The sequence below is a fragment of the Actinomadura harenae genome, assembly GCF_003696215.1.
GTDB lineage: Bacteria > Actinomycetota > Actinomycetes > Streptosporangiales > Streptosporangiaceae > Spirillospora > Spirillospora harenae.
Genome location: NZ_RFFG01000012.1, coordinates 1 through 54071 on the forward strand (window position 1 = coordinate 1; position 54071 = coordinate 54071).

The 54071-nt window shown below is 72.6% G+C and carries 62 protein-coding genes and 1 tRNA gene (1 of these 63 running past the window's edge); 32 read left to right on the forward strand and 31 right to left on the reverse strand.

Translation table 11 applies throughout. From position 1 onward, the window contains the following. The 7 genes from EBO15_RS08735 to EBO15_RS08765 form a co-directional block, all read left to right on the forward strand. Positions 1-889: ABC transporter permease (locus EBO15_RS08735; protein WP_122193827.1), on the forward strand; the 889-nt coding region annotated here is incomplete at its 5' end. 2 nt (positions 890-891) lie between these two features. Further along, the gene (locus EBO15_RS08740; RefSeq protein WP_147481428.1) at positions 892-1734 is read left to right on the forward strand and encodes an ABC transporter permease; all 843 of its coding nucleotides are present in this window, start codon (positions 892-894) and stop codon (positions 1732-1734) included. Between the two features lie 5 nt (positions 1735-1739). Continuing rightward, positions 1740-2762, forward strand: a complete 1023-nt coding sequence (locus EBO15_RS08745) for an ABC transporter ATP-binding protein (protein ID WP_122193829.1) — start codon at positions 1740-1742, stop codon at positions 2760-2762. 55 nt (positions 2763-2817) lie between these two features. Continuing rightward, entirely contained in the window at positions 2818-3801 is a 984-nt protein-coding gene (locus EBO15_RS08750) for an alpha/beta hydrolase family esterase (RefSeq protein WP_122193830.1), read from the forward strand. A 68-nt stretch (positions 3802-3869) separates the two neighbouring features. Next, on the forward strand, positions 3870-5054 hold the full coding sequence (locus tag EBO15_RS08755; RefSeq protein ID WP_122193831.1) for an amino acid deaminase/aldolase: 1185 nt from the start codon (positions 3870-3872) through the stop codon (positions 5052-5054). Between the two features lie 131 nt (positions 5055-5185). Then, a complete protein-coding gene (locus EBO15_RS08760; RefSeq protein ID WP_122193832.1) occupies positions 5186-5881 on the forward strand; it encodes an SIMPL domain-containing protein in 696 nt (231 codons plus the stop codon). Then, on the forward strand, positions 5878-7005 hold the full coding sequence (locus EBO15_RS08765; RefSeq protein WP_122193833.1) for a carbohydrate kinase family protein: 1128 nt from the start codon (positions 5878-5880) through the stop codon (positions 7003-7005). The genes EBO15_RS08760 and EBO15_RS08765 overlap by 4 nt, the downstream gene beginning before the upstream one ends. Positions 7006-7100: 95 nt before the next feature. On the opposite strand, the gene EBO15_RS08770 is transcribed toward EBO15_RS08765, so the two are convergent. Continuing rightward, the gene (locus tag EBO15_RS08770; protein WP_122193834.1) at positions 7101-7409 is read right to left on the reverse strand and encodes a DUF3618 domain-containing protein; all 309 of its coding nucleotides are present in this window, start codon (positions 7407-7409) and stop codon (positions 7101-7103) included. A gap of 130 nt (positions 7410-7539) precedes the next feature. Here EBO15_RS08770 and bcp point away from each other — a divergent pair, with 130 nt between their 5' ends. The 7 genes from bcp (at position 7540) to EBO15_RS08805 (ending at position 12657) form a co-directional block, all read left to right on the forward strand. Then, positions 7540-8007, forward strand: coding sequence for a thioredoxin-dependent thiol peroxidase (gene bcp, locus EBO15_RS08775; protein ID WP_122193835.1), 468 nt, complete (start codon positions 7540-7542; stop codon positions 8005-8007). A gap of 251 nt (positions 8008-8258) precedes the next feature. Beyond that, a complete protein-coding gene (locus EBO15_RS47245) occupies positions 8259-8480 on the forward strand; it encodes an HNH endonuclease signature motif containing protein (RefSeq protein ID WP_199744411.1) in 222 nt (73 codons plus the stop codon). After that, positions 8471-8544, forward strand: a tRNA-Leu gene (locus tag EBO15_RS08785). Before EBO15_RS47245 ends, EBO15_RS08785 begins: the two co-directional genes overlap by 10 nt. A gap of 186 nt (positions 8545-8730) precedes the next feature. Beyond that, complete coding sequence (locus tag EBO15_RS08790) at positions 8731-9672, forward strand: sensor histidine kinase (RefSeq protein ID WP_233616059.1); 942 nt, start codon at positions 8731-8733, stop codon at positions 9670-9672. A 121-nt stretch (positions 9673-9793) separates the two neighbouring features. Further along, positions 9794-10651 carry an MEDS domain-containing protein gene (locus EBO15_RS08795; RefSeq protein ID WP_122193836.1) on the forward strand — a complete coding sequence of 286 codons (858 nt, stop codon included), beginning with the start codon at positions 9794-9796 and terminating at the stop codon, positions 10649-10651. After that, complete coding sequence (locus EBO15_RS08800; RefSeq protein ID WP_122193837.1) at positions 10648-11604, forward strand: sensor histidine kinase; 957 nt, start codon at positions 10648-10650, stop codon at positions 11602-11604. The genes EBO15_RS08795 and EBO15_RS08800 overlap by 4 nt, the downstream gene beginning before the upstream one ends. 192 nt (positions 11605-11796) lie before the next feature. Beyond that, positions 11797-12657 (forward strand): MEDS domain-containing protein, encoded by an 861-nt coding sequence (locus tag EBO15_RS08805; protein WP_122193838.1) that lies wholly within the window; start codon positions 11797-11799, stop codon positions 12655-12657. A 6-nt stretch (positions 12658-12663) separates the two neighbouring features. Here EBO15_RS08805 and EBO15_RS44095 read toward each other — a convergent pair whose 3' ends face one another. The 16 genes from EBO15_RS44095 to clpS all read right to left on the reverse strand — a co-directional run bounded on the left by EBO15_RS44095 (position 12664) and on the right by clpS (position 24043). Further along, the gene (locus EBO15_RS44095) at positions 12664-13290 is read right to left on the reverse strand and encodes a hypothetical protein (RefSeq protein ID WP_158628166.1); all 627 of its coding nucleotides are present in this window, start codon (positions 13288-13290) and stop codon (positions 12664-12666) included. Next, positions 13280-13804, reverse strand: coding sequence for a SigE family RNA polymerase sigma factor (locus EBO15_RS08820; RefSeq protein ID WP_199744412.1), 525 nt, complete (start codon positions 13802-13804; stop codon positions 13280-13282). The genes EBO15_RS44095 and EBO15_RS08820 overlap by 11 nt, the downstream gene beginning before the upstream one ends. A 19-nt stretch (positions 13805-13823) precedes the next feature. Then, complete coding sequence (locus EBO15_RS08825) at positions 13824-14312, reverse strand: hypothetical protein (protein WP_122193842.1); 489 nt, start codon at positions 14310-14312, stop codon at positions 13824-13826. Positions 14313-14468: 156 nt separating this feature from the next. Continuing rightward, a complete protein-coding gene (rdgB, locus tag EBO15_RS08830; RefSeq protein WP_122193843.1) occupies positions 14469-15077 on the reverse strand; it encodes an RdgB/HAM1 family non-canonical purine NTP pyrophosphatase in 609 nt (202 codons plus the stop codon). Continuing rightward, the gene (rph, locus tag EBO15_RS08835) at positions 15074-15793 is read right to left on the reverse strand and encodes a ribonuclease PH (protein WP_122193844.1); all 720 of its coding nucleotides are present in this window, start codon (positions 15791-15793) and stop codon (positions 15074-15076) included. Before rph ends, rdgB begins: the two co-directional genes overlap by 4 nt. 321 nt (positions 15794-16114) lie before the next feature. Continuing rightward, entirely contained in the window at positions 16115-16864 is a 750-nt protein-coding gene (locus EBO15_RS08840) for an MBL fold metallo-hydrolase (RefSeq protein ID WP_122193845.1), read from the reverse strand. Positions 16865-16922: 58 nt separating this feature from the next. Further along, complete coding sequence (gene murI, locus EBO15_RS08845; RefSeq protein ID WP_122193846.1) at positions 16923-17786, reverse strand: glutamate racemase; 864 nt, start codon at positions 17784-17786, stop codon at positions 16923-16925. A gap of 179 nt (positions 17787-17965) precedes the next feature. After that, a complete protein-coding gene (locus EBO15_RS08850; RefSeq protein ID WP_122193847.1) occupies positions 17966-18808 on the reverse strand; it encodes a thioesterase family protein in 843 nt (280 codons plus the stop codon). Positions 18809-19132: 324 nt separating this feature from the next. After that, on the reverse strand, positions 19133-20080 hold the full coding sequence (locus EBO15_RS08855; RefSeq protein WP_122193848.1) for a PLP-dependent cysteine synthase family protein: 948 nt from the start codon (positions 20078-20080) through the stop codon (positions 19133-19135). A 16-nt stretch (positions 20081-20096) separates the two neighbouring features. Next, positions 20097-20369, reverse strand: a complete 273-nt coding sequence (locus EBO15_RS08860) for a MoaD/ThiS family protein (RefSeq protein WP_122193849.1) — start codon at positions 20367-20369, stop codon at positions 20097-20099. Positions 20370-20439: 70 nt separating this feature from the next. Beyond that, entirely contained in the window at positions 20440-20562 is a 123-nt protein-coding gene (locus EBO15_RS46750; protein WP_267898390.1) for a hypothetical protein, read from the reverse strand. 35 nt (positions 20563-20597) lie between these two features. Then, positions 20598-21011: a Mov34/MPN/PAD-1 family protein gene (locus tag EBO15_RS08865; RefSeq protein ID WP_122193850.1), complete on the reverse strand. Its 414-nt coding sequence runs from the start codon at positions 21009-21011 to the stop codon at positions 20598-20600. Between the two features lie 46 nt (positions 21012-21057). After that, positions 21058-22107 (reverse strand): MEDS domain-containing protein, encoded by a 1050-nt coding sequence (locus EBO15_RS08870; protein ID WP_122193851.1) that lies wholly within the window; start codon positions 22105-22107, stop codon positions 21058-21060. Then, positions 22104-23072 (reverse strand): MEDS domain-containing protein, encoded by a 969-nt coding sequence (locus EBO15_RS08875; RefSeq protein WP_122193852.1) that lies wholly within the window; start codon positions 23070-23072, stop codon positions 22104-22106. Before EBO15_RS08875 ends, EBO15_RS08870 begins: the two co-directional genes overlap by 4 nt. A gap of 93 nt (positions 23073-23165) precedes the next feature. Further along, entirely contained in the window at positions 23166-23747 is a 582-nt protein-coding gene (locus tag EBO15_RS08880; RefSeq protein WP_122193853.1) for a DUF2017 domain-containing protein, read from the reverse strand. Then, positions 23747-24043 (reverse strand): ATP-dependent Clp protease adapter ClpS, encoded by a 297-nt coding sequence (gene clpS, locus EBO15_RS08885; protein WP_122193854.1) that lies wholly within the window; start codon positions 24041-24043, stop codon positions 23747-23749. The genes EBO15_RS08880 and clpS overlap by 1 nt, the downstream gene beginning before the upstream one ends. A 234-nt stretch (positions 24044-24277) precedes the next feature. Between clpS and EBO15_RS08890 the strand changes: the two genes are divergently transcribed. From EBO15_RS08890 to EBO15_RS08900, 3 genes are read left to right on the forward strand one after another with little or no spacing between them, the layout of a single operon-like run. Beyond that, complete coding sequence (locus EBO15_RS08890) at positions 24278-25621, forward strand: nicotinate phosphoribosyltransferase (protein ID WP_378236689.1); 1344 nt, start codon at positions 24278-24280, stop codon at positions 25619-25621. A gap of 44 nt (positions 25622-25665) precedes the next feature. Further along, a complete protein-coding gene (locus EBO15_RS08895) occupies positions 25666-26244 on the forward strand; it encodes an isochorismatase family protein (protein WP_122193855.1) in 579 nt (192 codons plus the stop codon). After that, complete coding sequence (locus EBO15_RS08900) at positions 26241-26786, forward strand: gluconokinase (protein WP_233616060.1); 546 nt, start codon at positions 26241-26243, stop codon at positions 26784-26786. Before EBO15_RS08895 ends, EBO15_RS08900 begins: the two co-directional genes overlap by 4 nt. Positions 26787-26827: 41 nt before the next feature. On the opposite strand, the gene EBO15_RS08905 is transcribed toward EBO15_RS08900, so the two are convergent. The 4 genes from EBO15_RS08905 to EBO15_RS08920 form a co-directional block, all read right to left on the reverse strand. After that, positions 26828-28573, reverse strand: a complete 1746-nt coding sequence (locus EBO15_RS08905) for a DEAD/DEAH box helicase (protein ID WP_122193934.1) — start codon at positions 28571-28573, stop codon at positions 26828-26830. Positions 28574-28609: 36 nt separating this feature from the next. Then, complete coding sequence (locus tag EBO15_RS08910) at positions 28610-29710, reverse strand: zinc metalloprotease (RefSeq protein ID WP_233616061.1); 1101 nt, start codon at positions 29708-29710, stop codon at positions 28610-28612. Between the two features lie 106 nt (positions 29711-29816). Further along, the gene (locus tag EBO15_RS08915) at positions 29817-30071 is read right to left on the reverse strand and encodes a DUF3039 domain-containing protein (protein WP_122193856.1); all 255 of its coding nucleotides are present in this window, start codon (positions 30069-30071) and stop codon (positions 29817-29819) included. Positions 30072-30088: 17 nt separating this feature from the next. After that, the gene (locus EBO15_RS08920; protein ID WP_122193857.1) at positions 30089-30664 is read right to left on the reverse strand and encodes a YqgE/AlgH family protein; all 576 of its coding nucleotides are present in this window, start codon (positions 30662-30664) and stop codon (positions 30089-30091) included. A 173-nt stretch (positions 30665-30837) separates the two neighbouring features. Between EBO15_RS08920 and EBO15_RS08925 the strand changes: the two genes are divergently transcribed. Beyond that, positions 30838-31542: a hypothetical protein gene (locus EBO15_RS08925; RefSeq protein WP_122193858.1), complete on the forward strand. Its 705-nt coding sequence runs from the start codon at positions 30838-30840 to the stop codon at positions 31540-31542. Positions 31543-31637: 95 nt separating this feature from the next. Here the strand turns inward: EBO15_RS08925 and EBO15_RS08930 are convergent, their stop codons facing one another. Then, a complete protein-coding gene (locus tag EBO15_RS08930) occupies positions 31638-33041 on the reverse strand; it encodes an NAD-dependent malic enzyme (protein ID WP_122193859.1) in 1404 nt (467 codons plus the stop codon). A gap of 361 nt (positions 33042-33402) precedes the next feature. Continuing rightward, complete coding sequence (locus EBO15_RS08935; protein WP_233616062.1) at positions 33403-34365, reverse strand: tetratricopeptide repeat protein; 963 nt, start codon at positions 34363-34365, stop codon at positions 33403-33405. Positions 34366-34857: 492 nt separating this feature from the next. On the opposite strand from EBO15_RS08935, the gene EBO15_RS45855 reads away from it, so the two are divergent. Together EBO15_RS45855 and EBO15_RS08945 are read left to right on the forward strand one after the other, a co-directional pair. After that, positions 34858-35877, forward strand: coding sequence for an ATP-binding cassette domain-containing protein (locus EBO15_RS45855; RefSeq protein ID WP_233616063.1), 1020 nt, complete (start codon positions 34858-34860; stop codon positions 35875-35877). Next, the gene (locus EBO15_RS08945; RefSeq protein WP_199744413.1) at positions 35870-37642 is read left to right on the forward strand and encodes a hypothetical protein; all 1773 of its coding nucleotides are present in this window, start codon (positions 35870-35872) and stop codon (positions 37640-37642) included. The genes EBO15_RS45855 and EBO15_RS08945 overlap by 8 nt, the downstream gene beginning before the upstream one ends. Here the strand turns inward: EBO15_RS08945 and EBO15_RS08950 are convergent. Next, positions 37639-37971 (reverse strand): DUF3817 domain-containing protein, encoded by a 333-nt coding sequence (locus EBO15_RS08950; RefSeq protein WP_122193861.1) that lies wholly within the window; start codon positions 37969-37971, stop codon positions 37639-37641. The two genes, EBO15_RS08945 and EBO15_RS08950, sit on opposite strands and share 4 nt — an antisense overlap. Before the next feature lie 104 nt (positions 37972-38075). Between EBO15_RS08950 and EBO15_RS08955 the strand changes: the two genes are divergently transcribed. Both EBO15_RS08955 and EBO15_RS08960 read left to right on the forward strand, forming a co-directional pair. After that, positions 38076-38834 carry a DUF2127 domain-containing protein gene (locus tag EBO15_RS08955; protein ID WP_122193862.1) on the forward strand — a complete coding sequence of 253 codons (759 nt, stop codon included), beginning with the start codon at positions 38076-38078 and terminating at the stop codon, positions 38832-38834. Between the two features lie 211 nt (positions 38835-39045). Continuing rightward, a complete protein-coding gene (locus EBO15_RS08960; protein ID WP_122193863.1) occupies positions 39046-39759 on the forward strand; it encodes a DUF4230 domain-containing protein in 714 nt (237 codons plus the stop codon). 75 nt (positions 39760-39834) lie between these two features. On the opposite strand, the gene EBO15_RS08965 is transcribed toward EBO15_RS08960, so the two are convergent. Continuing rightward, positions 39835-41028, reverse strand: coding sequence for an acetyl-CoA C-acetyltransferase (locus tag EBO15_RS08965; protein ID WP_233616064.1), 1194 nt, complete (start codon positions 41026-41028; stop codon positions 39835-39837). Positions 41029-41110: 82 nt separating this feature from the next. On the opposite strand from EBO15_RS08965, the gene mce reads away from it, so the two are divergent. The 3 genes from mce (at position 41111) to EBO15_RS08980 (ending at position 44766) form a co-directional block, all read left to right on the forward strand. After that, positions 41111-41539, forward strand: coding sequence for a methylmalonyl-CoA epimerase (gene mce / locus EBO15_RS08970; protein WP_122193864.1), 429 nt, complete (start codon positions 41111-41113; stop codon positions 41537-41539). Between the two features lie 352 nt (positions 41540-41891). After that, the gene (locus tag EBO15_RS08975; RefSeq protein WP_122193865.1) at positions 41892-43250 is read left to right on the forward strand and encodes a DivIVA domain-containing protein; all 1359 of its coding nucleotides are present in this window, start codon (positions 41892-41894) and stop codon (positions 43248-43250) included. A gap of 187 nt (positions 43251-43437) precedes the next feature. Then, positions 43438-44766: an AI-2E family transporter gene (locus EBO15_RS08980; RefSeq protein ID WP_233616065.1), complete on the forward strand. Its 1329-nt coding sequence runs from the start codon at positions 43438-43440 to the stop codon at positions 44764-44766. A gap of 22 nt (positions 44767-44788) precedes the next feature. On the opposite strand, the gene EBO15_RS08985 is transcribed toward EBO15_RS08980, so the two are convergent. From EBO15_RS08985 to EBO15_RS09000, 4 genes are all read right to left on the reverse strand, one after another. Beyond that, positions 44789-45583: an alpha/beta fold hydrolase gene (locus EBO15_RS08985; protein ID WP_122193866.1), complete on the reverse strand. Its 795-nt coding sequence runs from the start codon at positions 45581-45583 to the stop codon at positions 44789-44791. A gap of 156 nt (positions 45584-45739) precedes the next feature. Then, positions 45740-46057 carry an ATP/GTP-binding protein gene (locus tag EBO15_RS08990; protein WP_122193867.1) on the reverse strand — a complete coding sequence of 106 codons (318 nt, stop codon included), beginning with the start codon at positions 46055-46057 and terminating at the stop codon, positions 45740-45742. Between the two features lie 142 nt (positions 46058-46199). Further along, positions 46200-47699: a 3-hydroxyacyl-CoA dehydrogenase gene (locus EBO15_RS08995; RefSeq protein ID WP_122193868.1), complete on the reverse strand. Its 1500-nt coding sequence runs from the start codon at positions 47697-47699 to the stop codon at positions 46200-46202. 133 nt (positions 47700-47832) lie between these two features. Then, the gene (locus EBO15_RS09000) at positions 47833-48015 is read right to left on the reverse strand and encodes a hypothetical protein (RefSeq protein ID WP_122193869.1); all 183 of its coding nucleotides are present in this window, start codon (positions 48013-48015) and stop codon (positions 47833-47835) included. 168 nt (positions 48016-48183) lie between these two features. Here EBO15_RS09000 and nucS point away from each other — a divergent pair, with 168 nt between their 5' ends. The 4 genes from nucS to EBO15_RS09020 all read left to right on the forward strand — a co-directional run bounded on the left by nucS (position 48184) and on the right by EBO15_RS09020 (position 50847). Beyond that, on the forward strand, positions 48184-48864 hold the full coding sequence (gene nucS / locus EBO15_RS09005; protein WP_122193870.1) for an endonuclease NucS: 681 nt from the start codon (positions 48184-48186) through the stop codon (positions 48862-48864). A 14-nt stretch (positions 48865-48878) separates the two neighbouring features. Continuing rightward, entirely contained in the window at positions 48879-49277 is a 399-nt protein-coding gene (locus EBO15_RS09010; RefSeq protein WP_122193871.1) for a DUF3224 domain-containing protein, read from the forward strand. Between the two features lie 64 nt (positions 49278-49341). After that, on the forward strand, positions 49342-49938 hold the full coding sequence (locus EBO15_RS09015) for a TetR/AcrR family transcriptional regulator (RefSeq protein ID WP_122193872.1): 597 nt from the start codon (positions 49342-49344) through the stop codon (positions 49936-49938). 111 nt (positions 49939-50049) lie between these two features. Beyond that, positions 50050-50847 (forward strand): site-2 protease family protein, encoded by a 798-nt coding sequence (locus EBO15_RS09020; protein ID WP_122193937.1) that lies wholly within the window; start codon positions 50050-50052, stop codon positions 50845-50847. Here EBO15_RS09020 and EBO15_RS09025 read toward each other — a convergent pair. Further along, on the reverse strand, positions 50844-51554 hold the full coding sequence (locus EBO15_RS09025) for a TetR/AcrR family transcriptional regulator (RefSeq protein WP_122193873.1): 711 nt from the start codon (positions 51552-51554) through the stop codon (positions 50844-50846). The two genes, EBO15_RS09020 and EBO15_RS09025, sit on opposite strands and share 4 nt — an antisense overlap. Before the next feature lie 105 nt (positions 51555-51659). On the opposite strand from EBO15_RS09025, the gene EBO15_RS09030 reads away from it, so the two are divergent. After that, the gene (locus EBO15_RS09030; RefSeq protein ID WP_122193874.1) at positions 51660-52481 is read left to right on the forward strand and encodes an NAD(P)H-binding protein; all 822 of its coding nucleotides are present in this window, start codon (positions 51660-51662) and stop codon (positions 52479-52481) included. A 203-nt stretch (positions 52482-52684) separates the two neighbouring features. On the opposite strand, the gene EBO15_RS09035 is transcribed toward EBO15_RS09030, so the two are convergent. Then, positions 52685-53221 (reverse strand): PadR family transcriptional regulator, encoded by a 537-nt coding sequence (locus tag EBO15_RS09035; protein WP_122193875.1) that lies wholly within the window; start codon positions 53219-53221, stop codon positions 52685-52687. A 104-nt stretch (positions 53222-53325) separates the two neighbouring features. Between EBO15_RS09035 and EBO15_RS09040 the strand changes: the two genes are divergently transcribed. Then, positions 53326-53910, forward strand: coding sequence for a hypothetical protein (locus tag EBO15_RS09040; RefSeq protein WP_122193876.1), 585 nt, complete (start codon positions 53326-53328; stop codon positions 53908-53910). Between the two features lie 77 nt (positions 53911-53987). Next, on the forward strand, positions 53988-54071 hold the start of the coding sequence (locus EBO15_RS09045; RefSeq protein WP_122193877.1) for a carotenoid oxygenase family protein. The gene runs 1251 nt beyond the window's last position; only the first 84 of its 1335 coding nucleotides appear in the window; the start codon lies at positions 53988-53990; its stop codon lies off the right edge, out of view.

Below are 54071 nucleotides of genomic sequence, written 5' to 3' on the forward strand. Positions count from 1 at the left end.
CGAGGGCCGCCCGGCCACGCCCGCCCGCCAGCCCGCCCGCGGGACCACCCACCGGCTCGCCCGCCGGATCACCCGGACGGCCGCCGCCTGGCTGCCCGCGCTGCCGCTGCTGGTCTTCACGCTCGGGATGCTCGTCCTGCCCGCGCTGCGGCTCGTCCACGACACGTTCGCGCTGCGGTCCGGCGGGTACGGCATGGACAACATCGCCAAGGTCGCGGACAACCCTGTCGACCGCGAGGCGATCGTGAACTCGCTGGAGCTCGGCGCGCTCCAGGCGACGCTGGCCGCGGCGATCGGCATGCCCGCCGCGTGGCTGATCTCTCGGATGCGCGTGGCGGGCCGCGCGACCTGGCTGGCGCTGATGAACGTCGCGTCCAACTTCGCCGGGATCGGCCTGGCGTTCGGGTTCGTCGCGCTGATCGGCACGACCGGGATGCTCACCCACCTGCTGGACGTGTCGTTCCCCGCGACCGGGTCGTTCACCGGCATGAACATCGCCTACCTGTACTTCAACATCCCGATGTTCGTGCTGCTCACGCTGCCCGCGATGGCCGTCCTGAAGGACGACTGGTGGGAGGCCGCGCAGGTCTGCCACGCGAACCGGTGGCAGTTCTGGCGGCGGATCGGCGCGCCCGTCCTCGCGCCGTTCGCCGCGGCGGGCTGGCTCCTCATCTTCACCTGGACGATCGGGATCTACGCCGTCGCGTACGCGCTGGCGTCCGGGCCGCAGTCGGTCAAGCTCATCACCCTCCAGATCGGCGCGACGCTGGAGTCGTCGGTGTTCGGGCTGGAGCGGGCGGCCGTCCTGTCGGTGCTGCTCATGCTGCTCGCGATCGTGTCGACCGTGCTGTACCGGCTGGCCGTCCGCCGCGCGACGAGGTGGTTGTGAAGATGAAGAGCAGGATCGGATCGCGGATCTTCCTCGCGCTGCTCGCGCTGTACTTCGCGCTGCCGCTGGTCGCGGCGCTGCTCTACTCCCTGGCGACGAAGTGGGGCGACACCGTCCTGCCGTCCGGGTACACGTTCCACTGGTGGACGGACGTGTTCTCGCGTCCGGAGGTGTCGGGGGCGCTCGGCCGGTCGCTGGCGCTGGCGGCGGTGACGCTCGCGATCGACGTCCTGCTGGTCGTCCCGGCGGCGTACTGGTCGGTCGTGCACAACCCGCGCATCGGGCCGGTGGTGCAGACCATCACGGTCATCCCGTTCGCGATCCCGTGGGTGGTCATCGCGGCCGGGCTCCAGCTGGTCGTCAAGGACACCCTGCCGCAACTGTTCGGCACGTTCTGGCTGCTCGCCGCCGCGACCGCCGCGATCGCGTTCCCGTTCCTGTACTGGGCGGTCGAGAACGCGCTGATCGCCGCCGACGCGCGGCGCCTGAGCGAGGCCGCCGCGACGTGCGGCGCCCACCCGATGACCACCCTCGTCCGCGTCGTTCTGCCCGCGATCCGCGGCGGTCTCGTGTCCGGCTCGCTGCTGGTGGCGGCGACCGCGATGAACGAGTTCGCGCTCGCGAAGGTCCTGACCGGGACGCGGTACGAGACGCTCCCGCTCTGGTCGGCGCGCGTGTTCACCTCCCGCACCGGCAACGACCCCAACGCGCTCGCGGTCATCACGATCTTCACGTTCGGGCTGCTGTTCGCGCTGTCCGCGCTGGTCGTGTGGTTCGGACGCGGCCGCGCCGCCTCGTCCACACTCGCCCTCGCCCGTACCTCCCCCTCCGCCCGGAAAGGCTGACTCCCATGTCCCACGTGGTGCTGAACGGCGTCACCAAGCGGTACGGCCCGCATCTCGCGCTGGACGCGGTGGACGTGTCGGTCGCCAAGGGCGAGATGCTCGCGCTGCTCGGACCGTCCGGCTGCGGCAAGACCACACTCCTGCGCTGCATCGCCGGGCTGAACGACGCCGACGCCGGGACGATCTCCATCGGCGGCGCGGACGTCACGCGCATGCCCGCCCGCAAGCGTCCGATCGGCATGGTGTTCCAGTCGTACGCGCTGTTCCCGAACCTGTCGGCGGCGAAGAACGTGGCGTTCCCGCTGACCGTCCGGCGGCGCGACCGCGCGGACACGGCGAGGCGCGTCGAGGAACTGCTCGCGCTCGTCGGCCTCGAAGAGCACGCGCACAAGCTGCCGAACCAGCTCTCCGGCGGCCAGCAGCAGCGCGTCGCGCTGGCCCGCGCCCTCGCCCCGGGCCCGGAGGTGCTCCTCCTCGACGAACCCCTCTCCGCCCTGGACGCCCAGGTCAGGACGCGTCTCCGCGACGAGGTCCGGCGGATCCAGCACCAGCTCGGCATCACGACGGTGTTCGTCACGCACGACCAGTCGGAGGCACTCGCGATCTCCGACCGCGTCGCGGTGATGAACGCGGGCCGGATCGAGCAGTGCGCCACCCCGCCCGAGGTGTACGCCGCGCCGTCCACCCGCTTCACCGCCGGTTTCGTCGGCAACCGGAACACCCTCGAACTCCCTGTGGCCGGCGGGCGCGTCGCGTGGGGCGGCGCGTTCGACGTCGAGGCCCCGGACGGCGAGCGCGCGCTGTGCCTGTTCCGTCCCGAGGACGTCGAGATCGGCGCGGACGGCCCCGGCCTCCCCGCGACGGTGGACGTCAAGGTCTTCCTCGGCGCCGTGACCAGGGTGTACGCGACCCGTGAGGGGACGACCGTGTTCGCGGACGTCCCGTCCCGCGCGGCCGCCGCGCTGGAGGACGGCCAGGAGGTCTTCGTCCGGGTCGCGCCGGAGCACGTCCAGGTGTTCGCCGCCTGACGTCGTCCTCGGTGGTGGTGGTTTCGAGGGTGGCGGGGTGGTTAGGTTCGGCCTTATGCGCCGGAATGTGCTGACCGTCCTCGCCGCCCTGCTCGTCCTGCTCGCCGGGGCCCTGGCCGGATGCTCGAACGAGACCGACCCGAGCTCGGGCACGTCGTCCAGCAGCAGCAGCAGCGGCGGCGGCGGCGGCAAGGCGTCCACAGCGGCGCCACGCGATGTGGACGGCATCCCCACCGCGTCCGGCACGACCAAGCAGAAGCTGGACGTCGGCACCCCCGGCCATCGCGAGTACCTCCTCCATGTCCCGCCCGGCCTCGCGGGCGGCACGTGGAGGAACGGGCGTCCCGCCAAGCCGTTGCCCCTGGTCATCGCCCTGCACGGCGGCGCGGCGACCATGTCGATGATGGAGTCCCTGTCCGGGTTCGACCCGATCGCCGACGCGAAGGGCTTCCTGGTCGCCTATCCGGACGGCTTCCTGACCTCGTGGAACGCGGGCGACTGCTGCGGCCCGGCGAAGATCGGGAACATCGACGACGTGGGGTTCCTGAGCAAGCTGATCGACCGGCTGAACTCGGCCGGCCTGAGCGACCCGGGGCGCGTGTTCGTGACCGGGTTCTCCAACGGCGCGGGCATGGCGTACCGGATGGCCTGCGAGGCCGCGGACAAGGTCGCCGCGATCGGGGTCGTCGAGGGGGCGCTGGTGACCAAGTGCGACCCGTCCCGTCCGGTGTCGGCGATCGTCTTCCACGGGACGGCCGACCGCAACGTCCCGTTCGACGGCGGCGGACGTCGCGACATCAATGACGACCGGCCATATCCTCCTGTCTCGTACGCCATGGACTTCTGGCGGAAACACGACGGAGTGCCACCACTGAAGCCCACCGCGCTCGCCGCGCGGTCCGGGAATCTCGACTGCTCGTCCAGCGGAAAGGACGGCGTGTCGCTCGCGTTGTGCAAGGTGGTCGGCGGTGGCCACGCCTGGCCGAAATCCGCGGCCGCGGTTCAGTGGGACTTCTTCGCCGACCATGGACGATCATGAAATACTGAGATGATCATGCAAGACATGAAGCGGTTTCATATTTGACCGTTTTGTGGCACTGTGGGGCCATGAACCTCCGGGACCGCTACGACGCCGCCACGGCCCACCTCGACGCCCCCTTCGCGATCGTCGACATGGCGGCCCTGCGCGCCAACGCGGCCGACCTGGTCCGCCGCGCGGCCGGCAAGCCGATCCGCGTCGCCAGCAAGTCGGTGCGCTGCCGGGCGATCCTGGACGAGGTCCTGGCCATGGACGGGTTCGCCGGGATCATGGCGTTCACCCTCCCGGAGGCCCTCTGGCTCGCGCGCGAGGGCGTCAGCGACGACATCCTCGTCGCCTACCCGACCGTCGACCGGGCCGCGCTGCGCGAGCTCGCCGCCGACGAGCACGCCGCCTCGGTGATCACGCTCATGGTCGACTGCGACGAGCACCTGGACCTCATCGAGACCCACTCCGCCGGACAGCGGATCCGCGTCTGCGTCGACGTCGACGCCTCCTACCGGGTGCTGAACGGCATGCTCCAGATCGGCCCGCGCCGGTCCCCGCTGCACACCCCCGAACAGGTCCGCGACTTCGCCGAGACCGTCCTCAAGCGCCCCGGGCTGCGCCTGGTCGGGCTGATGGCCTACGAGGGCCAGATCGCGGGCGTCGGCGACCAGATCCCCGGCCAGGCCGCCAAGTCCCGGGTGGTCAGGGCCATGCAGAAGCGGTCCCGCCTCGAACTGGCCCGCCGCCGCGCCGCGATCGTCCGGGCCGTCCGCGACCTCACCGACCTGGAGTTCGTCAACGGCGGCGGCACGGGCAGCGTCGAGGCCACCGTCCAGGAGAAGGCCGTCACCGAGGTCGCCGCCGGATCCGGCCTCTACCAGCCGCACCTGTTCGACTACTACTCCACCTTCCAGGGACGTCCCGCCGCGCTGTTCGCGCTCCCGGTCGTCCGGCGCCCCGGCCCCGGAGTCGTCACCTGCCTCGGCGGCGGCTACCTGGCGTCCGGCACCGCCGACGACCTGCGCCTCCCCCGCCCGTACCTGCCGACCGGCCTCTCCTACGACTCCCTCGAAGGCGCGGGCGAGGTGCAGACGCCGCTGCACGGCGACGCCGCCGACCTCCTCTCCATCGGCGACCGCGTCTGGTTCCGCCACACCAAGGCCGGCGAACTGTGCGAACGCTTCGACGCCCTCCACCTCGTCGAAGGCGACGAGGTCACCCGGACCGTCCCCACCTACCGAGGCGAGGCCAAGACCTTCCTCTGACCTCCCTCTGCCCTTCCACTGCCCCCCGCGGACCGTCGCCTCACGCGTGAGCCGTCACTGCCCGCGACGGCCCCGGTCGTGTAACGCGAGACACAGGCCCGGACGGTGCTGTACCGGTTAAGTTGGCCGGTATGAGCCACGGCCCGGTGATCAGTGTGCGCGGCAAGGCGGAGCTCGAAGCACCGCCGGAGATCGCCCGCCTGTCCCTTCGCGTGCAGGTGGACGACGCCGACCGCCGGAAGGCGCTGGACAGGCTCACCGCCTGCAACCGGCGCTGCCTCGAACTCCTCGAGTCCTACGGCGACGCGCTCGAACCGGCCGAGACCGGCGCCGTCCACATCTCACCCCTGGTGAGGTACCGGCGGCGCCAGGGCGACGTCCACAGCTACCAGGGCACGATCCGGACGAAGGTCACCGTCGTCGACTTCACCGTCCTCGGCGAGCTCTTCACCCGCCTCGTCGACCTGGACCACACCACCGTGGACGGCCCGAGCTGGGCGCTCCGGCGCGAGTCCCCTGTGCACGCGCGCGCCGCCGAGCAGGCCGTGCACGCCGCCGTCGAGCGCGCCCGCAGCTACGCCGCCGCCCTCGGCTCCTCCCTCAGCGGCCTGATCGAACTCTCCGACGAGGGCCTGACCGGCAAGGACGACGACTGGATGTTCGCCGAGTCGTCCCGCGGGGCCTACCCGGTCGCGGCCGCCGGCCACGGCGCGGCCCCCGGCGGCGCCGCCTCCGAACCCGAGGCGCTCGACCTCGCCCCGCAGCCCCAGACCGTCACCGCCTCCGTCCTCGCCCGCTTCCACGCGACCGCCCCGGACCTGTCATGACCGCTCCCGGCGCCCCCGTCGACGCGTCCGTCCTGCCGTCCGGCCCCGGGCGCCCGGCCCCCCTCGGCCCGCCGGACCCGTGCGGCGAGCGCGGGCCGGGCGTCGGAACCGGCGGCGGAGACCTGGACGTCTTCCTGACCGGCCGGGTCTTCATGGACATGATCTTCACCGGGCTGCCCGGACTGCCGCCGCCCGGCACCGAGCTGGTCACCGACGGCCTCGGGTCCGCGCCCGGCGGCATCGCGAACATCGCCGTCGCGATGAGCCGCCTCGGTCTGCGCACCGGCCTCGCCGCCGCGTTCGGCGACGACATGTTCGGCGCCTACCTGTGGCGGACGCTCGCCGAGCAGGAGTCGGTGAACCTGGAGTCCTCGCTGCGCGTCCCCGGCTGGCCCACCCCGGTCACCGTGTCGCTCGCCACCGACGCCGACCGCAGCATGGTCACCTACACCCGCCCGCTCGACCTGCCCGCCGACTCCCTGGTCGCCGAGCCGCCGCCCGCCCGCACCTGCTTCGTCGACATCGACCGGCCCGTCCCCGCATGGGCCCTCACCGCCCGCGCGAACGGCTCGCTGGTCTTCGCCGACCTCGGCTGGGACCCCACCGAGACCTGGTCCAGCCACGTCCTCGACCGCCTGGACGACGTGGACGTCTTCCTCCCCAACGCCGTCGAGGCCATGGCCTACACCCGCGCGTCCACCCCCGAGGCCGCGCTCGACGCCCTCGCCGAACGCGTGGGGACGGTCGTGGTGAAACTGGGCCCGAAGGGCGCGATCGCGGCGTCCGGCGGCGAGCGCGCGGCCGCGACCGCACTGCCCGTCCGCGCCCTGGACCCGACCGGCGCGGGCGACGTGTTCGCCGCCGGATTCGTCTTCGCCACCCTCAAGGAATGGCCGCTCGAACAGCGGCTCGACTTCGCCAACCTGGTCGCGGGACTGTCCGTCCGGCACCGCTCCGGCTCCCTCGGCGCACCCTGCTGGGGCGAGATCGCCGCGTTCGGCGAGTCCGGCGAGGTGCCCGCCGCCGACCTGGAGCGGTACGCCTTCGTCGTCCCGCACATCCCCGAGGCCGAGATCGGACGGGGCCCCGACTCGGTCACCCGCGCCGAACCCACCCTGAGATGACCCGCTGAGGACCGCCTCCCCCGGCCCTGAAAGACGAAGGCGCCGGGCCGCCCCCGAGGGACGTCCCGGCGCCTTCGCGCGACCTGGAGGGGGGCTCAGCGCCGGCGCCTCGCGCGCCGCCGCATCACCCCGAGCACGGTCAGCCCGACCACGACGCCGACCCCGACCATGACGATCTTGGGGTTCACCGGACCCGGCTCACCGTTCTCGTCCGGCACCCGGATCGCCGTGTCCACCGTCCGGCGGACCTGCCCGGCCTCCTCTTTCAGCCGCTCCACGCCCCGGTGGGCGACATTGCTCGGGTTGACCCGGTCCGCGAGCTCGTCGATCGTGCGCGCGAGCTCCTGGCGGGACCGCTCGATCTCCCGCTGCAGCGCCTGCGGGTCGCTGGACCTGTCAGCCATGCCCTGGTTCCTATCGTCTCTGGCGGCGAAGTCGCATGATCCGACCAGTCTTGCAGGTCCTCCCCTGAAACGCCCGCGCCACCCCAGCCGGTAGGTTGGAGCCGAGCGTCCCCACGGAAAGGCGGAACAGGTGTCCGAGCGGTTGCAGCCAGGCGATGACGCACCGGCCTTCGAGCTTCCCGACGCCGACGGCAAGCCGGTGTCGCTGGAATCCCTGCGCGGCAGGCGGGTGGTCCTCTACTTCTACCCGGCCGCGATGACCCCGGGCTGCACCAAGGAGTCCGTGGACTTCCAGGGCAGCCTGGCCGAGCTCGAGGCCGCCGGGACCACCGTCGTCGGCATCTCCCCGGACAAGCCGGAGAAGCTCGCCAAGTTCCGCGAGAAGGAGGGCCTCACCTTCCCCCTCCTCTCCGACCCCGGCACCAAGGTCCTCCAGGCCTACGGCGCCTACGGCGAGAAGAAGCTCTACGGCAAGACCGTCGTCGGCGTCATCCGGTCCACCTTCGTGATCTCCCCCGAAGGCAAGATCGACAACGCCTACTACAACGTGAAGGCCACCGGCCACGTGGAACGCCTCCGCCGCGACCTCTCCCTGTGATTTTGCCGTAGCCCATCGTCACCTTGACCTCCATTCGACCCGGAGGAGGTCAAGGCGACCATGGCCGACAGCCGTCCTCATGACCCCGGCCGGGGGTTCCACGCCCACATCAGCAGGCAGCTGAAACGCTTCGGGATCGACACCTCGCATTTCCGGGGACGGGCTCACAACAAGGGCCGGCGCTGGATCCGAAAGACGCCCGAAGAGATTCTGACTCGGGGAAGGCGTCCGGCCGCAGGACGGGCCCTCACATGCTCCGGCGCGCTCTGCTCGAATGCGGTGTTCCCTATCTCTGCACCGGGTGCGGGACGTCCGATTGGCAGGGCGGACCGCTGACCCTTCACGTGGACCACATCAGTGGCGACCACCTCGACAATCGCAGGGAGAATCTGCGGTTCCTCTGCCCGAACTGCCACTCTCAGACCGAGACCTACGCTGGTAGGCTCAAGAATCGCAAATCGCCGGGGTCGTAGCCCAATGGCAGGAGGCACCAGTCTTAGGAACTGGACAGTGCGAGTTCGAGTCTCGCCGGCCCCACGGCCTGGCGCAGAGGGGACGGCCCGCCGGCCGTCCCCTCTTCCGTTCACAGTTTGAAAACGGGGGGTCGGCGGGGAGGGGGTCGCGGGCCTAGGGTGTGGGGAAAGCCGCCCGTGGGAGCGTGTGGGGCGGAAGCGGCCGACACTGACCGGGTGGGGCACCGTGAGCCAAGCTTTCAGCCATCGCGTGCTTCCGTACGACCGAGCGGACGACCTGCTGGACGGCGTGCTGCCGTTTCTGCGGGAGGGCATCGAGTCCGGCGACCGGGTCCTCGCGGTCACGACGCTGGCGATGCACATGCTGCTGCGGGACACGCTCGGGGCGGACGCGGCCGGCGTGGAGTTCTTCGAGTCCGACAAGTGGTACGCGCATCCCGCGCGGTACCTCGCCGACACGCTGGCACTCGCCGAGACGGCGGCGTGGCAGAAGCGGCGGCTGCGGGTCCTCGGTGAACCCACATGGGCGCGGCGCGGACCGCTGGAGCTGCTGGAATGGCAGCGGGTCGAGGCGATCACGAACGCGGCGTTCACCGGCACCGGCGCCGCGCTGCTCTGCGCCTACTCGCGGTCGCTGTCCCCCGGGGTGGTCGCGGCGTCCCGGCAGACGCACCCGGAGACGACGCGCGGGACGTCCACGCTGGCCAACCCCGGGTACCAGGAGCCGTGGGCGTACAACGCGCGGCTCGACGCCACGCCGCTGCACCCCGCGCCGGACGACTCCTACAAGCTGGACATCGACGTCCCCGACCTCTACTGGATCCGCGCCTACGTGACCAACTTCGCGCGCCGGACGCCGCTGCCCGAGGACGACCTCCAGCGGCTTCTGGTGGCGGTGACCGAGGTGGTGACCAACGCGCTGCGGCACGGCCGTCCGCCGATCACGCTGCGGCTGTGGCTGGAGCCGGGCGAGCTGGTGTGCGAGGTGACCGACCACGGGCACTGGACGGAGCGGACCGGGTTCGGCCTGATCCCGCCGAAGCCCGTGGGCGGCGCGGGACGGTTCGGGCTGTGGGCGGTGCGCCTGTTGTGCTCGACCGTCCAGATCCGGACGGGGCGGGACGGGACGACGGTGCGGCTGAGGCTGCAGGTCCCGGCGGTGGTGGTGCCCATGCCCGTCAACTCAGCGTGAGGGAGCTTACGCAAAGGGCTTCTCTTTCTCGCCTCCCGGCGTACGCTGGTCGGGTCCGCGACAACCTGGATGGGCAGGCCATGGAGAGCACCCCTGGACCTATGAACGTCCCGTCAGCGATGTGCGGCCGGGCGACCACGGGTTGCTCGGTTACGCCGACACCGAGGAGCGCGACCGTGTGGTCGGCCCCTTCGTGCAGGCGGCGCTGGCGACCGAGGAGAAGGTCGTCTACATCACCGACGACCCCGCCGAGCGGCTGCCGGGCCTGGAGCGATGCTCGCTCGACCTGGCGAAGCTGAAGTCGTCGCGCCAGCTGCGCGTGCTGTCGCGGCGGGAGGCGTGCCTGAGCCGGACGGGCGTCTTCGAACCGGCCAAGCTCGCCGACACGCTGTTCCGCGAGCGGGAGTCGGCGTTCGGCGAGGGCTACCGCGCCGTCCGGATGACCATGGACTCGACCTGGCTGCTGACCGAGCCGGGCGGGCCCGACATCGTGCTGAGCTGTGAGGACCGGGTCGACCAGGCGATCTCGCCGAGCACCATGGCGATGGGGATCTGCCAGATCGACGTGCATCGGTGCGGGACGCACCAGTTCAACGCCCTGCGGAAGTCGCACGAGGTGGTGATGCGGGTGGACGCCGAGTTCGACGACGGCATCCTGACGATCCGCCGGATCTACGGTCCGTTCGGCCTGCAGCTGCGGGGCGAGCTGGACGCGTCGCGGCACTCGCACCTGTCGGAGCATCTCCTGCGGGCGATGGCGAGCCGCGAGGGCGACATCCACCTGAACGTCGCGGGACTCGACTTCATCGACATCGGCGGTCTGAACCTGCTGGCTCAGCACGCCGCCGAGCTGCCGAGGGGCGGCTCGCTGATCCTGGACCACCTGCGTCCGGACGTGGAGAACGTGATCACCATGGTGGGCTGGAACCGGCTGCCGAGGCTGAGGCCGGGCGCCCCGATGGGAGGTGCCGCGTCATGACCCCCTTCACACGGGAGGCCGTGGAGCCGAGACCCCTGGAGCACCGGGCGTTCCTGTTCGGCGGCATGGACGACTTCCTCGGGACGGCCGTCCCGTTCGTCCGGGAGGGCCTGGAGGACGACGACCGGTCGGTGGTCGTGGTCGTGAAGGGGACGCGCCTGGAGGCCCTGCGCGACCACTTCCCCGGCTGCGTCGACGACATGTTCATCGACGCGGACGCGTTCTACGACCACCCGGTGCGGACGCTGCGCAGCTACCTGGAGCTGGTGAAGGCGAAGGACCCGCGACGCGTGCACGCCCTGGCCGAGCCGGTCTGGCAGGCCGGGTGGAGCGAGCGCGAGACCCTCGAGTGGGCGCGCTACGAGTCGCTGATCAACGAGGTGTTCCAGGACACCGGGGCGTCGGCGCTGTGTCCGTACGACACGTCCACGCTGCCGCCGCGGATCCTGGAGCACGCGCGGCGCACGCATCCACGCCTGGTGCAGGACGGCGGCGAGTCCGAAAGCCGCCGGTTCGCCCCGCCGCGCGAGTTCTCGGCCGGGGTCGACCGCACCCGGGTCTTCCCGACGCCGCAGGATTCGGAGTACCTGCCGCTGACCAGCCACGACCTGCACGAGCTGCGGCAGTGGGTGGGCGACCGGGCCGACCGGCACGGCCTTCCCGGGCAGGACGCGCAGAACCTCGTCACCGCGGTGAACGAGGTCGCGGCGAACGCGCTGCGGCACGGCATCCCGCCGGTCGGTGTCCGCCTGTGGACGGACGGCCCGGACCTGTTCTGCGAGGTCGGCGACCACGGCTACTGGAGCGACTTCAGCCCGCTCGCCGGGTTCGTCCCGCCGAAGACGGCGCTGGAGAGCGGTTTCGGGCTCTGGACCGTCCGGCTCCTGGTCGACCTGGTCGAGGTCCGAGCGGGGTGGGACGGCACGTTCGTCCGGATGCGCGCGGGCCGCTGACCCCCGGCGACGGCCCCCCATCGGACGCGGGCGGTTCGGCGGCGTCCGGGCTGGTTGGTGGGCGCCGTGGCGGTGGGTCCCGAGTCGTCCGGTTGTCAGATACCGGGAGAACAGGGTGAGGGTTCGGCTACGTGACGTGGCTTCCTGGTCGTAGTCTGGACGCATCCGGAAGTGGCCGCGGTGGAAGGCGTTATGGAGACCCTCAGCTCGGTCCGCAGGCCGGTCCGTGAGCTGCGGCCCGGCGACCACGCGTGGCTGGCGTACTCGGGTGAGGACGAGCAGCGGCATGTGGTCGGCTCCTTCGTCCGGGACGGGCTCGATTCCGACCACAAGGTGATCTACCTGGCCGGGTCCGACGATGTGGATGTTCCGGGCATGAACGGCGTTTCGCCACGTCCGGGCCTGCTGACGGTGGTGCCGCTCGCGGACGCGCGGCGTCCGGACGGCGGCTTCGATCCGGCGACGGTGCTGAAGGTGCTCGCGAGCGAGATCGCGGGCGCGGAGGACGGCGACTTCCCGACGATCCGGGTCACCGTCGACATGACCTTCGTGCTGGAGCGGCCGGACGGCCTGACCGAGCTGCTGCGCTGCGAGCGGCAGCTCGAGCGCGCGGTGTGCCCGAGCACCCGGGTGACGGCGATCTGCCAGATCGACCGGCGGCGGCTGACCCCGGACGCGCGTTCCGCCCTCGCCGCGTCCCATTCGACGTTCGTGACGCCGAACCCGGAGTTCTCCGACTCGGTGCTGCAGATCGTCCGGACGTTCTCGCCGGTCGGGCTGTCGCTGCTGGGCGAGCTCGACGCGTCCCGGCACATGGTCCTGGACGAGGCGCTGAACGCCGTGCTCGCCGCGAGCCGCGGCGAGGAGATCCACCTCGACCTCGCCGGGCTCGGCTTCATCGACCTCGGCGCCCTGAACATGCTCGCCGACGTCGCCGCCCGCCGCTCCGGGACGGGTCCCCTCGTCCTGGACAGCATGCCCGTGCAGCTCCGCACCATCATGGAGACGGTCGGCTGGCACATGCTCCCCGGCCTGCGGCTCGGCAGCGTCTGACCCTCGTCAGGAGGTCGGCCGGACGCCGCCGGTCGGTGTGGGGCCGTGCGGCGGACGGGTCGCGGTGGGCGCCGTGCCCGGGGGCGGAGGCTCGCCCGTCCCGCTCATCGACGGAGGCGCCGTGGGCTCGCCGGACGGCCGGCTGCTCGGCGGGCCGCCGCTCGTGGACGGCGTCCCGGGCGTGGGGGTCGCTGTGGACGGGAACGCCGTCGAGACGTGCTGCGAGGGCGTCGGCATCGGAGACGGCGTGGACGGCGGGCCCGGACGCGTCGGCGCGGGCGCGGGCACGACCTGGTCGGCCGGACGCGTCTTCTCCTCCCCGCCCTCGGGACGCAGCACGACCACCAGCATCAGGACGACGACAGCCGCCGCCACGCCCACCCCGGCCCACACCGCGCGCCGCCGGACGCCGCGTCCGGACGCGCCCCCGTGGGCATCCGAAGCGGCCTCCCGTCCCGGCGGCGAGGTGCGGGTGCTGCGGGTCAGGGAGAGGAGGCTGCGCCGGGGGGCCGTGCGGTCCGGGGCCGCGGACGCCGTCTCGCGGAGGCGGTGCAGCAGGGCGGTGTCGGGCTGGATGTCGTCCGCGGCGCGGCGGAAGTGGTCGCGCAGGGCGGCGCCGAGGTCATCGTCCATGCGTGCGGCCCTCCCGGACGTGCGCGCGCAGCGCCGCCATGGCGCGCGCGGTGTGGCTCTTGACGGTGCCCCGGCTGATCCCGAGGGTGTCGGCGATCTCGCGTTCGCCGAGATCGCACCAGTAGCGGAGGACGACCACGGCGCGCTGCTGGGCGGGCAGGGCGCGCAGCGCGTCCTCCAGTTCGCCGTCGAGGGGCGAGTCCTGGAGCGGGTCGCGGCCGGCGATGCGGTCGAGGTCGGCGACGCTCCCGGCGGGCAGGTCGCGGCGGCGGGCGCGGCGTTTGCCCTCGTCGATGGCCAGATTGACCAGGACGCGGCGGGCGTACGCCTCGGGGTCGCCGTCCGCGAGCCGCCGCCAGCGCCGGGCGACCCGTTCGTAGGCGACCTGGAGGAGGTCCTCGGCCAGGTGCCGGTCGTAGACGAGGAAGACGGCGGTGCGCAGCAGGCGGCCCGCGGTGGCGGTCACGAACTCCTCGAACGTGTCCGTCGCGCCGCGGGCCTCCCGGGTGCTCAATGTGGACAGAACCGCGTCCCTACTGCCCGGACTCGGTCGGCTCGACCTTCGGCGGGACGGGCGCGGGCGTCGGCGTCACGCAGTACGGCTCGCCCGGACGGGTGGACGGCCGCGGCTTGCCCCCGGCGGTCGACGGGATCGGGCTCGGCTCACCCGCCGGGACGCCCTTGACCGACGGAACGGGCTTCGGCGGCGTGCTGGGACGCGTCGGCGTGGCCGTGGACGGCATCGGACGCGGCGGCCTCGTCGGGATGGGCGTCGCTGTGCTGGGCTTGGCCGTGGGCGTGGCGGGCCGGGTCTGGGGGCAGGTCCATCCGGGGGTTCTCGGCTTGACCTTGGGGGCGGCGGCGTGCGCGCGGGCCGACTCGTTCGCGGAGACCGTGGCCGTGCGCGTCGTGCCGCCGTCCTCGCCGGCGCCGAGCCAGATCCCTGCGGCGAGCACACCCGCGCCGCCCAGCCCGGCGACGATCGTCGCGGCCGCGCGCCGTCGGCCGGCAATGTTGATCATGCTGCTCCTCGGGGAAGTCGAACTACACCCCCTACAACCCCCGCCGTCCCGCGCCCGGTTGTCATGGATCCGGATTTCTTCCGACTTCGGCGAGCGCGGTGGACGGATGAGAAAAGCCCGCCCCCCGAGGAGGGGCGGGCTCGGCTCACGAGGAGGTCAGGCGGAGAGGGCGCGCGGGAGGATCTCGGCGAGGGCGCGGAAGGCCCGGCCGCGGTGGCTGATGGCGTCCTTCTCGGCCGGGTCGAGCTCGGCGCTCGACCGGGTCTCGCCGTCCGGCAGGAAGATCGGGTCGTAGCCGAAGCCGCCGGTGCCGCGCGGCTCGCGCAGGATGACGCCGTGCATCCTGCCGTCCACGACGTGCTCGGCGTGGCCGGGGACGACGAGGGCGGCGGCGCAGTAGAAGTGGGCTGCGCGGGCGTCGTCGGCGACGTCGGCGAGCTGGTCGAGGACGAGGTCGAGGTTGGCGCGGTCCTTGTCGCCCGTCTTCTCGCCGAAGCGCCCGGACCAGCGGGCGGACAGGACGCCGGGCATGCCGCTCAGCGCGTCGACGCACAGGCCCGAATCGTCCGAGACGGCGGGCAGGCCGGTGTGCGCGGCGATCGCGCGGGCCTTGAGCAGCGCGTTCCCGGCGAAGGTCAGCTCGGTCTCGGGCACCTCGGGGGCGTCCGGGAACACGTCGAGACCGATCACCTCGATGCCGTCGAGGATCCGCCGCAGCTCGTCGATCTTGCCCTGGTTGCGGGTGGCGAGGACGACCCGGCTCATCGGCCGAGCGCCTGGGCCTGCAGCCGGGTCAGCTCGGCGCAGCCGCCCGCGGCGAGGTCGAGCAGGGCGTCGAGCTCGGCGCGGTCGAACGGCGCGCCCTCGGCGGTGCCCTGCACCTCGACGAACCGGCCGTCGCCCGTGCAGACGACGTTCATGTCGGTCTCGGCGCGGACGTCCTCGGTGTACTCCAGGTCGAGCCGGGCCTCGCCGTCGACCACGCCGACGCTGACCGCGGCCACGGAGGTGACCAGCGGGTCGGCCTTGACCAGGCCGCGCTCGCGCATCCACGAGACGGCGTCGGCGAGCGCCACGTACGCGCCGGTGATCGCGGCCGTGCGGGTGCCGCCGTCCGCCTGGAGGACGTCGCAGTCGAGCTGGACGGTGTTCTCGCCGAGCGCCTTGAAGTCGATGCAGGCCCGGATCGACCGGCCGATCAGCCGGGAGATCTCCTGCGTGCGGCCGCCGAGCCGTCCCTTGACGGACTCGCGGTCGCTGCGGGTGTGGGTGGCGCGCGGCAGCATCGCGTACTCGGCGGTCACCCAGCCGAGACCGCTGTCGCGCCGCCAGCGGGGCACCGAGTCCTGGACGGAGGCCGCGCACAGCACCCGGGTCGCGCCGAACTCGACCAGCACCGAGCCCTCGGCGTGATCGAGCCAGTCGCGCTGGATGCGAACGGTTCGGAGCTGGTCTGCCGCGCGGTCCTCAGGTCGTGCCATGCCCACCACCCTAACGCCCTCGCCCGACCGCCCACGCCCCCGAGCCCGGCGTCCCGTCCGGCCCGCCGAGGACGCCTCAGAGTCCCGGGCAGGCCGGCGGATCGCGCCGTCCGCCCAGGTCAGATGCTTGTGGAAGGCCGCGCCCGGTGGGACGCCGGGGGTGGGGCGTCAGGCCGGAGCGCGGTGGAACGCGGCTCGGTCCGGGGTGGGGACCGTGGCGGCGTGGTGAGACGGCCGGTGGTCGGACGTCGCGGTGGTCGGACGTCGCGGTGGTCGGACGTCGCGGTGGTCGGACGTCGCGGTGGTCGGACGTCGCGGTGGTCAGACGTCGTAGACGGCGCCGACGTGGGCGAGCTCGATGGGACCGCCGAAACCGCTGGACTTGGCCTCGGCCAGGGACCGGTTGGCGTCGTTCCACGGGACGAGGTGCGTGAGGACGAGGCGTCCGGCACCGGCGCGGGCGGCGTGCTCACCCGCCTCGCGGGCCGTCAGGTGCAGCTCGGGCGGCAGGTTCGGGCCGTCCAGGAAGGACGCCTCGCAGAGGAACAGGTCGGCGCCCCGGGCCAGCTCCACCACGTCGGACGACTCGCCCGTGTCGCCGGAGTAGGCCAGGACGCGTCCACCGGCCTCGATCCGGAAGGCGTACGCCTCGACCGGGTGGGGCGTCCGGACGGCGGTGACGGTGAACGGGCCGATCTCCCAGGCGCCGCCGGGGAGTGGGTGGAACGCGAACGCCTCGTCCATGCCGTCGTCGGACGGCAGGCCGTAGGCGCGGGACATCTGCGCCCCGGTGTCGGCGGGGCCGTAGACGGGGATCCGGGGCGCGCGGCCGTCGGGATGGTAGTTGCGGGCCACGTAGAAGCCGCACATGTCCATGCAGTGGTCGGGATGCAGATGGGAGAGCAGGACCGCGCCGATGTCGTACGGCGAATGGAACCGCTGCAGGACGCCCAGGGCGCCGCTGCCGAGCTCCAGCAGCATCGCGAACCCGTCCGCCTCCACCAGGTAACAGGACGCCGGGCTGTCCGGCCCCGGAAAGCTGCCCGAGCAGCCGATCACAGTGACCCGCACGCTCACTCCTCCTTGTGTCTTCCCGAGGATTCCGTACCCCTCCAGGGGCTTCAGTAGGTCAGGACGTCCGCGCCAGGTCCGCGTCCAGGACGACGTCTCCGCCCGCGTTCACTTCCAGGACCGACCCGGCGCGGACGGGCTCCACCGCGCCGATCTCCGGCCCGAGGAAGCGTCGGCCGAGCTCGGCGAACACGGCGGGATCGCCGGTGGCCCGGAAGCGGTGCTCCGGGCGTCCGGTCCCTTCGGGCCGGGCCAGTCCCTGATCGTGCAGCACGCGGTACACGTCCTTGGCGGTCTCGTCGGCGCTTGAGACCAGTGTGACCCCGTCCCCGACGACATACGAGATGACGCCCGCCAGGAGCGGATAGTGCGTGCACCCCAGGATGAGGGAGTCGCATCCCGCTTCCACGATGGGCCGGAGGTACTCGCGGGCGGCGGTGAGAACCTCGTCGCCCATCGTCACCCCCGCCTCCACGAACGGGACGAACCGGGGGCAGGCGGCGCTGACGAGGTCGATCCGCGGGGCGGCGGCGAACGCGTCCTCGTAGGCGCGGCTCGTCACGGTCGCCCGGGTGGCGATGAGCCCGACGCGCCCGTTGCGGGTGGCGGCCGCGGCGCGGCGCACCGCGGGACGGATCACCTCGACCACCGGGACGTCGTAGCGCTCGCGGGCGTCGGCGAGCACCGAGGCGGACGCGCTGTTGCACGCGATCACCAGGACCTTGACGCCCTCGTCCACCAGCCGGTCGAGCATCTCCAGCGAGAACGCGCGGACCTCGGCGATGGACCGCTCACCGTACGGCTGGCGGGCCGAGTCCCCGAGGTAGAGGACCGGCTCGTTGGGGAGCTGGTCCAGGATGGCGCGGGCCACCGTGAGACCGCCGAACCCGCTGTCGAAGATCCCGATGGGCGCGTCTGACATGGTCCCCAAGGCTAGGCGCTCCCGGCCGTGACTCGGACGTCATGCGGCCGACATCACAGCGTCCGCCGCGTCACAGCCGGGCCCGCCGGGAGCCCGGTCAGAGAAGGCTCACCGCGGGGGTGAGTAAGCGAACACTCCCCCGCGCGCGAGCGGGCCTGGCGACGCGGGCCCGGCGCGGGTCAGGCGCGGCCGGTGCGGGCCAGCTGGCGGGACTGGGCGACCAGGCGCCCGGCGGAGTCCCAGATCTCGACGTCCTCGTCGAACCAGCCGCCGGCGGAGAGCCGGCCGGTGCCGAGGACGGCCAGCCAGCCCGGCGCGGGGACGGCGCGCAGGTGCCAGGTCAGCTCCACGGTCGGCGACCAGCCCTTCGCGTCGACGTTGAGGGCGACGGGCGGGAGGGCGTCGACGGCGAGCGCCAGGGAGTACGCGTCGGGCTCGTAGCCGCAGCGGAGGCGGAACCAGGCGCGGCCCTCGAGGCGACCGCTGGGACGCCCGTCCAGCCAGCCCATGGTGGACGGGTCGAAGCGCATGTCCACGCGGTCGGCGAAGCCCCGGTCGCCGCGGTCGCCGAACTCGTCGTCCGGGGCGGCGATCCTGGGGGTGGTGTTCTTGGGCGGTTCGTCCAGGATCGAGCAGGACGCGACCGGAGGTAGGGCGGGGGCGGGCCGGTCGCCGGCCCAGACCGGCTCGGCGGCCGGGTCGAGCGTGGCGGTGGTGATCTGGGCGTCCACGATGGACTTGCCGTCCTGGACGAGGGTGGCGCGGAACATGTCGGCCGTCCGGCCGCTCTTGCGGTGCTCCACGACGATCTCGGCCGGGCCCGGCTTCGCCACGCGCAGGAACGCCGCGCTGGTGGAGACGGGGTGGGCGTGGGCGGACGCCTCGACGGCGGCGCGGCCGAGAACGGCCATCAGGTAGCCGCCGTTGAGCGCCTGGGCGAATCCGAAGCCCTCGTCCAGTTCGGCCCGGTACCGGCCCTCGGCGAGCCGTTCGACCGACGTCGCGTCCCCGAACCTGCTCATCCGCGTCCTCCCGGGGGCCTTCTAGAACCACGTTCGAGAACGAGCGTACCGATCCCCGCCGCGCGGCGCGCGGCCGCTCCTCGGGAACCACCCGCGACCGGCCGTCCCGGTCCACCTCGCCTGCCCCGGAAGCACCCCGTCCGGAGCAGGCCCGATGCCCCGGACGTGCCGGTCGCGCCTAGCCCGCCCGCACACACAGAAGTATGGAGTTCGGACGGCGCGTCGTCCGCCCGAACTCCACTTCCGACGTGGGCGAATCCCGTTCCGTCCGGACCGGGACGCCATGATCGTCCGGCTATCTACGGGAACGGAGAGGAATGCGGCTCAGGCCCAGAGTTGACCCTCCAAGCGGCTTTCGGCCTCCTCCAGAGTGCCCTCGTACGCGCCGGTCGAGAGGTACTTCCAGCCCCCGTCGGCGACGATGAAGGCGATGTCGGCCCGCTCTCCGGCCTTGACCGCCTTCCGGGCCATCCCGAGCGCGGCGTGCAGGGCGCCGCCGGTCGACAGCCCGGCGAAGATGCCCTCCTGGTCGAGCAGCTCCCGGGTGCGGCGGAGGGCGTCGGCCGAGCCCACCGAGAAACGGGTGGTCAGGACCGACTCGTCGTACAACTCGGGCACGAAGCCCTCGTCGATGTTGCGCAGGCCGTAGACGAGCTCGCCGTACCGCGGCTCCGCGGCGACGATCTTGACGTCCGGGACCCGTTCGCGCAGGTAGCGGCCGACGCCCATGAGGGTGCCGGTGGTGCCGAGCCCTGCGACGAAGTGGGTCACCGACGGCAGGTCGGCGAGGAGCTCCGGGCCCGTGGTCTCGTAGTGGGCGCGGGCGTTGGCCTCGTTGCCGTACTGGTAGAGCATGACCCAGTCGGGATGCTCGGCGGCGAGGCCCTTCGCCACCCGGACGGCCTCGTTCGAGCCCCCGGCGGCCGGGGACGCGATGATCTCCGCCCCCCACATGCGGAGGATCTGGCGGCGCTCTTCGGACGTGTTCTCCGGCATCACGCACACCATCCGGTAGCCGCGCAGCCGCGCGGCCATGGCGAGCGAGATCCCGGTGTTGCCGGACGTCGGTTCGAGGATGGTGCAGCCCGGGGCGAGCAGGCCGTCCTTCTCCGCCTGGGCGATCATCCAGAGAGCGGGACGGTCCTTCACCGAGCCGGTCGGGTTGCGGTCCTCGAGTTTCGCCCAGAGGCGGACGTCCGGGGACGGGGACAGCCGGGGCAGGCCGACGAGCGGCGTGTGCCCCAGCGAGTCGAGCAGCGAGTCGAAGCGCATGGCACGGGCGCGCCGCTCAGCCGCCGGCGACGGCGGGCAGGATGGTGACGTCGTCGCCGTCGGCGAGCTCGGTGCCGAGCCCGTCGAGGAAGCGGACGTCCTCGTCGTTGAGGTAGACGTTGACGAACTTGCGCAGCCTGCCGCCGTCCACCAGCTTGCCCCGCAGGCCGGGGTGCCGGGTGTCCAGGTCGGCGAACAGCTCGTCGAGCGTGCTCCCCTTGCCCTCGACGGCCTTGGCGCCATCGGTGTGGGTGCGCAGGATGGTGGGAATCCGAACCTCGATCGCCATCGCGAAAGTCTCCTTTTGTGGTGCTGGGCGAAACCCGTCGACGGCGGAAGGCCGGACGGGGCGCGGGGTCTTACGAGAGGAGTCGCGAGGACGGACAGTCGTAGACGACCTCGGCGCGCGAGTGCCCGAACAGAAAACTCTGCACCGGAGGCACCGCGCCGTCCCCGATCCGGGGGCCGCTCGTCGTCCACATAGCGCTCATTTTACCTGTTAGTAGCTCTCTACCACTCAGTAGCCCTCGACGACGGCGACCTCTTCCTCGGTCACCTCGCCGTCCACGATGCGGTACGAGCGGAACTCCACCTCATCGGCGTCCCGGGTGGACACCAGCACGTAGTGGGCGTTCGGCTCGGACGCGTAGGACACGTCGGTGCGCGAGGGGTACGCCTCGGTGGCGGTGTGGGAGTGGTAGATCACGACGGGCTCCTCGTCCCGGTCGTCCATCTCCCGCCACACCTTGAGCTGCTCCATCGAGTCGAAGCGGTAGAACGTCGGCGAGCGCTCGGCGTTGGTCATGGCGACGAACCTGGCCGGACGGTCCGACCCGGCGGCGCCGGCGACCACGCCGCAGGCCTCGTCCGGGTGGTCCGCGCGCGCGTGCGCGACGATCTTGTCTACCAGGGCACGCTCGATCGTCAACATGGCCGAAGGCTACCCGCCGTCCCCGCGCCCGGGTGGGGCCGCCCGCTCAACGGGCGGGTCCCGCGAGGCGCACGTGCAGGCGGAACCGGGTGCCGGACCGGGCGTCCGAGCGGATCTCCACGATGTGGCACAGGCAGCGGACGGCCCACATCGCCGCCTCCGCCGGACGGTCGGGACGCGGCGGGATGTGCCCGAGGAACCGGTCCTCGACCCGCGCGGCCGGATCGGCGAGCTCGCAGACCAGCTCGCCCGCCGCCGCCCAGACCCACAGCTCGCCCCGGCCGCCGCCGTTGCGGATCACGGCCGTCGCGACCTCGTTCGCGGCCAGCAGGAACGGCAGGCGGCGCTCGGACGCCAGGCCGGAACGCTCCGCCTGCCAGGACAGGAAGTTCCGGACGTCCGGGAGCTGCCCGGTGGTGAAGCGGCAGTGCTCGGCGTCCGCCGGCGGCGGGCCGAGCGGGCTCCGGTTGCACTCGGCGTAGAAGGCCGCCGGATCGGTGTAGGACGGGCTGGGCCACTCGCGGGTGGCGTCCGCGAAGGCCGGGTGGGTGCGGGCGACCACGGCCAGCACGTCCCCGGGGACGGTGTGGATGTTGTAGGCGCAGGTCAGAAGGGTGTAGGTGGCCTCGAAGGCGACGTTCAGCAGCGACTCGTGCCGCAGCCACTCGACGATCTCCAGCGGGCTGCGGCCGTCCCACGGCGGCTCGGTGAGGACGCGCAGCCGCCCGCGGCGCCACCAGTCGGTGCGGCCGCGCTCGTGGAAGGACGCGATGGTCGTGGTCGGGCAGCGGTACCAGTCCGACGCGTCCAGGAACTCGACGTCCCCGGGGCCGAGCCCGGCGCCCGGGGGCGCGTCGGCGAGGGCGGCGCGCAGGAGGTCGCGGCGCGACTCGGGGAGGATCGCGACCAGGACGTCCCCGGCGGCGGCGCCCTCGGCGAGGTGGGCGAGCGCGGTCCTGCGGAACTCGGCGTCCGAGCCGTAGAGGAGCGCGCGGTGCCGGAGGCGGTCCAGGGACGACCGGTTCGCGGGGCGGCCGCCGGGGGTGTCGTGGCGCGCGCCGGACGCCGGTGCGGGCGCGGGAGTGCCGGGGGTCATGGCGCCGCCTCCTCCACGAAGACGCCGGGAAGGCGGTCCCAGCTGGCGATCCGGAGCATCAGGGCCAGGTAGCCCGGGACGGACCGGAGCACGACCTGGCGGTCCATCGGCCCGCCCGCCGTGCGGATCTCGAGCATCGCGCGCAGTCCCTCGGTGTCGCAGAAGGCCAGGCCGGACAGGTCGAGGCAGAGGTGCCCCTCGCGGCGGGCGGCGACGTCCAGCGCGGCGCGCAGCGCGGGCAGCGTGGACTCGTCGACCGCGCCGGACAGCGCCAGGCCGGGCGGGGTGAAGGTCGGTGTGATCCGCAGGACGCCGTCGTCGTGCAGGTCGTCCACCCGGACGAGGCCGTCGTGGCAGGCCAGCAGCAGTCTCAGCTGCTCGGCGCCGAACCAGCGGCGGTCGTACTGGCAGATCGTCATCGCGCGGGAGCCGGGCGCGCGGAACGCCTCCTGGCACTGGTGCTCGAACTCGCGGAACCGCTCGGTGCCCGGCCAGCCGCGCAGCGAGAACGACGTCTCGCCGGTGATCCGGACGCCGCGGTACCCCTGGACGAGCGCGAGGTCGACCTCCGCGCCGAGCAGGTCGACGGTCATGTCCGGGTCGAACCGCCCGGACGCCATGAACGCCTCGATCACCGGACGCGGCGCCAGCCGGCCGTCCCCGGCGGCCTCGCGCACGTCCACACCCGCGTCGGCGAAGGCGGGGACGGCGGCGAGCCGGTCCAGGACGGCGTCCGCGTCCTCCTGGTCGGCCATGTAGACGATCTTGTGGTCGCGGTCCAGCCCGTCCCGGACGTAGGCGGCGAGCACCGCGTACCGCTCCTCGTCGCCGGTGAAGGCGAGCGCGAGATGGTCGCCGAAGCGCGCCTCACCGACCGCGACGGCCGTGGCGCCCGGGGCGTCCGTGGCGCCCTGACCGGCCGCCGATGGCGGCGGCGGAAGACCGTCGTCTCCCAGCGTGGACATGGTCACGCCTCCCGGAGGTCGGGGCGGCGGACATGCCGGGGCGAAGGGGATCCGGGTCCGCCGTCGAGCTCGCCCTACCCCGCCAAAATAGCCCTACCAGACGGCCCGGACGAGGCTTTCCTGAAGCATCGTGAGCCAGTCGTAGGCGGCGTACATCGGCATCCGCGGATCGGACGGGTCGAGGCCCTCGGCCTCCTCGTACCACTCCTCGGAGATGTCGAGCCGCGTGCCGAGCGCCAGCCGGACGTCGTTGAGCGCCCGCAGCCACGCCTGGGCGTGCTCGGTGGTCAGCTCCACCTCCGCGCGCGACGCCTTCTCCGCGCGTGACCCGGCCCCGTCCTTGCCCCCGGGCGCGCCGAAGGCGTCCGCGAGGCCCGACAGGACGATCCCGGCGGCCTCGCGCTTGCCGTCCCTCAGCCCCATCTCGGTGTAGCGGCGGAACTCCCCGGCGGCCTCGCCGTCGTCGCGGTAGGCGTCCGGGAACAGCCGGGCCAGGACGGGGTCCTCGGGCGTGGTCGCCCGGTCGCTGATCCCGACGGCGGCCAGCTCGTCGTCCGCGCCGGGCGGATCGCCGAGCAGGTCGAGCATCTGCTCCATCAGCGTCCGGACGAGGGCGGCCTCCTCCGGCTCGAACCGGATCCGGACGGCGCCGTCCCGTCCCTTGCGCACCTTCATCAGTCGTCCCGTCTCACGGTCGCCCACAGGCCGTAGGAGTGCAGGACCTCGACGTCCCGTTCCATCTCCTCGCGGGTGCCGTTCGCGACGACCGCGCGGCCCTTGTGGTGAACGTCCATCATCAGCTTCTCGGCCTTGGACTTCGGATAGCCGAAGACGGCCTGGAACACGTACGTCACATACGACATGAGGTTGATCGGGTCGTTCCACACGATCGCCAGCCACGGCCGGTCCGAGGCCACTTCCTCGGCGATGTCCGGTCGTTCGAGTTCGACCGGTGCGGGTGCACTGCTCATGGCTCGCCGTCTTCCTCTCCCCCGGTCCAGATGGCCGCCCCTCTCCACGAATGCTAGTTCGTGCGGCCTCCGTACGGGGACGACGCCCCCGTGTCACCTCCGGCCCCAGAGGCCGCATACGCCCCATGCGTCACAGGCGTCCCACGGTTCCCAACCCGTTTCGGTCATCCGGTGCGCACGCGTCGGACGCCTCCGGCCACCGTGGCGTTCACGCCGCTCAGTAGGGTTTGCGCTGTGGACCTTGGAAGTTTCGGCACGACCGCTATCTCCGGCACGACCGCGCTGCTCACCGACCAGTACGAGCTGACCATGCTCACCGCCGCGCTGCGGTCCGGCACGGCCGAGCGCCGCGCGGTGTTCGAGGTGTTCGCCCGCCACCTGCCCGCCGGACGCCGCTACGGCGTGGTCGCGGGCACCGGGCGGCTGCTGGACGCGGTGGAGGCCTTCCGGTTCGACGCCGACACGCTCGCCTTCCTCCGGGAGCGGGACGTGGTGGACGAGCCGACCGCCGAGTGGCTGGCCGAGTACCGCTTCACCGGCGACATCCGCGGCTACGCCGAGGGCGACTGCTACTTCCCGAACTCCCCGATCCTCACCGTGGAGGGGACGTTCGCGGAGGCGGTGCTGCTGGAGACCGTGGTCCTGTCGATCCTCAACCACGACTGCGCGATCGCGTCCGCGGCGTCCCGGATGGCGGTCGCCGCCGGGGGCCGCCCGATGATCGAGATGGGGTCGCGGCGGACGCACGAGCAGGCCGCCGTCGCCGCCGCGCGCGCCGCGTACGTCTCCGGCTTCACCACCACGTCCAACCTGGAGGCGGGCCGCCGCTACGGCGTGCCGACCGCCGGGACCGCCGCGCACGCCTTCACGCTCCTCCACGACAGCGAGCGGCACGCGTTCCGCGCCCAGCTCGACTCGCTCGGCGACGGCACGACGCTGCTCGTGGACACCTACGAGGTCGAGCGGGCCGTCCGGACGGCGGTGGAGCTGGCCGGGCCGGCGCTCGGCGCGGTCCGGATCGACAGCGGCGACCTCGGCATGATGGCCCGCCGCGTCCGGGCCCAGCTGGACGGCCTGGGCGCGACCGGCACCCGGATCATGGTCACCGGCGACCTGGACGAGTACGGCATCGCCGCGCTCGCCGCCGCCCCCGTGGACGGCTACGGCGTCGGGACGTCCCTGGTCACCGGGTCCGGCGCGCCGACCGCGTCGCTGGTCTACAAGATCGTCGCGCGGGCCGACGGGCCCGGCGCGGACGCCCCGATGCGCCCGGTCGCCAAGCGGTCCACGGGCAAGCCGAGCCGCGGCGGCCGCAAGTCCGCGCTGCGCCGTCTGGACGGCCACGGCACCGCGTGCGCCGAGGTCGTCACGACCGGCGAGCCGCAGCCCGGCGGCCGGGACCGGCTGCTCCAGATCCCCCTGGTCACCAAGGGCGAGGTCGTCGGCCGCGAGCCGCTGTCCGCCGCCCGCGACCGGCACACCGCGGCCCTCGCCGAGCTCCCCGCGACGGCCCTCCAGCTCTCCCGCGGCGAGCCCGCCCTCCCCACCGAGTTCGTGGACGGCGGGCCGCGCCACTGATTGAGTGGCCACAGTCCGTGGCCCGACGACAGCGAGGAGCGATCATGACCAAGGCACTGCTCATCATCGACGTCCAGAACGACTTCTGCGAGGGCGGGTCGGTCCCCGTCAGCGGCGGCACCGACGTCGCGTCCGCGATCTCGTCGCACGTCGCGAAGAAGGGCGGCGACTACGCGCACGTCATCGCGACGCGCGACTTCCACCTGGACCCGGGCGCGCACTTCTCGGACGAGCCCGACTTCGTCAACACCTGGCCGCCGCACGGCGTGATCGGCACGGCGGGCGCCGACTTCCACGAGAAGCTGGACCTCGCGCCGATCGAGATGGTGTTCAGCAAGGGCCGCGAGGCCGCCGCCTACAGCGGCTTCGAGGGCCTGAACGACGACGGCGAGCTGCTCGGCGACTGGCTGCGCGAGCGCGGCGTGGACGAGGTGGACGTCGTGGGCATCGCGACCGACCACTGCGTCCGGGCGACCGCGCTGGACGGCGTCCGGCAGGGGCTGCGGACCCGCGTCCTGCTCGGCCTCACGGCCGCCGTCGCGCGGGACACCACCGACCGCGCGCTGGCCGAGCTGCGCTCGGCGGGCGTCGCCCTGAGCGGGGACCCCGTGCTGCGCCCGTGAGCCCCGACGAAGCCCGCGCCGCCTGGGGACGTCCCCTGCCCGCCACCCCGATCGTGCTGGTCATGGGTGTGGCGGGCAGCGGCAAGACCACGGTCGGGCGGCTGCTCGCCGAGCGCCTCGGCTGGGACTTCGCCGACGCCGACCACTTCCACCCGGCCGCCAACATCGCCAAGATGACCGCCGGGATCCCCCTCACCGACGCCGACCGGACGCCCTGGCTGCACACCATCGCCGCCTGGATCGACGAGCGCCGCGCGGACGGCCGTCCCGCCGTCGTCACCTGCTCGGCCCTGAAGCGCTCCTACCGGACGCTGCTGACCGGGGACCGTCCCGAGGTGCTCCCGGTCTTCCTGGACGGTGACAGCGCCCTCATCGCCCTCCGGATGGCCCGGCGGTCCGGCCACTTCTTCCGGCCGGGCATGCTCGACGGCCAGTTCCGCGTCCTGGAGCGCCCGGCGCCGGACGAGCACGTCCTCGTCCTGCCCGTCGACGCCCCCGCCGACGAGCTCGTCGCGCTCGTCACCGCCGCCGTCCGCCCCTGACCGGCCGGTCCTCGGCGGCCGGGCGTCCGAGGCGGGGCAGGTCAGGAGCGGCGGCGGGCGGCCCAGTCGCGGATCTTCTCGATGCGCTTGCGCACGTCGTCGCCGGACGCCTGCGCGAGGACGGGCCCGCCGCACGTCCGCCGCAGCTCGGAGTGGATCACGCCGTGCGGCTGGCCGGTGCGGTGGCTCCAGGCGCCGACCAGGCCGTTCAGCTCCTTGCGGAGGGCGTGCAGGTCCTCCGCGGCGGTGCGGTCGGCGCGCGGGTCGCCGGTCTTGCGGCTCCGCTCGTTCTTGATCTGGTCGGCCTGCCGCTTGCGCAGCAGCTGCGTGACCTGCTCCGGCTCGAGCAGCCCGGGGATGCCGAGGAACTCCTCCTCCTCGGCGGAGCCGGGCAGCGCCTGCATGCCGAACTCGCCGCCGTCGTACAGGACGCGGTCGAACGTCGCGGACGCCTCGACCGTCTCGAACGCCAGCTCGTCGCCCACGACGTCCGGGGTGTTGCGCTCGCGGTTGGCCTCGGCGAGCAGCTCGTCGTCCAGGCCGTCCTCGCGGACGGGACGGTCGAGGACGTGGTCGCGCTCGGTCTCCATCTCGGCCGCGTGCCCCATGAGCGTCGGCACCGACGGCAGGAACACCGACGCGGTCTCGCCGCGCTTGCGGGCCCGGACGAAACGCCCGATGGCCTGCGCGAAGAACAGCGGCGTGCTGGTCGAGGTCGCGTACACGCCGACGGCCAGGCGCGGGATGTCGACGCCCTCGGACACCATGCGGACGGCGACCATCCAGCGGTCCTCGGTGTCGGCGAACGCCTTGATCTTCTTGGACGCGGTCGGGTCGTCCGACAGGACGATCGTCGCGCCCTGCCCGGACACCTCGCGCAGCGTCTTGGCGTACGCGCGCGCCGACTCGTGGTCGGTCGCGATGACCAGGCCGCCCGCGTCCGGGATGGCGCGGCGCAGCTCGGTCAGCCGCTTGTCCGCGGACGCCAGGACGTGCTTCATCCAGTCGCCCTTGGGGTCGAGCGCCGCGCGCCACGCCTGGGACATCTGGTCCTGCGTGAGGGGCTCGCCGAGCTTGGCGGCCAGCTCGTCGCCCGCGCGGGTGCGCCAGCGCATCTCGCCCGAGTACGCCAGGAAGATCACCGGCCGGACGACGCCGTCGGCGAGCGCCGGGCCGTAGCCGTAGGTGTAGTCGGCGCGGCTGCGGCGGATGCCGTCCGGCCCCTCCTCGTACTGGACGAAGGGGATCGGGTTGATGTCGGTGCGGAACGGCGTGCCGGACAGGCTCAGCCGCCGCGTCGCGGGCTCGAACGACTCGCGCACCGCGTCGCCCCAGGACAGGCCGTCGCCCGCGTGGTGCACCTCGTCGAAGATGACCAGGGTCTTCTTCATCTCGGTGCGGTTGCGGTGCAGCGCGGGGCGCGCGGCGACGGTCGCGTAGGTCACGGCGATGCCGTGGAACTCGCGGCCGACCGCGCCCTGCCCGTTCTGGAACTCGGGGTCGATCTTGATGCCGACGCGGGCGGCGGACTCGGCCCACTGCCGCTTCAGGTGCTCGGTCGGGCAGATGACGGTGATGGCCTGGACGAGACGGCGGTCCAGCAGCTCGCGGGCGAGGCGCAGCGCGAAGGTGGTCTTGCCCGCGCCCGGGGTCGCGACGGTCAGGAAGTCGCGCGGACCGGGCTGCGTGCCGTCCGTCCCGAAGTAGACCTCGAGGGCCTGCTGCTGCCAGGCGCGAAGGGACGACGCGGTCCCCCACGCGGCCCGTTCGGGGAACGCTGGGGGCATGCTCGATGCGGCGAAGGTGCTCACGGTCATCGAAGGCTACCGATCCCGACCGACAGATCGCGCCGCATGTCCCCTGCGGGCCCCCGCCCGGCCCGCCCGGTAGACCGCCCAGACGGCCCGCACACGTTGCCCCTGACCTGCGGTGAACTCGCGCATGCAGTCGTCCCAGGCGTAGTCCATGAAGTTGTGGATCGGATCGTCTCCCGGTTGCGGACAGGTGTCCTTCCTCATAGGACAGGCCTCGGCCGCGGACGCCTCGTACGGGGTGTCGTCGACCGAGTCCCCGGGCGGCCGGCAGCCGTTCTCGAACGTGTGGTAGAGCCCCAGCCAGTGCCCGATCTCGTGGACGGCCGTGAACCCCCGGTCGTAGTGCCGGAACCGGCCGCCCGGGACGGCCCGGTAGTCGATCACCACGCCGTCCAGCACCGGCTTGGCCCGGTACGCCTCCGGGAACGTCGAGAAGCCGAGCACGTCCGAGCCGACGGCGGCCGTGTACAGGTTCAGCGTGCCGGGCCCGCCGCGGCGCAGGGCGCGCTTGAACCGCTGCTCGAACCGCTTCGGGTCACGGAACCAGTCCGGACGCCGCGTCCGGTCGATTCCGGTCAGCCGGAAGCCGATCATCGTGTCGACGCCTCCGAAGCGTCCGCCGTAGGCGTCGTTGAGCGCGGCCAGCTGCCGCCGGACCTCCGCGTCGGACAGGGCCCCCTCGGCGCCGTCCGTGAGCACGTGGACCCGCACCGGCACGTTCAGCGCCCCCGCCCGCCGAGCCGCCCTGTCGACCGCTTCACTGTCGACGGCCGCCCTGTCGACCGCCGCCCTGTCGACCGCCGCGATGTCGGGCGTCCCGAACCGCGCGACCATCCGGCGCCGCAGATCCGCCTCCAGGGCGTCGAACCGGGCCCGTCCCAGCGTCTGGCCGTCCGAGCCTCGTCCCGCCCGCGCGGCCCCCGCCTCCGCGCCGGACGCGGGCCTCCGGCGACCGCAGGCGGCATGGACGGCGGCGACCGCGCGCGCCACCCCGGGCGCGCCCGGGCGGGACGCGGCGGCCACAACCGGACGGACGTCACCATCCGCGCTCGCCGCCATACCGAACGTGACCGACACGGCGCACAGCGACAGCGCGAAACCCCGCCTCATGAGTCATTCCCCCGAACAGACCCGTACCGGAAAACGTCGTGATCCCCCGGCCGATCGTCGCACGACCGGCCGGGGGATCACGCCGAAGAACGCGCGCGGAACCCGGCTACTTGTCGCCGTCCTTGCCGCCGCCGGGCTTCATCGACTCGTAGATCTCCTTGCACTCCGGGCAGACCGGGTACTTCTTCGGGTCGCGGTTCGGCACCCAGATCTTGCCGCACAGCGCGACCACCGGCGTGCCGGTGACGGCACTCTCGGTGATCTTGGCCTTCTTGACGTAGTGGGAGAACCGCTCGTGGTCGCCGTCACCGGTCGACAGGTCCGGCCGAACGTCGCTCTCGGGAAGGATCTTCGTGCTCACGTCATTCACCTTAGCCGTCAGTTCAGGGTGGGGTCGTCGGGAAAGGTCGACACGAACGCCAGGTCTCCGGCCTGGCGGCGCAGGACCTGCTGCCAGAGGCGTTCGGGCTCGGCGGCGAACACGTCGCCGGCCTCGGCGGTGACCAGATACCAGGCGCCGTCCTCGATCTCGCCGACCAACTGGCCCGCGCCCCAGCCCGCGTACCCCGCGAACACGCGGAGCTGGAGCAGTTCGGGCGCGAGCAGCGCGGGCGGGGCGTCGAGATCGACGAGGCCGACTCTGGCCACCGCGGGCTCGCCGTCGAGCGCCCGCCAGCCGAGCGGCTCGTCCTCGCCCGGCAGCCGGGCCAGGGCCAGCGCGTTGTCCAGGGCGACCGGGCCGCCCTGGAACACCACCGACGGGCCGGTGACCAGCTCGGCCCACGGCGGCAGCACGCGGTCGACCGGCACCTCGGTCGGCCTGTTGAGGACGACGCCGAGCGTCCCGCCGTCGCCGTCGTGCTCGACGACCAGCACGACCGTGCGCCGGAAGTTGGGGTCGTCGAGCTGGGGGGTCGCCACCAGCAGGGTCCCCACCGTGATGCCGTCGTCCATTGCACCATCATGCGTCGCCGCGCGCCCCGGCGGCACATCCCCCCACCGGTTGCCCTGTTACAGGGGCCCCGCCGGGGGGATATGAAGAAAAATGGGTCAGCGTTTAAGCATGCTCTAGATTTACGGCCGTGCGCGGGGCGCGGTCCCGTCGGGTCGCTGGGCCGGAGGTCACGATGCAGTTGCCGCGGGTCGTCATCGCCGCCGTCTTCTTCGTCATAGGGGCGCTGATCGCCGTCCCGGCGCTGATGAAGTGGAGTTCGGGCGGAGCCCACACCACGAACGAACCCGTCGCCAACTCGAGCTCGGTGCCGTCGACGTCGCCGTCCGGCGGCGGGACGGGCACCCCGACGAAGAAGGGGAAGGCGTCACCGACGCACAGCCCCACGCACGGGGCGACGCCGACGCACAAGCCGACCTCCACGCCGTCCCAGGGCGGCGCGCAGCCGCTCGCGGTCACGTTCGGCTCGGTGGACTGCCCCGGCCGGACGGTCGACGTGACCGTCCGGAACGAGAGCTCGCAGGAGCAGGGCTACTCGGTCGAGCGGGACGACAACTCCACCCCGGTCACCGCGAAGATCGCCGCGGGCGCGACCCGGACCAGCTCGCTCCGCCTCCAGCAGGGACGGCGGACGCTCGTCGTGGTGAACGACTCCGCGCACCGGCTGGTCAAGGAGAAGGCGATCAAGGCGAACTGCGCGGTCGCGGCGCCCGGCAGGAAGCCGACCAGGCTCCCGCACACCGGCGCCGACTCGGCCATGATCTGGGCGCGGGTCGCGACGGGCGCGGGCGCCCTGCTGACCGGCGCGATCATCCTCTGGTACGGCGGCATCTGGCCGCGCCGCCGCGACCCGATGTTCGGCAACAAGACCGCCAAGTAGGACGCCGAGAAGAACGGAACGGCCCGGGGCGGCGACGCCCCGGGCCGTTCTCCGTGCCGTGGATGCGCTGTTGCTGATCCGACGTGGCGGAAGGGTCAGGCCTCCGTGCGCGGACGGCCCCCCGCGGCCTCGCGGACGGCGCCCGCGACCCGTCCCGCGACCTCCGGGTGGAACACGCTCGGGACGATGTAGTTCGGGCCCAGCTCGCCCGGCGTGACGACCTCGGCGAGCGCCTGGGCCGCGGCGAGCAGCATGCCCTGCGTGACGCCGGCGGCCTGCGCGTCCAGCAGCCCGCGGAACACGCCGGGGAACGCGAGCACGTTGTTGATCTGGTTCGGGTAGTCGCTGCGGCCGGTGGCGACGACGGCGGCGTGCTCGCGCGCCTCGTCCGGCGACACCTCGGGCTCGGGGTTGGCCAGCGCGAACACGATCGCGTCGTCGTTCATCGTCGCGATGTCGTCCCCGGTCAGGATGCCCGGCGCGGACACCCCGACGAACACGTCCGCGCCCGCGACCGCGCCCTTCAGGTCACCGTCGTAGCCCTCGGCGTTGGTGTGCTCGGCGATCCAGCGGAGCGAGTCGTCCAGGTCGGTGCGGCCCAGGTGGACGGCGCCGTAGTAGTCGCAGACGACCACGTTCTTGGCCCCGGCGTGCAGCAGCAGCTTCAGGATCGCGGTGCCCGCCGCGCCCGCGCCGGACATCGCGATGCGGACGGACCCGATGTCCTTGCCGACCACGCGCAGCGCGTTGGTGAGCGCCGCGAGGACGCAGATCGCGGTGCCGTGCTGGTCGTCATGGAAGACCGGGATGTCCAGCAGCTCGCGCAGCCGGGCCTCGACCTCGAAGCAGCGCGGCGCGGAGATGTCCTCCAGGTTGATGCCGCCGAACGCGGGCGCGAGGATCTGGACCGTCCGGACGATCTCGTCGGTGTCCTGCGTGTCGAGGCAGATCGGCCAGGCGTCGATCCCGGCGAACCGCTTGAACAGGGCCGCCTTGCCCTCCATGACCGGCAGCGCGGCCTCCGGGCCGATGTTGCCGAGGCCGAGCACCGCCGAGCCGTCGGTGACGACCGCGACGCTGTTGCGCTTGATCGTCAGCCGCCGGACGTCCTCGGGGTTGCGGGCGATCGCGAGCGAGACCCGCGCGACGCCCGGCGTGTACGCCATGGACAGCTCGTCGCGGGTGCGCAGCGGCACCTTCGACTGCATCTCGATCTTGCCGCCGAGGTGCATGAGGAAGGTCCGGTCCGAGACCTTGTGGATCTTGATGTCGTCGATCGTCTCCAGCGCGGCGGAGATCGCCTCGGCGTGCTCGGTGTCGCGGGTGGCGATGGTGACGTCGATGCGCAGCGTCTCGTGCCCGGCGGTGTTCACGTCGAGGGCGGTCACGATGCCCCCGGCGTTCTCTACGACGTGGGTGATCTGGCTGACGGCCTTGCCGCCGGCCGGGACCTCCAGCCGGACGGTGATGGAGTACGACACGCTGGGCACGCTGGCCACGACACTGCTCCCTGTCTACCGGCTACGTCTCACCGGCTCCGTTCGTCGACCCGCCCGGAGACCGGGGACCGGGTTCCGGGGCGGCGTGAGCGCGCTACTCCGAGGGCGTCCTTGAGAGGGCGTCGCATGGGGCGGGCGGGGCGCGGTCACCGCCAACGAGGATACGCGCTCACCACGCCGTCCCCGATCAGAAGGACACTTTATGCTTGCGCGGTTAAAAAAGCGCGTTCTGCAACAAGCCGCACTAGTGCGTTCCGCCACAGCGCGCGCTAGTGGGTGAGGGCCCCGGAAGGGCCGGGGACGCCGCAGGGCGCGTCCCCGCGGTGGAGGAACGCGCCCTGCGGCAAGCCGTCGGACGGGTCTAGAAGAGGGCGCTCTGGAGGGAGCGGCGGCCCTTGGCGACGCGCGGGTCGTCCTGCGGGAGCACCTCGAACAGCGTGAGCAGGTGCTTGCGGACGGCGTCACGGTCATCGCCCGCGGTGCGGCGGACGGCGGAGACGAGACGAGCGAACGCGGCCTCGACCTGGCCGGACACCATCTCGACGTCGGCGGCGTCGATCTGCGCCTGGGCGTCGCCGGGCTTGGCCTCGGCGTCCTGCAGCGCGCGCTGCGCGTCCAGCTCCTGGACGCGCCCGCTGAGGTCGACGAGCGCGATGCCGCGCCTGGCCTCGTCGTCCCGGGGGTCGCGGGCGAGGATGTCCTGGAACGCGGCGCGCGCGGCGTCCAGATCACCGGCGCGCAGCGCGTCCTCGGCGGCGTCGTAGGTCGTGTCGGCGGACGGCAGGTCGGACGCGGGGGCCTCACCGGCCGGGATCTCCGGGATCAGGCCCTCCTTGACCAGCGCCTCGAAGAGCTGGTCGATGGCCTGGCGCACCTGGGCCTCGGGGGCCGCGCCGTTCAGGAACGGCAGCAGCTGCCCCTGGACGACCGCCGCGACGAACGGGATGCCGCGCACGCCCATCTGCTGCATGTACGCGCCGAGCTGCGGGTTCGCGTCGATGTCGACCTTGGCGAGGACCCAGCGGCCCGCTGCCTCCTCCGCCAGCTTCTCCAGGATCGGGCCGAGCTGCTTGCAGGGCCCGCACCATTCCGCCCAGAAGTCCACGAGCACCGGGACGGCCTGCGACCGCTCCACGACCTCGGTGTTGAAGGTCTGGTCGGTGACGTCCACGACGAACGGGCCGCCCGCGGGCGCCCCGGCGGGCGCGGGCGCGCCGTCCCCGGTCTGGGCCGCGCGCGCCTGACGCTCCTGGCGCTGCTTCGAGGCCGCCTGGACGGCCCCCAGGTCGACGGCCCCGTACATCGAAAAGTCCCGAGAAGGCATATGTACATCCTGCCGCATGAGAGCGCGTGTCGCATGAGCAGCCGCAGGTGTCCTCTGGAGGCGAACTCGGACCGGCCTCCGCGCACGGGACATGCCGCGGGACCTGTAGCGCGTGTCACACCGTGCCCCATGTCGGCCCCATGTCGGCCGCGTGTCGGCCGCGTGGTCACGGGCCCGCCCTGCGGCCGGTCACCGGAACGCACGACGGGAGGTCGCGGACAATGGCGACCGGTCCGGAATTCGTGCGACACGGATCCTCCAACGACGCGAAAGGTAAAGAATCAGATCCCCGCAGCTCAATAGCAAAAGCGAGCTGACGCCGATCACCAAGACTGGTTATAGTCGCCTGGTCGTGCACGGTTCGACGTCCACGAGAGTTTCATCAGCCGGCCTGCTCGGCCGTGATGAAACGCACCGCCGAGCGACGGGGGTCGCGGGCGGGCCGGGGGCGGTCTCGGGCCGGGCTCGTGAACCAACGGGGGGATAACTGAAATGGTCGCGGACGCATCCGCGATCGTGGCCCATGGGATGGGGGTCCGCCGCGGGGGGCGGTGGCTCCTCCGTCCGACGGCCCTCGGTATCGCCGAGGGCCTGATCGGTGTTGCCGGCCCGCCGGGTGCGGGCAAATCGACGCTGCTGGCCACGTTCGCGACGCTTCGCCGACCCAGTGTCGGCGAAATCGAAATCCTCGGTCACCGTACCGGGAAAACCTCAGATCTGCGCGCCGTGCGCGCGAGGATCGGCTATCTTCCGTCGGGCTTCTGGCGCGAGCCGAACATTTCGGCCGCGGAATTCGTGGGCTATGCGGCCTACTACCGGCGGGCACGGGAATCAGACGCGCGCGGCATTCTGCGGCGCATGGACCTTTCGGATGTGGCGGACACCGAACTGTCCCTGCTGCCGCCCGACGTCCGGCTCCGGGTGGGCCTCGCCGCGACGTGCGTGCACCAACCCGACATCGTCCTGCTGGACGATCCGCTCGACGACCTGGTCGAGAGGGTCGCCGCGGACGGCGAGCGCGGGGAGTTCACGGCGTCCCTGCCGCGGCTGCTCGGACGGCTGGGCGCCTTCACACGGGGTGAGGACGACGGGCCGTCCGGGGCGGAGGACATGCCGGCGCAGGATTCGGAGCCGTTGGGTGGAACGGCTCATGCGCGCGCGTTGTCCGAGCTGGTGCCGGTGCTGCGTTCTCTCGCTCCGACCGTCCTGGTGACGGGGGCCTCGGCGAAGGCCCTCGCGGGCATCTGCGATCAGGTGCTCTCGCTCGCGCGCGGACGCCTCACGGTGGCCGCCGAGGCGAGCGGCGCCTCCCCACCCCGCGCGTACGCGCAAGCCGCCGTCCCCGCGCCCGCGCCGAGTGACACGAGCGTGCTCGACGCGCTCGTCCACCGGCGCCGCGAACCCGAGGCCCCGGACGCCGACAAGGCGGACGCGGGCCGCCGGAAGGACAAGACGGAGGGCATAGCGGCGTGGAGGAGGCTGGTGCCGTTGGGAAGCGCGGCCGGTGGCTGACCTCAGCCGCGTGCTCTGGGCGGACGCGCGGCGGGCCAGGCCCCTGGCCGGGGCGGCGGTACTGGCGGCCTCGGGCATCGCCGCGGCCTGGCCGACCCTGCTGCCGGGGGTCGCCTACTGGGACAACTCCATCGTCGCCCTGGTGAACGCGGTGCGGGTGATGGGACCGGTCGCGGCCGGGTTCGCCGCCCTCGCGGGCGCGCGGGAGCGGCGCCTCGACTACCTGCGGGTCGTCACGTCCCGGTCGCCGATCACCGGCGTGCTGTTCGACCTGGCGCTGCTGATCATGGTGGCGCTGGCGTCCTACGCGGTCGTGGTCGGGGTGATCGTCGTCCGGACCCTGATGCGCGTGGAGGCCGGGCAGCCCGCGCTGCTCGGCCTGACGGCCGCGTCGGCCTCGCTCGCCCTGCACGTCACGGTGGGCTACCTCGCCGGACGGCTCGTCCCACGGTCCACGACGGCGCTGGTCGTCCCGGCGGCCGCGGCGGTGTGGGCGGCGGCCCGGCTCCCGGGGACGTCCTGGTGGAGCCTGCTGCCGCCCGCCGCGCTCCACCGGGTCGAGCTGTTCACCGGCCTGAACCCGGTCGTCCTGGCGGACCAGACGGTGTGCGCGGCGGGGCTCGGCATCGCGCTCACGCTGGCGTACTGCTGGTGGGTGACGCGCCGGGCCGCGCTGCTGCTGGGGGTCGCCGCGGCGCTCGTCCTCACGGGGGCCGTCACGGTGCGGCTGCACGGCACGCACGGGACGGCCGTCCAGGCGTCCCCGGCGGCGGACGTGTGCCACGAGTGGCCGCTGCGGGTGTGCGTGCATCCGGCGCTCGCGCCCGCGCTGCCCACGCTGGAGGAGACGCTGACGCCGCTCGCGGCGCGCCTGGCGGAGACCCCCGCCGCGTTCACCCGCGTCGAGCAGCGCCCGGGGCCGGGTCCGGGTCCGGCGCTGGTCCGGCACGGGCTGGTCCGGCTGTACCTGCCGGGCGAGCTGGGGCCCGGCTTCGCCGACGAGGTGCTCCGCGACGTCCGGGACGGCCTGCTCCGGCCCGGCGCGTGCACCGGACGGGCCCGTCCGCCCCGGGAGTACGAGGCGCTCGTGGACGCGTGGCTGCTCGGCGAGGGCGCCCCGGTGATCTCCGACCGCGGCGCGTCCCGCCGCTTCGGCCTCTGGGACGAGGAGGACCGCCGCGTCTGGCTCCGCGCCCACTTCGGCCGCTACCGGAAGTGCTCGCTCGACGCGTCCGACTTCCCGGCGTACACGCTCACGAAGGCGACCCCCCGTCCCGCCGCGGCACCGGGCGGATCGTCCGCGGAGAAGGGGACGGAGAAAAGGAAGGGCGAGGCGTCAGGCGGCACCCGGACGTCGTCGTCCCGGGGTGCGGGGTCTTCTCGTGGTGCGGAGTCGTCCGGTGCGGAGTCGTCCGGTGCGGAGTCGTCCGGCAGGCGGCCGGCGTCCGGCAGGGCGCCGCTGGGCAGGACGCCGGCGGGCGGGACGTTCCGGGCGCCGGTTCCCTCCCGCAGGCCGGTTCCCGGGAGGAGGAAGGGCTCCGGGCGGAAGGCGCCGGACCGGACGACGCGGCACGGCACGGTGGCTCCCCGGCCGTCGGAGACGAGTGAGGGAACCGCCGGAGACGAGTGGCGGAAAAGGAATGCGCCCCGCGCCGGACGGTCCTTTCCAGGACGCCCGGCGGGGGCGCTAATACCCTCTGCGCGGCCACGACAGGACCCCCCAGACCCGTCGCGACCACGCAGAAGCCTTATGACGCGGAGCTAGACCGCCTGCCGCTCCGGGGCGCCGTCCGACCGCGCCGGGGCGTCGGCGGCCGGCCGGAGCCAGTTCCGCTCGACGAGGAACGGTGCGATCGGGAGCACCGCGGCGACCAGCGCCAGCAGCGTCCGCTTGGTGTTCCAGCCGGTCGACGGGCGCCCGAGCAGGACGAGACCGACATAGGCCAGGAACAGGACACCGTGGATCGGCCCCATGATCTGCACCGCCACCGGGGCGTCGGCCGCGTACTTCAGCGGCATCGCCACGAGCAGCAGCACCAGGAACGAGATTGCCTCGGCCACGGAAACGATCCGCAGGGTCTTCACGATGTCCACGTGCAACTAACGTACCGCCCCCTCCGCAGTGTTTCGGACGGGCCTATGGCGCTGCTCACATCGCGGGCTCGGCCGGCACCGCCCGACACCTCTAGGGTGACCGCGTGGACTGGAGTTTGCTGACCTGCGCGCGCAAGGGACACATCACCTACGCGCCCGACGAGCCCCGGCTTCGGCTGCGGCTGCACACCGAGACCCCCATCGGCGACGCCTGGCGCTGCCTGCGCTGCGGCGCCTACATCCATGGCGAGCCGCACGGCGGCGGACCGGCCGACCACGCCCCCCTGGTCAAGCGCGGCAAGGAACTGCGGGACGCGTTCATCATGCGGTTCTTCGCGTTCGAGCGGATCATCCGGGGCCTGGTCGTGCTCGTCGCCGCCTACGGCGTGTGGCGGTTCGCCGCGAACCGCGGCTCGATCCAGCGGATCTTCGAGAAGGAGATCCCGCTGCTGCGCCCCCTCGCCCGGCAGATCGGCTGGGACCTGGACCACTCCAAGATCGTGGAGTCGTTCCGGAAGGTGTTCGACCTCAACGCGACCACGCTGCGCTGGCTGGCCGTCGGCCTGCTGGTGTACGCCGCGATCGAGATCACCGAGGCGATCGGCCTGTGGATGCTGAAGCGCTGGGGCGAGTACTTCGCGGTGATCGCGACCTCGTTCGGGCTGCCGATCGAGATCTACGAGCTGACCGAGCGGATCACCGCCGTCCGGATCGGGGCGCTGGTGATCAACATCGGGCTGATCGTCTACATCGTGGTCACGAAGCGGCTGTTCGGCGTCCGGGGCGGGAAGGCCGCGCACGAGGCGCACCTGCGCAGCGCGTCCCTCCTGGAGGTCGAGGAGGCGGCCGGGGCGCACGCCTGACCCGGGCCCGACGCACGCCTGGCCCGCGCCTGACCCGCGCCCGACCCGCGCCCGACCCGCGCCCGACCCGCGCCCGACCCGCGCCCGACCCGCGCCTGACCCGCGCCTGACCCGCGCCCGACGCGCGACGGAGCCGTCCCCCGGACGGTTCCGAGAAGAGCCTCACATCGGTCAACCGGTAGTAAAGCCCAGGTATGGGCATGTTGTCCGCATGGCACGCTCACGACCGGACGACGCCGGTCCCGGGACGGAGACGCCGACGGCGCCGTCCCGGGCCACCGAGCCCCCGCGGCGCCGCATCGGCGTCGCCCTCCTGCTGATCGCGGTGACCGTGGCCGCGGTGATCGCCGTCCAGAACGGCCTGCGGATCCTCCCCCACTGGCTGAACCCGTTCGCCGAGGACACCCGGGACCGCAGCGGCCCGGCGCTGCTGCGGTCCGTCCGCGACATGCACCGCTACCAGGCCGCCGGAGGGGACTTCCAGGTCGTCGTCGACCTGGACAAGGAGGGGAAGTACCTGCCGGGCTCACTGCGCGGCAGGCGCACGCTGTTCATCGGGCAGGGCTCGGTGAACGCGTACGTGGACTTCTCCCGGCTGGGATCGGGGGCCATCAGCGTGAACCCCGACCGGACGGCCGCGACCGTCCGGCTCCCCCACGCGCAGCTCGACTCGACGAACCTCGATCCGAAGCGCAGCTACGTGTTCTCGACACAGCGCGGCCTGTTCGACCGCGTCGGCGACTTCTTCAGCTCCAACCCGAACGACCAGCAGCAGCTGTACGTGCTGGCGTCCCAGAAGATCCAGAAGGCGGCGCAGGACAGCGGCCTCCAGACCCGCGCCGACCAGAACACCCGGACGATGCTGGAGAACATGCTCCGCGCCCTGGGCTTCAAGACCATCACCTTCCAGCAGGCGCTCCAGTAGCTCCGGCGGGCGGCCCAGAAGACGCGCGAGCCCCCGTCCGGTCGTCGACCGGACGGGGGCTCGGAGAGCGCGGGATCAGTTGGAGCCGGGGACGCGGATGATCAGCGCGTCGCCCTGGCCGCCGCCGCCGCAGAGGCCGGCGGCGCCGACGCCGCCGCCGCGGCGCTTCAGCTCGTAGGCCAGGTGCAGGACGAGCCGCGCGCCGGACATGCCGACCGGGTGGCCGAGCGCGATCGCGCCGCCGTCGACGTTGACCTTCTCCGCGTCGACGCCGAGGTCGCGCATGGACTGGATGCCGACGGACGCGAACGCCTCGTTGATCTCGATGAGGTCCAGGTCGTCCACGGTGAGGCCGGCCTTGCCGAGCGCGTGCTTGATCGCGTTGGACGGCTGGGAGTGCAGCGAGCTGTCCGGGCCCGCGACGTTGCCGTGCGCGCCGATCTCGGCGATCCAGGTGAGGCCCAGCTCCTCGGCCTTGGCCTTCGACATGACCACGACGGCGGCGGCGCCGTCGGAGATCTGCGAGGCGGACCCGGCGGTGATCGTGCCGTCCTTGGCGAAGGACGGGCGGAGCCGGGCGAGGGTCTCGGCCGTGGTGTCGCCGCGGACGCCCTCGTCCGTGCCGAACACGATCGGGTCGCCCTTGCGCTGCGGGATCTCGATCGGCGCGATCTCGGCGTCGAAGCGGCCGTTCTTGATCGCGTCGGCGGCGCGCTGGTGCGAGCGGGCGCTGAACTCGTCCTGCTCCTCGCGGGAGATGCCGAGCCGGGCGTTGCCCCGCTCGGTGGACTCGCCCATGGAGATGCCCTCGAACGAGTCGGTGAGGGCGTCGTAGGCCATGTGGTCGAGCACCTCGACCGAGCCGTACTTGTAGCCGCCACGCGACTTCGGCATCAGGTGCGGGGCCAGGGTCATCGACTCCATGCCGCCCGCGACGACGATGTCGAACTCGCCCGCGCGGATGAGCTGGTCGGCGAGCGCGATCGCGTCCAGGCCGGACAGGCAGACCTTGTTGATGTTGATGGACGGCACGCTCATCGGGATGCCGCCCTTGACCGCGGCCTGGCGGGCGGGGATCTGTCCCGCGCCGGCCTGGAGGACCTGGCCGAGGATGACGTAGTCGACCTGGTCGCCGCTGATGCCGGCGCGCTCCAGCGCGGCCTTGATCACGTGGCCGCCGAGATCGGCTGCGGTGAAGTCCTTCAGCGAGCCCAGCAGCCGCCCGATGGGCGTGCGGGCACCGGCGACGATGACGGAACCGACGGACAAGGGGGCCTCCACGAGAACGTACGGCGGGACGTTTGCCACGATACTCAGCAGGACCGAACGCGCTTCGCCCCGGGGAGGACCCATGCTGACCCGCATCGACCACATCGGCATCGCCTGTCACGACCTGGAGGCCACCGTCGCCTTCTACCGGGAGACCTACGGGTTCACCGACGTGCACTTCGAGACGAACGAGGAGCAGGGCGTCCGGGAGGCCATGCTCAAGATCAACGCCACCGGCGACGGGGCGGCGTCCTACCTTCAGCTGATCACCCCGATCCGGGACGACTCGACCGTGGCCAAGTGGCTGGCCAAGAACGGCGAGGGCGTGCACCACATCGCGTTCGGGACGGACGGGGACGTCCAGGACGAGGCGGACGGCATCGCCGCCAAGGGCGTCCGGGTGCTGTACGACGAGCCGCGGCACGGTTCGCTCGGCTCCCGGATCACGTTCCTGCACCCGAAGGACTGCCATGGCGTCCTGACGGAACTGGTGGAGAAGGCGACGTCCTGAGCCGGTTCCCACCCCTCCGAGGGGGTTTCGCGGGCGCGCCACGGCGACACCGCCAGATCGTGATGTGATCGATATCACAGACATGATCAAGGGCGTCATGGACGGTGTGCTGTAACCGTTCGGACACTTCTGGTGCATTTCCCGGCGGGAACCCCCGTCAAATCGGGCCTCCCGGCACGATAAGACGAACCGGACAAACCTCCCAGTGCGTTCGGTTGGGCCCCCAACAGCACAGCACCCGGAGTACGCTTCTTCCGCCGGAGGAGGTCTGGGGCGGCGCGCCCCTCAAGCAGGCGATCGTCCGGTCCCCGGAACCTTGGCCCGTAGCCCCGTCACACCAGGATTGAGCCACATGCAGTCCGACATCGACGCCCAGCTCAGCAACTTCTTTGAAGACACGCCCCCACGCGAGTTCGACGTGGTGCTCCGAGGCTACGACCGGCACCAGGTCGACGAGCACATCAAGCAGCTCGACAACGAGGTCCGCACGACGCGCGAGTCGACCTCGCAACTCCAGCGCGAGCTGTCGGACGCACACCGCCAGCTCCAGGAGCAGGAGCGCCCGACCTACTCCGGGCTCGGCGCCCGGATCGAGCAGCTGCTCCGCCTCGCCGAGGAGCAGGCCACCGAGCTCGTCCAGGCGGCCCGCAGCGAGGCCAACGAGATCAAGGCGGCCGCCAAGGTGGAGGCCGCCGAGCTGCGCGCCACCGCCGAGAGCGACGCGTCCGAGCTGCGCGCCACCGCCCAGCGCGAGTGCGACGACATGCGGGGCGCCGCCGAGCGCGAGGCCGAGGAGGTGCGCACCTCCGCCCGCCGCGAGGCCGACGAGCTGACCTCCACGACCGAGCGCGAGGTCGCCAAGCTCCGCGCCACCGCCGACCACGAGGTCGCCGAGAAGCGCGCCGCCGCCGAGCGCGAGATCGCCAAGCTCCGCACCACCACCGAGCGCGAGGTCGCGCAGCTGCGCGCGTCCACCAAGCGCGAGCGCGACGAGATCCTCACCACCGCCAAGCGGCAGGCCGACGAGATGCGCGCGCAGGCGCAGCGCATCCTCGAGGAGTCCGAGGCGCAGCGGGCGCAGGCCGAGGCCGAGTTCGAGATCCAGCTGGCCGCCCGCCGCGAGGAGGCCGACCGCCAGGACGCCGAGCGCCACGCCGCCGCCCAGCAGGCCACCCAGAAGCTGGTCGCCGAGGCCGAGCAGCGCGCCGCGTCCGCCGAGCAGCGCGCGGCCAAGGCCACGCAGCAGGCCGAGCAGACGCGCCGCGAGGCCGACTCGCACGCCAAGCAGCTGATGGCGAACGCGCGCAAGAACTCCGACCAGATCATCACCGAGGCCAAGGGCCAGGCCGAGCAGCTGCTCGCCGAGACCAAGGCCGAGGCCGAGCGGATCCGCACCGCCGCGCAGCGCCAGGTGGACGAGCTCACCCGCCAGCGCGACAGCATCACCAGCCACCTCAACCAGCTGCGCCAGCTCATCGGCGGCGTCGGCCCGGCGCTCGGCGGCCCCGAGGAGGCCCCGGCGATCGAGAAGGCGCCCGCCCCGGCCCCCGAGCCGAAGCCCGCTCCCAAGCCGGCCCCGGCGCCGAGCGGCCCGTCCGGCAACGGCCCGTCCGGAAACGGCCAGGCCAAGCCGCAGGGCGGCAAGCCCGCCCCGAAGGGCCCCCAGGGCAAGAAGTCCGAGGACGACGACGAGGACTGGTGGCAGGAGTGACGACCGGCTGACGGTCGTCCTTCCCCCGAAGGATCACTGAGGCCCAGCGGCATCCGCCGCTGGGCCTCGTCCTTTTTCCGGGGCGGCGCCCCGGGGACGAGGGTTCGTGGAGGTTAACGCGGCTTTACCCGATGTATCGTTCTCGTCCTGAGCTCCGCCCGGACCAGGACCACAAAGGAGAGCCGGAGTGCCTGACGACACCCCGCCGTCCGCCGGGACGGAATCCCCGAGCATCGCCGAATCCCTCGGCGCCACCGAATCCCTCGGCGCCACCGCCGTCGCCACGTCCACGCCGCCGGAGAGCGGCGCGCGGACGAACGGCGCCGCCGTCCCTGAACCCGCGACGGCGAAGGACGACGCGGTGGAAGGCGACACGGTGGAAGGCGACACGGTCGCAGGCGACGCGCACGACGCGGTCGAGCGGGTCGAGCAGCTGAAGCAGGAGGCGAAGGCCGACCGGCGGTTCCCGTTCGGACGGCCCGGAGAGCCCTTCGGACGGCACCACCCGTTCGTGTTCGGGTTCACCGCCGCGCTCGGCGTGATGACCGCCTACCTGCTGCTGAAGGCCGCGACCGGGGCCAGGTCGACGCTGGTCACGATCGTGGTGGCGATGTTCCTCGCGGTCGGGCTGAACCCGGCGGTGGAGCGGCTGAAGCGGCTTGGGCTGTCCCGGGGCTGGGCGGTCGCCGTGGTGTTCCTCGGCGTCGTGCTGTTCTTCGCCGGGGTCGTCGCGTCGCTCGTCCCGCCGATCGTCGACCAGGTGAACGGGCTGACGCAGAACCTGCCGCACTACATCGAGCAGCTCCAGGGCAACCGGCGGATCGCGGACTGGGACCGCCGCTACCACCTGCTCCAGCAGGCGCAGGACAAGCTCAACGACTCCAAGTTCCAGCAGGAGATGGCCAACTGGGCCGTCGACATCGGCAAGCAGGCGCTCAGCGGGACGTTCAAGACGCTGACCGTGCTGATCCTGACGCTGTACTTCCTGGGCTCGCTGCCGCAGATCAAGGCGTTCTCCTACCAGCTCGTCCCGCGGACGCGGCGGGCCCGGGTGGCGCTCCTCGGCGACGAGATCCTCGACCGCATCGGCGGGTACGTCGCGGGGCAGTTCACGATCGCGTTCATCGCGGGGCTGGCGTCCTACATCTTCCTGGAGATCCTGGGCGTCCCGTACGCGCTGGCGCTGTCGCTGATCGTCGCGGTGACGGACCTGATCCCGCTGGTCGGCGCGACGATCGGCGCGGTGATCGTGTGCCTGGTGGCGTTCCTCACCGGCATGTACGAGGGCATCGCGGCCGTGATCTTCTACGTCGTCTACCAGCAGGTGGAGAACTACCTGGTCTACCCGCGCGTGATGAAGAAGACCGTGGACGTCCAGCCCGCGGTGACGATCGTCGCGGCGCTCATCGGCGCGGCGCTGCTCGGCGTCGTGGGCGCGCTGATCGCGATCCCGACGGCGGCGGCGATCTCGCTGCTCATCCGGGAGATCGTCCTGCCGCGGCAGGAGTCCGCCTGACCCCGGCGGCCGGGGACGCCGGTCAGCGGGCGGTGCGGGAGAGGGCCGCGGCGAACTCGGAGACGGCCTGGTTGAACAGGTCCGGCTGCTCGACCGGGACGAGGTGCCCGGCGCGCGGGACGATCATCAGCTCGGCGTTCGGCATCGCCTCCGCCACGGCGCGGGCGTCCGCCTCGGACGCCAGGACGTCCTCCGCGCCGACCATGACCAGCCCCGGGACCTTCACGCCGCGCAGCGTGTCGAACGCCTCGGGACGTCCGGCCATCGCGCGCTGGGCCCACGCGGCCGCGCGCGGCGGCGTGGACTGGACGAGCCCCCGGACGCGTCCGTAGACCAGCGCCCGCTGCCGCATCGTGGTCGGCCCGACGAGATCGGGGAGCACCTCGTCCACCAGGACGGAGACGTCGGCGTCGCGTTCGAGGCGGTCGGCCTGCCGCAGCCGCGCCGCGCTCGCGTCGGCGGCGTCGGCGGCCCCGGGGGTCGCGCACAGGACCAGGCCGAGGACGAGGTCGGGGTGGCGGCGGCACAGTGCCGTCGCGACGTGCCCGCCCAGGGACAGGCCGCCGACCACGGCGCGCTGGACGCCGAGGGTGCGGAACATCCGGGCGACGTCGTCGGCCATGGCGTCCACGGACGGGTCGTCCGGGCCGAGCACGGACCCGCCGAAGCCGCGCAGGTCGGGGGTGACGACGCGGAACCGGTTCGCCAGCGCCTCCCGCTGCGCCAGCCACATGGCCGAGGACAGCGGGAACGCGTGCAGCAGCACGAGCGGCGTGCCCGTCCCGACGTCCCTGGCGTACAGCTGCACGGCGGTCATGACAGCGCTGCCCCTCCCCGTTGACGACCTGGACCCCCACCGGCCACGCGGCGGTCAGCCAATCGTCACCCCGAACCGGCACCTCGCCGACACCTCTGGCCGCGATCGGCCGTCCGGGTTTGTCCACATCGGGTGGATGGTCCGATGTGGGGGCGCTCAGTAGCGGGGGGCGTTGCGGGAGCGGACGGTGTTGGGCGCGCGCCGCGAACGGGCCTGCCAGCAGGGACGATGCCAGTGGCGGCGGTCGTCCGCCCCGCCGGGACCGGAGGGCCACGCCACGATGTGCCCGACTCCGGCCGGGATGAGCTGGTCGCAGCCGGGGCAGCGGTACGCCTTGGCCGCGTTCGCCCCGGCGACCGTCCGGACGTGCCACTCGCCGTCCGGGGCGTCCTCGGTGTCGTCCGCCCAGGACGCGCCACCCCCGCCGGGACCACGACGGTCCGGCGAATTGCGGCGGTTTTTCCGGGGGCTCATGAGATCAAGGATAAAGGCGCGCGCGGGGTGCGGGTCCTCCCGTGAAGCGGGGTGCGGGTCCTCCCGTGAAGCGGGGTGCGGGTCCTCCCGCGAGAGGTGGCACGGGCCCGCCCCGGCGAGCAGGGGCGGGCCCGCAGGGGTGTCAGCGGAAGGTGAGGCCGAGGTCCCACTGCTCGCGGAGGCGGTCGGAGACGGCGGAGTTCGCCTCGTCCGGGTCGTACTCGAGCTGGTCGAGGGCGCGGCCGATGCCGAGGCGGTCGATCTCGGCGATCGGGCCGGCCGGGTAGCCGCAGCCCAGGGTCATCGCGGCGTCGATCGCGTCGGCGTCGGCGTAACCGGCGTCCAGCATCGCGACGGCGTCGTTGATGTACGGGAAGCGCAGCGCGTCCACGATGTAACCGCGGCGGGCCCGGCAGCGGACCGGGGTGAGGCCGAGGGCCGCGACCAGTGCGGCGGCGCGCTCGGCGGCGGCGGGCGGGGTCACCGGGGTGAGGCCGATCTCGACGAGCGGACGGTCCTTCTCGGGCTTGTGCGCGGCGAGCGCGCCACCGCCGGTCAGGCCGCCGTCGCTGAGGACGATCGCGCCCCGCTTCACCCGGGCCTCGATGGACGCCACGTCGGCGTCCTCGCCGGACGCCACGACCAGGTCGGCGTTCTCGACCTTGGCGGTCGGGGCCCCGGCGGCGGACGCGGCGGCCGCGAACGCGCGGCTCAGCGGCTCGTCCCCGACGATCGCGACGGACGGGACCGGGCCGCCGGTCGCCTCCTCGGCGTCCGCGGCGGTCTCGTAGGAATGGAAACCGCGCCCGGTCTTGCGGCCGAGCAGCCCGGCGGTGACCAGCTCGCGCAGCACCGGCGCGGGCGCGTGACGCCGGTCACGGGTCTCGGCGTGGATCGCCTCGAGGACCTCCAGGCAGGTGTCCAGGCCGATCAGGTCCATGAGCGTGAACGGGCCCATCGGGAGCCCGCCGCCCGCGGTCATGGCGGTGTCGATGTCGTCCCGCGTCGCGTGCCTGGTCTCCAGCATGGACGCGGCGTCGTTGAGGTAGCCGAACAGCAGCCGGTTCGCGACGAACCCGGCGCGGTCGCCGATCACGACCGGGGTCTTGCCGAGACCCTCGCCCAGGGCCGCGACGCGGTCCACGGCGCCGTCCTCGGTCAGGACGGTGCCGATCACCTCGACCAGCTTCATGACCGGCGCGGGGTTGAAGAAGTGGACGCCGACGACCTTGGCCGGACGGCCCGTCGCGGCGGCGATCGCCGTCACCGACAGCGAGGACGTGTTGGTCGCGAGGATCGCGTCGTCCCGGACGACCTTGTCCAGCTCGGCGAACACCTTGTGCTTCAGGTCGAGCCGCTCCGGCACGGCCTCCACGACCAAGTCGCAGTCGGAGAGGTCGCCGAAGTCGGTGGTCAGCTCGATCCGGTCGAGGATCTCCCGCCGCCCGTCCTCGGTCAGCCTGCCGCGCTTCACCGCCCGTCCGGTGGACTTCTCCAGGTGCCCGCGCCCGCGGTCCAGCGCGTCCTGGTTGATCTCTACGCCGACGACGGCGAGGCCGCCGCGCGCCAGCACCTCCGCGATGCCCGCACCCATGGTGCCGAGCCCGACGACTCCGACCCTGCTGAACGAACCCTCACTCATGGACGGCAGTGTCCCAGAAGCCCCGGGCCGTCCGGGACGGGGGCGTCGGCTCGGGACCGCCCCCCTCCCCGTCCGGCGGGCGGGGTCCGCCCCGCCGCGGCCCCGGCTTCGCCACCCTGCGCACGGCGGCCCCTCAGCGGGCGTGGACGGTGTGCCGGCGCCGCGGACGCCACGGCGCCGCCGTCACCAGGGCCTCGGCGTCCCGCCGCTCGATCGCCTTCTTGGCCTCCACCGCGTCCCGCTCCTCCCGCGCGAACTCCCGAAGCTCCCGCGCCCGCTCCCGCATCACCGCGTACATCACGTCGTTGTGGAACATCCGAGCCCTCTTCCCTCAAGCGCCGGGCCACCTGGCCCCGACACCCTCGAGATTCGCCCTAAGCCCCCACCCCCCACATCGGCACAACGCCCTAAGTCCCACCCCCCGGACGCCTTAGGCGGGCCGTTCGGGCGCGGGAGGGCCGTGGGGTCACTAAGCTCGGCGGACGTGCGTCTCGTTATCGCCCGGTGCAGCGTGGACTACGCCGGCAAGCTCACCGCCCATCTGCCCTCCGCCGTCCGGCTGATCATGGTGAAGGCGGACGGAAGCGTGTCCATTCACGCCGACGACCGTGCCTACAAGCCGTTGAACTGGATGAATCCGCCGTGCTCGCTGCGGGAGGAGCCGTTCGACGAGAACGGCGCCGTCGCGCGGTGGACGGTCACCCACACCAAGTCGGGTGAGCGGCTGATCCTCACGATCGAGGAGGTGCTGCTCGACCACGGGCACGAGCTGGGGCCGGACCCGGGGCTGGTCAAGGACGGCGTCGAGGCGCACCTCCAGGAGCTGCTGGCCGAGCACATCGGGACGCTCGGGAACGGCTACTCGCTCGTCCGCCGGGAGTACCCGACCGCGATCGGGCCCGTGGACATCCTGTGCCGGGACGCCGGGGGCGCGACGGTCGCGGTGGAGATCAAGCGGCGCGGGGAGATCGACGGGGTCGAGCAGCTCACGCGGTACCTGGAGCTGCTGAACCGGGATCCGCTGCTCGCGCCGGTCCGCGGGGTGTTCGCCGCGCAGGAGATCCGGCCGCAGGCGCGGGTGCTCGCGACCGACCGCGGGATCGACTGCGTGACGCTCGACTACGACGCGCTGCGCGGCATCGAGCACGAGGGCACCCTCTTCTGAGCCATCATGAGCTCATGAACGCAATCGCCGCAGGCACCTTCGACATCGAGGCGTGGGACGACGAGAAGCCCTACGACGAGCGGGGCGACCGGAAGCTCACCAAGGTCCGGGTGCGCAAGACGTTCCACGGCGACCTGGTCGGGACGAGCGTCACCGACCTGATCACCGTGGAGACGGGGGTCGGGCCCGCGGCGTACGTCGGCGTGGAGACCGTGGAGGGGATCCTGCACGGCCGGGAGGGCTCGTTCGTGCTCCAGCACAGCGCGGGCAGCGACGGGGACGCGCAGTGGCTGCGCTGGCTGATCGTCCCGACGTCCGGGACCGGGGAGCTCGCGGGGATCCGCGGTGAGGGCAGGATCACGGCCCTCCCGGACGGCACGCACGAGTGGGATCTCGATTACACCCTCGGCTGATCCGCCGGCCCGCACGTCGCGCGCGTGCGGGCCGCGGCTTTTCCCGAGGCCGTACGCTTCGGGCATGTCCCCTGGGGTTCCGGCGGCCTCCGCCGAGCGCGCTCGCGAGCGGATCATCGACGCCGCCGAGGAGTGCTTCCAGCGGTTCGGCGTCGCGAAGACGACGGTCGAGGACATCGCCGCGGCGGCGGGACTGTCGCGGGCCACGGTGTACCGGGCGATGAGCGGCGGGCGGGACGAGCTGATCCTGGCGGTCGTGCTGCGGAGCCTGCGCCGGTTCCTGGACGTCCTGGCCGAGCGGCTGGGCCGGGAGCGGTCGGTGCCGGACGCGATCGTCGAGGGGACGCTGTCGGCGGTGGCGTTCGTCCGGGCCGAGCCGACGATCGCGCGGCTGCTGGTGCCGGAGGCGGCCGGGCACATGCAGGCGGCGGTCGCGAGCGCGGGCGAGCAGGTGCTCGCGGTGTGCGCGGACCATGTCCGGCCGCACTTCGAGGCGGCGCAGCGGCTGCGGCTCGTCCGCCCGGACATCGACGTCGAGGGCACGGTCGAGTTCCTGTTCCGGATGATCACGTCGCTGATCGTCATGGACCGGGACCGCGACGAGGAGGCGACGCGGGACTTCCTGCGCACGTACGCGGTGCCGGCGATCGCGGCGTCCTGAGCACGGTGGGCCCGTCCCGCGACCGACACGGGGCACACGCGGGACGCGGTACCGTCGAATCCGTCGGGAACGACCGGGGGAGGACGGCTGAGGATGGGCTCGGTGCACCACATGCGGGGCCGGGGAGCGGTGCGTCCGAGCCCCGTGTTCCTCGTGATCTGCGCGGCCACCGTGCTGTGCGGGCTGATCGCCTGGCGGTACGGCGAGATCACGATGAACCTGCTGGAGACCAGGTTCGAGGCGGGCCGCATCGCGGTGTTCGGGTTCGTGATCGCGGGCTGGGTGCTGTCGCTGTGCCTGCACGAGTTCGGGCACGCCTACCTGGCGTACCGGGCGGGTGACCACAGCGTCGCGACGCGGGGGTACCTGACGCTGAACCCGGCGCGCTACACCGACCCGCTCCTGAGCTTCGCGATCCCCGTGCTGTTCATCCTGCTCGGCGGGATCGGGCTGCCGGGCGGCGCGGTCTGGATCGACCGGTCGCGGATCCAGGGCAAGTGGCGGCACAGCCTGGTCTCGGCGGCGGGGCCGCTGAGCAACGTGCTGCTGGCGATCATGCTGGCGGTCGTCTACCGGAACTTCGCGTCCGGCGAGCACGGGATCTTCTGGTCGGGCGTCGCGTTCCTGGCGTTCCTCCAGGTCACGGCCGCGCTGCTGAACCTGCTGCCGATCCCCGGCCTGGACGGCTTCGGGATCGTCGAGCCGTACCTGCCGCCGCGCTGGGTGAACCAGGTGAGCGCGTACGGCGGCTACATGTTCCTGCTGGTCATCGCGCTGCTGTGGGTCGGGCCGATCAACCGCGCGTTCTTCGGGCTCGTCACGCACATCACGAACACGATCGGGCTGAACGAGCCGATGATCCAGATCGGGCACGCGGTGTTCCAGTTCTGGAAGGGCCTGAGCTTCTAGGGCTCCTCGCCGTCCGGCGCGGGTTCCGCCGGGTGGGTCGCGGGTTCCGCCAGGTAGGTGATGACGCGGCGCAGCTGGTCGGCGTAGCGGGCGCGGAACTCCGGTGACGTGGCGTCCATCCCGGCCACGTAGCGGACGAGGTTCGGCATCGTCGTCGGGATCGAGACGGCGGCCATCATCATGAGCATGACCATCGCGGGGTCGAGGTCGGACGCGAGTTCGCCCTCGGCCTGGCGACGGCGCAGGTCGGACAGGTCCTCGCGGCCGCCGGGCAGCTCGGCGTAGTCGCCCGTCAGGCCCATCCACGCGTTCAGCCGGGTCGCGCGCGGCTCGTCCATCGAGTGCTCGAGGTAGCGGACGATCAGGTCCGGCAGCGGGACGTCCGGGGTGGCGAACTCGGCCTCGCGCTCGTGCCAGCTGCTGCCGAGCTCGGCGTACAGGCCGGCCTTGCCGCCGTAGTAGTAGCTGATGAGCTGCTTGTTCACCCCGGCGCGGTCGGCGATGTCCTGGATGCGGGCGCCCGCGTAGCCCTTGGCGGAGAACTCCTCGAGCGCCGCGTCGAGCAGCAGCCGCCTGGACCGTTCGGCGTCGAGCTTGCGTTCTCCGCCGCGCGGCGCGCGGCGGCGCTTCCCGCCGCCTTCCGCGGACGCGCCCGCTCCCCCGTCCTCCGGCGCGTCGCCACGGGCGTTCCGTCCTGCGTCCTTCATGGCCTCATGGTAGCCAACCCTTCAACCATCTAGTTGGTTGACAACTTCATCCGTTCGGTTGAACATGCTCATGTTCAACCGAACGGATGAAGAGGAGATCCCGTCATGTTCCTGATCACCGGAGCCACCGGCAACGTCGGCCGCCACCTGGTCGCCGAGCTCGCCACCGCCGGGCACAAGGTCCGCGCGCTCTCGCGCGATCCCGCCTCGGCGCGCTTCCCGACCGGCGTCGAGGTCGCCGCGACCGAGGACCTCCCGCTGGACGGCGTGAGCGCCGTCTTCGTCAACCCGGCGGTGTTCTGGAACGGGTTCGGCGACCTGCTCGACCGCTGCCGCGAGCACGGCGTCCGGCGCGTGGTCATGCTGTCGTCGTCGTCCACCCTGGGCGCCGGACCGGACAACCCGATCGGCGAGTTCCACCTGGCCGCGGAGCAGGAGATCGAGGCGTCCGGACTGGAGTGGGCGTTCCCGCGTCCCGGCGCGTTCGACGCCAACGCCCTGAACTGGGCCCGGGAGATCCGCGCCGGCGGCGTCGTGGCCGGCCCGTACGCCGAGGCCGCGACCGCGCCCATCCACGAGCGCGACATCGCCGCCGTCTCCGCGGCCATGCTGACCAGGGACGACCTGGTCGGGACGCGTCCGGTGCTGTCCGGCCCCGAGTCGCTGACCTTCGTCGACCAGGCCCGGATCATCGGCGAGGCCCTCGGCAAGCACGTCCGCTACGAGGGGCTCTCCCGCGAGGACGCGCGCGCCGCGATGCTCGGCGGCGGCCACATGACGCCCGAGATCGCCGACTCCCTGCTGAACCTGTGGGCGAAGTACGTGGGCCGTCCCGCCGAGATCTCCCCCGAGGTCGAGCGCATCACCGGACGTCCGCCGCGCTCGTTCGCGGAGTGGGCGGCCGACAACGCCGACCGGTTCGCCTGACCGGTCGCCTGACCGGTTCGCTTGAGCGGTTCCCGCTCAGGCCCGCTCCGTCCCGCTCCGCCTCGTGAGGGCCGCCCGCGCCGCACTCCAGGCGGCCTCACGCGTGTTCCGGCCCCCGCGGGGGCCGGCTCGACGGCCGGTTCCCGTTCCCGGGACCGGCCGTTCCCGTCGCCACTCCTTCGCGGCGCCATTCCTTCGCCGCGCTACTCCTTCACGGCGTCGCGCTCGGCCATCTCCCCGAGGACCCACTCGTACCACTCGCGGCGCATGGTCATGAAGCGCTTGCCGTACTCCATCGCCAGGCGGCCGTAGAACGACAGGTTCGCGTCGTCCCAGTTGATAGTGTTCTCGAGTTCGCCCAGGTCGGCGAGGCGCTTGTCGAGCGCGACGACCTGTTCGCGGACGAACCCGGCCGCCTCGTCCGGCTCGACCTGGCCGAGGAAGAACAGCCGCAGCAGGATCTCGTCCCGCCGCACGACCTTCGGAGGGACCTCCAGCAGCCAGCGCCGCAGCTCGCCGTGCCCCGCCTCGGTGACGCGGTACTCCTTACGCCCGCGTGGGCCCTCGCTCGCGACCTCGATGAAGCCGTCCGTGGTGAGCTTGTTGAGCTCGCCGTAGAGCTGGCTCTGCGTGGCCTGCCAGACGTTGCCCATCGTGATCTCGAACATCTTGAGCAGGTCGTAGCCGCTGGCCCCGTCCATCTCGACGAGCAGTCCCAGGGTGGCGTGTCGAAGGCTCATATTCCAGATCATACACATCAGAGTTGACATGTCAGAAGTGGAGGGTCTACCTTCGACATGTCAGAACAGACATGTAAGGCCCCCGGCCGGAAGGCGGCGCAACGATGCTGAAGTACTACGGGCTCACGTTCCTCCCCTGGATCATCCTGGCCGTGGTCAGCGGCTTCAACGCGCAGGCCGGAGCGGCGGCGGGACTCGTCGCGGCGCTCGTCCTGCTGGCCGCCGACCTCCGCCGCGGACGCCGCTGGGACGCCCTGCTCCTCGAGATCTCCACGGCGGTCTTCCTGGCGGGCTTCACCGTCCTGGTCGTCGCCCTGCCGCACGCCGCGATCGTCCACTACGGCGCGTCCCTGTCGATCGGCTGGCTCGGCCTGACGGCGTGGGGCACGATCGCCGCCGGCATCCCGTTCACCGAGGGCATCGCCCGCCGCCAGGTCTCCGAGGAGATCGCCGCGACCGCGCTGTTCCACCGGATCGCCGTCGTCCTGACCAGCGTCTGGGCCGCCGCGTTCACCGTCTCGGCGACCATCCTCGGCCTCGTCCAGCACCTCGCGCCGCACCAGACCGGACTGCTGATCGCCGTCAAGGTCGCCTGCTTCACCGTCCCGGCCCTGTTCACCCGCTGGTACCCGGAGGTCGCGCGCAAGCGGTACTTCGAGGAGCACGGCATCGAGCAGCCCACCGCTTGATTCCTCCGCCTGGTTCCTCTGCCTGATCCCTCCGCCCGACTCCTCCGCCCGACCTCGCCACTCCCCAGGAGAAGAGCATGGACCTCTGGCTCGACGGCCACCGGGCTCCCGTCCCGGACGAGATCACCGCGCACGACCTGCCCGTCACCGGCGACCTGCCC

What these genes read in the sequence shown, in the direction of transcription:
- EBO15_RS08740 (WP_147481428.1), top strand. Translation starts at nt 892, where the DNA reads ATGAAGAGCAGGATCGGATCGCGGATCTTCCTCGCGCTGCTCGCGCTG.
- EBO15_RS08745 (WP_122193829.1), top strand. Translation starts at nt 1,740, where the DNA reads ATGTCCCACGTGGTGCTGAACGGCGTCACCAAGCGGTACGGCCCGCAT.
- EBO15_RS08750 (WP_122193830.1), top strand. Translation starts at nt 2,818, where the DNA reads ATGCGCCGGAATGTGCTGACCGTCCTCGCCGCCCTGCTCGTCCTGCTC.
- EBO15_RS08755 (WP_122193831.1), top strand. Translation starts at nt 3,870, where the DNA reads ATGAACCTCCGGGACCGCTACGACGCCGCCACGGCCCACCTCGACGCC.
- EBO15_RS08760 (WP_122193832.1), top strand. Translation starts at nt 5,186, where the DNA reads ATGAGCCACGGCCCGGTGATCAGTGTGCGCGGCAAGGCGGAGCTCGAA.
- EBO15_RS08765 (WP_122193833.1), top strand. Translation starts at nt 5,878, where the DNA reads ATGACCGCTCCCGGCGCCCCCGTCGACGCGTCCGTCCTGCCGTCCGGC.
- EBO15_RS08770 (WP_122193834.1), bottom strand. Translation starts at nt 7,409, where the DNA reads ATGGCTGACAGGTCCAGCGACCCGCAGGCGCTGCAGCGGGAGATCGAG.
- EBO15_RS47245 (WP_199744411.1), top strand. Translation starts at nt 8,259, where the DNA reads ATGCTCCGGCGCGCTCTGCTCGAATGCGGTGTTCCCTATCTCTGCACC.
- EBO15_RS08800 (WP_122193837.1), top strand. Translation starts at nt 10,648, where the DNA reads ATGACCCCCTTCACACGGGAGGCCGTGGAGCCGAGACCCCTGGAGCAC.
- EBO15_RS08805 (WP_122193838.1), top strand. Translation starts at nt 11,797, where the DNA reads ATGGAGACCCTCAGCTCGGTCCGCAGGCCGGTCCGTGAGCTGCGGCCC.
- EBO15_RS44095 (WP_158628166.1), bottom strand. Translation starts at nt 13,290, where the DNA reads ATGGACGATGACCTCGGCGCCGCCCTGCGCGACCACTTCCGCCGCGCC.
- EBO15_RS08825 (WP_122193842.1), bottom strand. Translation starts at nt 14,312, where the DNA reads ATGATCAACATTGCCGGCCGACGGCGCGCGGCCGCGACGATCGTCGCC.
- rdgB (WP_122193843.1), bottom strand. Translation starts at nt 15,077, where the DNA reads ATGAGCCGGGTCGTCCTCGCCACCCGCAACCAGGGCAAGATCGACGAG.
- rph (WP_122193844.1), bottom strand. Translation starts at nt 15,793, where the DNA reads ATGGCACGACCTGAGGACCGCGCGGCAGACCAGCTCCGAACCGTTCGC.
- murI (WP_122193846.1), bottom strand. Translation starts at nt 17,786, where the DNA reads ATGTCAGACGCGCCCATCGGGATCTTCGACAGCGGGTTCGGCGGTCTC.
- EBO15_RS08850 (WP_122193847.1), bottom strand. Translation starts at nt 18,808, where the DNA reads ATGAGCAGGTTCGGGGACGCGACGTCGGTCGAACGGCTCGCCGAGGGC.
- EBO15_RS08855 (WP_122193848.1), bottom strand. Translation starts at nt 20,080, where the DNA reads ATGCGCTTCGACTCGCTGCTCGACTCGCTGGGGCACACGCCGCTCGTC.
- EBO15_RS08860 (WP_122193849.1), bottom strand. Translation starts at nt 20,369, where the DNA reads ATGGCGATCGAGGTTCGGATTCCCACCATCCTGCGCACCCACACCGAT.
- EBO15_RS46750 (WP_267898390.1), bottom strand. Translation starts at nt 20,562, where the DNA reads ATGTGGACGACGAGCGGCCCCCGGATCGGGGACGGCGCGGTGCCTCCG.
- EBO15_RS08865 (WP_122193850.1), bottom strand. Translation starts at nt 21,011, where the DNA reads ATGTTGACGATCGAGCGTGCCCTGGTAGACAAGATCGTCGCGCACGCG.
- EBO15_RS08870 (WP_122193851.1), bottom strand. Translation starts at nt 22,107, where the DNA reads ATGACCCCCGGCACTCCCGCGCCCGCACCGGCGTCCGGCGCGCGCCAC.
- EBO15_RS08875 (WP_122193852.1), bottom strand. Translation starts at nt 23,072, where the DNA reads ATGTCCACGCTGGGAGACGACGGTCTTCCGCCGCCGCCATCGGCGGCC.
- EBO15_RS08880 (WP_122193853.1), bottom strand. Translation starts at nt 23,747, where the DNA reads ATGAAGGTGCGCAAGGGACGGGACGGCGCCGTCCGGATCCGGTTCGAG.
- clpS (WP_122193854.1), bottom strand. Translation starts at nt 24,043, where the DNA reads ATGAGCAGTGCACCCGCACCGGTCGAACTCGAACGACCGGACATCGCC.
- EBO15_RS08895 (WP_122193855.1), top strand. Translation starts at nt 25,666, where the DNA reads ATGACCAAGGCACTGCTCATCATCGACGTCCAGAACGACTTCTGCGAG.
- EBO15_RS08905 (WP_122193934.1), bottom strand. Translation starts at nt 28,573, where the DNA reads ATGCCCCCAGCGTTCCCCGAACGGGCCGCGTGGGGGACCGCGTCGTCC.
- EBO15_RS08910 (WP_233616061.1), bottom strand. Translation starts at nt 29,710, where the DNA reads ATGAGGCGGGGTTTCGCGCTGTCGCTGTGCGCCGTGTCGGTCACGTTC.
- EBO15_RS08920 (WP_122193857.1), bottom strand. Translation starts at nt 30,664, where the DNA reads ATGGACGACGGCATCACGGTGGGGACCCTGCTGGTGGCGACCCCCCAG.
- EBO15_RS08925 (WP_122193858.1), top strand. Translation starts at nt 30,838, where the DNA reads ATGCAGTTGCCGCGGGTCGTCATCGCCGCCGTCTTCTTCGTCATAGGG.
- EBO15_RS08935 (WP_233616062.1), bottom strand. Translation starts at nt 34,365, where the DNA reads ATGCCTTCTCGGGACTTTTCGATGTACGGGGCCGTCGACCTGGGGGCC.
- EBO15_RS45855 (WP_233616063.1), top strand. Translation starts at nt 34,858, where the DNA reads ATGGTCGCGGACGCATCCGCGATCGTGGCCCATGGGATGGGGGTCCGC.
- EBO15_RS08960 (WP_122193863.1), top strand. Translation starts at nt 39,046, where the DNA reads ATGGCACGCTCACGACCGGACGACGCCGGTCCCGGGACGGAGACGCCG.
- mce (WP_122193864.1), top strand. Translation starts at nt 41,111, where the DNA reads ATGCTGACCCGCATCGACCACATCGGCATCGCCTGTCACGACCTGGAG.
- EBO15_RS08975 (WP_122193865.1), top strand. Translation starts at nt 41,892, where the DNA reads ATGCAGTCCGACATCGACGCCCAGCTCAGCAACTTCTTTGAAGACACG.
- EBO15_RS08985 (WP_122193866.1), bottom strand. Translation starts at nt 45,583, where the DNA reads ATGACCGCCGTGCAGCTGTACGCCAGGGACGTCGGGACGGGCACGCCG.
- EBO15_RS08990 (WP_122193867.1), bottom strand. Translation starts at nt 46,057, where the DNA reads ATGAGCCCCCGGAAAAACCGCCGCAATTCGCCGGACCGTCGTGGTCCC.
- EBO15_RS08995 (WP_122193868.1), bottom strand. Translation starts at nt 47,699, where the DNA reads ATGAGTGAGGGTTCGTTCAGCAGGGTCGGAGTCGTCGGGCTCGGCACC.
- EBO15_RS09000 (WP_122193869.1), bottom strand. Translation starts at nt 48,015, where the DNA reads ATGTTCCACAACGACGTGATGTACGCGGTGATGCGGGAGCGGGCGCGG.
- EBO15_RS09010 (WP_122193871.1), top strand. Translation starts at nt 48,879, where the DNA reads ATGAACGCAATCGCCGCAGGCACCTTCGACATCGAGGCGTGGGACGAC.
- EBO15_RS09015 (WP_122193872.1), top strand. Translation starts at nt 49,342, where the DNA reads ATGTCCCCTGGGGTTCCGGCGGCCTCCGCCGAGCGCGCTCGCGAGCGG.
- EBO15_RS09020 (WP_122193937.1), top strand. Translation starts at nt 50,050, where the DNA reads ATGCGGGGCCGGGGAGCGGTGCGTCCGAGCCCCGTGTTCCTCGTGATC.
- EBO15_RS09025 (WP_122193873.1), bottom strand. Translation starts at nt 51,554, where the DNA reads ATGAAGGACGCAGGACGGAACGCCCGTGGCGACGCGCCGGAGGACGGG.
- EBO15_RS09030 (WP_122193874.1), top strand. Translation starts at nt 51,660, where the DNA reads ATGTTCCTGATCACCGGAGCCACCGGCAACGTCGGCCGCCACCTGGTC.
- EBO15_RS09035 (WP_122193875.1), bottom strand. Translation starts at nt 53,221, where the DNA reads ATGAGCCTTCGACACGCCACCCTGGGACTGCTCGTCGAGATGGACGGG.
- EBO15_RS09040 (WP_122193876.1), top strand. Translation starts at nt 53,326, where the DNA reads ATGCTGAAGTACTACGGGCTCACGTTCCTCCCCTGGATCATCCTGGCC.